Raw genomic sequence first — 54688 nt, forward strand, 5'->3', positions numbered from 1 at the left:
CTGACATCCATAGTTAACTGATTATCAAGCATGATTTCACCTCATCTCTAGTATAACAAAAAAGCCATCAAGTTGATGACTTTTTCAGTGGGCTCGTCATGATCTGGACTCTTCAACCTATGATGTGCTAGCGCGTGAAAGTACGGTGTCAAATGAGCTGAGAGAGGCCTCTTTTAGCACTTTCAAAGCCGAGACAAAAGAGGAACACGAGGCCAAGGAGTTTGCTATCAAACAAGCTAAGGAGTACCTAAACGGTATGACAGGAAACACGCTAATTATGGGCAATCCAGGTACTGGAAAAAGTCATTTATGCTATTCTATGGCCAAAGCCATTAACGAGGGCTATAAGTCTAGGAATGAGCCTAAGAGTGTGCTTTTTGTCAGTATTACTGAGATTATCACGCGCATTCAGTCAGGTTGGCAGTATAGACAGAGTGATTTTACAGAGTATGACGCCTTGAAGTTGCTGACCGAGGTTGACTATCTCTTTATTGATGATCTAGGCACAGAAAGCGTTATGAATAGCCGAAAAGATGAGGCTAATAATTGGGTACAGACCTTTCTTTTCAAGGTTTTTGATAAGCGGGAAACAACTATCATCAACACCAACCACAACGGCAAAGAGCTAGCTAGAATCTATAATGATAAGCTAGTCAGTCGAATTGGAAAACGATCAGAGGGGAATGTATATAACATGACAGACATCCAAGACAAGAGGATGAAACGCAATTTTTAGCCAGAGAAAAGGAGGAATCCCATGACAGAACAAATATACTTTGAACAGGCAGATCAGGAACTGGAGGAACTCAACCGTAAGCGTGACGATTTTATGGCGGATGCAACACCAGTATGTCTTGAAGATACGCCTAAACTGATTGAACTAGGTGAGAAGCTCCGAACGGAAGACACCAGCATAAACGCCTATGAGTTATACAGACACCCTGAAGCGCGTGCAAAGTTATTCGCCCAAATCGCGGAAGCCTGCTTCTTGCTGATTGCAGATAGTTCACCAGTACCAGTGCAGCCGACACAAGCACAGCGGATACATTTTTGCGAGTACTTGGAAGGACAATTCCAGAATATCATTAAGAAGTTGATTGCAGGAACTGACAAGCAAGTTCTAGAGTCTTTACTTGAAGCTTTGCAACTACCCAAAGAAAAACAAGCTCAATTTGTCCGTGATGTGGTAGTAAGTGGCTTACTCAGTGAAGAATAGTAGCAAAGGGGCATTGCCTCTTTTTGTGGTTTCACTACTACTGAACCCAATAGTTTTGGGTTTTTCCATATAGAGGGAAATAATGAAGCAGTTAGCAATAGAAACAATCACTAAACCAATGAAGCTGAGAGGAATAACTAAGGGTATAGCCGAGTTGGACGGTCAACGTTTAGAAATTGATTTGGATAGTTTAATGATTGATTTTGGTGGAGAGTCATTTGAATTAGACAGAATAGCAGGAACTAAGGGAGGTAATCGATATTTCTTTCTTTGCCCTGATTGTGGGAGACGGTGTAGGTTGCTTTATAAACGGTATTTGTATTTTAGTTGCGGTACTTGTCTAGATATCCACAAGAGTACCCTGAACCGCAGTAAAACGGATTGCCAATATTACTGGGAGCTTGCGCTTAGGGAAGCTAGAAAGGTAGAACCAGGGTGGAGTCCTAGACGTGGATATATGTTTGATGGTTTCCCTGAAAGACCAAAGTATATGAAGCGTGACAGGTATCATAAGCACTATAAGAAGTTTTTGAAGTATACTAAAAAAGGGGATAGATTTTGGATGAATGGTTCGAGATTGTGAGACAATATGAAGTAGTGTGCAATTTACAAAACGAACAAATACTACATATTAGACGGTTTGAATGTTAAAAAAGCTAGATATATCAAGGATTTAAGTAAGTAGAGCGTTCCAAAAAAGGGTGCGGTAAGCGTTCCAAAAAATGGTAAGGTTTTGGTTAGGTAGTGGCAGTAAATATGCCTGACAAATGGCAGGGTTATGTGTGTTGAACTCCGAGCGAACGCCGAGAAAGTGGCTATATTCCCCTATCATTTATCAAGCAGATAAGAGCAATAAAAACCCTCCTTAACTCCCTGAGAAACGATAAGCAGATAAGGACGACAATAAACCTTCTTAATTGCTTACAAAACGATAGGGAGTTAAGACAAATTTAAAAGCTCCTTATTTTCGTTTTTCTCCTTGTCAAACGGTAAGGGAATAGGACAGGAAATAACATCGCTTATTTTGATTTTACTCCCTGAAGAACTGTAAGGAGATAAGAGCAATTTAAAAGTCTGTTATTTTGGATTTGTTGCTTACCAAATGATAAGCAGATAAGCAAAGAAATAACTTGCCTTAATTGCTTGCAGAATGACAAGGAAAGAAGAGAAATAAAAACATCCCTTAATTGCTTATCAAACCATAAGGAGATATGGGGGCTATCTCCCTCCCCACGCGCTTCTATGAGCTTCACACCGTCATTGTACATTTTTTCTCACGGGAAAGCATTTGAAGCTAGAGCGAACATAGAGAAAACGAAAAAAAGCCAGCACAGGGCTGACTCCTTTGTGATATTCCGATAAAAATATTATATCATAGAGGAGGCCGAGGCATGACACCAGAGCAGGTAAAAGAAAAACTAGAGGGCGTTAAGTGGATAAGCAAGGAAATCAAAGGCTTATATTTGGAATTGGAGGCCCTGGAAGGTGGTATTATCAAAAAGCCAACACTAAGCCATAGCAGGGTACAGGCAAGCAGAGAGAACAAGACAGAGAACAATCTTATAAGTGTTCTAAAACTAAAAGAGGATACGCTTCAGAGGATTGAGCGACTTACTGAAGAGAGAATGGAAATATCTAGGCTGATTGATAAGTTGGTCAATCCGCTTGAGCGTTCTGTTCTAAGACTTTTTTATTTGAATAATCTAGACGCTTGGCAGGTTGCTGAGGAAATAGATAAATCAAAGACTACAGTATATCGAGTAAAGCAGGAAGCTATAGAACACTTGAGCAAGGTGGAAGGAGCGAACTAATGGAGCTGGATAAGTTTAAAACGATGATGAACGTCAGAAAGCGGATGACTTACTTTCTACGATTCCAGAGGATGGCAGGAAGTGAAAACCAAGTTACGATAGATGAAGAGGCTTGGAAACTTATCTTACCTGATCAGTGGAATTTGAGCGGTGAGCATGAAAAAGCAATCCGTGAGGGGCTGGAGATATTCGCCCACGACATCAACAGCATAGAGAACAAACGAGCCAGAAAATACTTTATTATCCATTATTGCTATATGAGAAAGAAAACAATGAGTGAATGCGTAGAGATGGCAGGTACTAGCTCCACTAGCTACCACCGATACAAACAGATAGCCGTCTTAAACTTTGCGAGAATCCACCAGAACGGAGAGCTAGAAGCATATAAGTAGGCGTTTGTGGTGTTTTGTTGAGAAATGTTGAGATTTAAGCGAGGGGGGATGACATGATTGAAGATTTTTTGATTGATTTGGAGAATATCCAATTAGAGGATATGGAGATAGATTTAAACATGGATATAGACATCGATTTAAACATAGATTTTGACCTTGATGGTTTAGATTTAACCTTACTACAAGAGTTAGAAGCATAAATGTTGTCAAATGTAGGCGTAGGCTTCATATTCGCCCCCTATTTTGCTTTGTTTCGTACTGGACAACTAAAACACCACGGACAAACTACAAGCCCTTAGAAACGAATCTGGGGGCTTTTTGTGAGGTCATAATCTTATAAACCACGCGCTTCATGGTATAATATACCTATCAGCAACCAGCAATAAAAAAAGCACGTTTGACCGTGCTAGTTTCTTGCCTGCTGAACTCGTTAAATCTTAGCCCTTTTGTGGGGCTTTTTTGCTCCCCTTTTTGCGTACTTTGGGGGAGCAAGTAGTAAATAGTAATGTTAGTAATTTTTATTAAAAAGCGCGTGATATAAGGGTTAGGAAGCTCTAAAGAAACATAAAACAAGCAGTTCTTGATTATACTACAAAATCGGCCTTTTGGGTAATAGAATCTCACTTTTTTTGGTATAATGGTAAGCAATAATGGACTAGAAAGAACAAAGATGCAAGATAAAATTGTCATTCATGGGGCGCGTGCCCATAATTTAAAAAATATTGATGTGGAGATTCCGCGAGACAAGTTGGTTGTTGTGACTGGCTTGTCAGGTTCAGGGAAATCCAGTCTGGCCTTTGATACCCTCTATGCGGAGGGACAACGTCGCTATGTGGAGAGTTTGTCAGCCTACGCTCGCCAGTTCTTGGGGAATATGGAAAAACCAGATGTAGATGCTATTGATGGTCTCAGCCCAGCTATTTCCATTGACCAGAAAACGACTAGTAAAAACCCTCGTTCGACGGTGGGAACCACGACTGAAATCAATGACTATCTGCGTCTCCTCTACGCGCGTGTGGGGACGCCTTACTGTACCAACGGGCATGGGGCTATCAAGGCTTCTTCTGTGGAGCAAATTGTGGATAAGGTTTTAGAGTTACCAGAACGCCAGCGCCTGCAAATCTTAGCTCCAGTTATTCGCAAGAAAAAAGGCCAACATAAGAGTGTCATTGAGAAGGTTCAGAAAGACGGCTATGTTCGTGTCCGTGTGGATGGGGAAGTCTATGATGTGACCGAAGTACCAGAGTTGTCCAAGAGTAAGCAACACAATATTGATGTCGTGGTTGACCGTATTGTCATCAAGGAGGGTATTCGTAGTCGTCTCTTTGATTCCATTGAGGCTGCTCTTCGTATCGCAGAAGGTTATGTCATTATCGACACTATGGACGATTCTGAGTTGCTCTTCTCTGAGCATTATGCCTGTCCAGTTTGTGGCTTTACTGTTCCAGAGTTAGAGCCACGCCTCTTCTCCTTCAATGCTCCTTTTGGCTCTTGTAGTGAGTGTGACGGCTTGGGTATTAAGCTAGAAGTGGATACTGATTTGGTCGTGCCAGATGCCAGCAAAACGCTACGTGAGGGAGCCTTGGCACCTTGGAATCCTATCTCATCTAACTACTATCCAAACATGCTGGAACAAGCCATGACAGCCTTTGGAGTGGATATGGATAGGCCTTTTGAGGACTTGTCAGAAGAAGACAAGAACTTGATTCTCTACGGTTCAGATGGCAAGGAATTCCATTTCCACTATGAGAATGAATTTGGTGGTGTGCGCGATATCGATATTCCTTTTGAGGGAGTTGTCAATAATATCAAACGTCGCTACCATGAGACCAACAGTGATTATACTCGTACCCAGATGCGCCTCTACATGAATGAGTTGACCTGTGGGACTTGTCACGGCTATCGTCTCAATGACCAGGCCTTGTCTGTCCGTGTGGGTGGCGAGCAAGGGCCACATATCGGAGCAATCTCAGACCTGTCTATCGCAGACCACTTGGACTTGGTGAGCCGGCTGACCCTGTCTGAAAATGAAGCAATCATTGCTCGTCCCATTCTCAAGGAAATCAAGGATCGCTTGACCTTCCTTAATAACGTGGGCCTTAACTATCTGACGCTGTCTCGTTCGGCAGGAACCCTTTCGGGTGGGGAAAGTCAGCGTATTCGTTTGGCGACCCAGATTGGTTCCAACCTATCAGGTGTCCTCTATATCCTAGATGAGCCGTCAATTGGTCTCCACCAGAGGGACAATGACCGTCTGATTGCCAGTCTGAAAAAGATGCGTGACTTGGGCAATACTCTCATCGTGGTGGAACACGACGAAGATACTATGCGCGAGGCGGATTACCTGATTGACGTTGGTCCCGGTGCCGGTGTTTTTGGTGGGGAGATTGTTGCTGCAGGTACGCCCAAACAGGTGGCTCGCAACAGCAAGTCTATCACAGGCCAGTACTTGTCAGGTAAACGTGCCATTCCAGTACCCGAAGAGCGCCGTACCGGAAATGGTCGTTTTATCGAGGTGACGGGAGCGCGTGAGAACAACCTGCAAAATGTCACAGCTCGCTTCCCACTAGGAAAATTCATCGCAGTGACAGGGGTATCGGGTTCAGGGAAATCGACCTTAATCAACAGCATCCTCAAAAAAGCCATTGCTCAAAAACTCAACCGCAATGCAGACAAGCCTGGTAAATTTAAAACTATTACAGGAATTGAGCACGTAGACCGCTTGATTGACATTGACCAGAGTCCAATCGGACGAACGCCAAGGTCTAACCCGGCTACTTATACAGGAGTTTTTGACGATATACGTGACCTTTTTGCCCAGACAAACGAAGCCAAGATTCGAGGCTACAAGAAGGGTCGTTTCAGTTTCAACGTCAAGGGTGGTCGTTGTGAAGCCTGCTCAGGTGACGGGATTATCAAGATTGAGATGCACTTCTTGCCAGATGTTTATGTGGCTTGTGAAGTTTGCCACGGGACCCGCTATAACAGTGAAACCCTAGAAGTTCACTACAAGGAAAAAAATATCTCGCAAGTCTTGGACATGACAGTCAACGATGCGGTAGAGTTCTTCCAACACATTCCTAAGATTCAACGCAAACTCCAGACTATCAAGGATGTAGGGCTAGGATATGTGACGCTAGGGCAACCAGCTACTACTCTTTCTGGGGGAGAAGCCCAGCGTATGAAGCTGGCTAGCGAACTCCACAAACGCTCGACAGGAAAATCTTTCTACATTCTCGATGAGCCGACGACAGGGCTACATACCGAGGATATCGCTCGCTTGCTTAAAGTCTTAGCTCGCTTTGTTGACGATGGCAATACAGTCCTTGTCATTGAGCACAATCTGGATGTCATTAAGACAGCAGACCATATTATCGACCTGGGTCCCGAGGGCGGTGTCGGTGGTGGAACCATCATCGCAACGGGAACTCCAGAAGAAGTAGCTGCCAACGAAGCCAGCTACACAGGACAGTATTTGAAAGGAAAGTTAGATCATGAATAAACGTGTACAAGCATTTCTCACTAAAATGCAAGAAAAAGAACTAGATGGCATCATTATCAATAACCTTAAAAATGTTTACTACTTGACTGGTTTTTGGGGTTCAAACGGAACAGTCTTTATCAGCCGTGACCGTCAGGTCTTGGTGACAGATTCTCGCTATATCATTGCAGCCAAGCAAGAAACCAGTGGTTTTGAGATTGTGGCTGACCGCGATGAATTGGCTGTCATTGCGGGTATTGTTAAGGATATGGGCTTGTCTCGAATTGGTTTTGAGGACGAGATTTCGGTTTCTTATTATCACCGTATGCAGGCAGCCTTTGAAGGAATTGACTTGCTTCCACAAACTCAGTTTGTTGAAGGTCTTCGAATGATTAAGGATGAGGCGGAGATTGCAGCTATTCGCAAGGCTTGTTCTATCTCAGACCAAGCTTTCCGCGATGCGCTTGACTTTATTAAGCCAGGAAAGACTGAAATTGAGATTGCCAACTTCCTTGACTTCCGCATGCGTGAGTTGGGAGCATCTGGCTTGTCTTTTGACACTATTCTAGCTAGCGGTATCAACTCTTCCAAACCCCATGCCCATCCTATGCACAAGCCAGTGGAGCTAGGAGAAGCCATTACCATGGACTTCGGTTGCCTTTATGACCACTATGTCAGTGATATGACACGGACTATCTATCTAGGACATGTTAGCGACGAGCAGGTAGAGATTTACAATACGGTTTTGAAAGCCAACCAAGCCTTGATTGACCAGGCTAAGGCAGGATTAGGTTTCCGTGACTTTGACAAAATCCCTCGTGATATTATCATCGAAGCAGGCTATGGCGACTACTTTACCCATGGTATCGGACACGGTATTGGACTGGATATTCATGAAGAGCCTTACTTTAGCCAGACTTCTACAGAAACTATTAAGGCAGGTATGGCCTTGACCGATGAGCCAGGTATCTACATCGAAGGCAAATATGGCGTTCGTATCGAGGATGATATCCTGATTACAGAGACAGGTTGTGAATTGTTGACCCTAGCTCCAAAAGAGTTGATAGTTATTTAAGAGTCAAACAACTCAAATGATTGACTTTTAAATTTTAAAGGTTTATACTGAAAAACGAAAACGGTAGGTGAGGCTACCATAGGGATACGGATGACTACCGCAAAGCAGTGGAGACACTACTCGTTGGTCAACAGTCCTGGTCGCGAAGGCTAAGACTAAGCTCATTTCATTGCCCTATGGAGTTAAAGCTTGAACGAAAAACAGATAACTAGTTTTTTAATCCTGCCATTTTATGGTGGGATTTTCTACTGTTTAAAACAAAGAAAGGAGACAGACGATGCAAATTGACGACCATCCGGAACCGCACATACACAGCCAATCGCTGATTTGTGTCGTTCTGCCCTTATAAAGTGATTGGTCTCTGTGTATGAAACACATCATTCATACAGATAGGAGAAACCAATGAAAACAACAAAAGAAAGATTAGCAACAGCTATTCAAGTCCCTTTAGACGAGAGTCTAACTTTTTATCATACCAGTTTAAACGGTTTGATAGAGGAACAAGTCGAAAAAAATCGTGACCTCTATGGCGAAAATGTGATTACCAAAGGCCAAGAAGATTCGATTTTGAAAAAGATTTACGAATCGATTATCAATCCTTTTACAATCATCTTGCTGGTTATCGCCGTGATTTCCTTGGTGACCAATGTCTGGTTGGCAAAACCAGGTCAAGAAGATCCGACGACTTCCATTATCATCGTTGTCCTAGTCCTCATTTCTGGAGGCATTCGATTTGTCCAAGAACTCCGCAGTGACAAGGCTGCGACCAATCTATCAAAAATGATTGTCAACACAGCGACAGTCATTCGTCAAGGAGAAATTCAAGAAGTACCTATCGATGATTTGGTAGTGGGTGACGTGGTTAAATTAAGTGCTGGAGACATGATTCCAGCAGATCTTCTTTTATTTGAGTCGCGCGATTTCTTTGTACAACAGTCTGGCTTGACAGGCGAAAGTGATTCTGTTGAAAAATTGGCCTTGACCAAGGCAACGGTTCAACAACCTGATAGTCTGCTAGAAGCCGAATCCTTGGCTTTTATGGGAACCAATGTCTTGTCTGGTAGTGCCAAGGCCGTGGTTTTGGCGGTTGGTGATGATACCATGATGGGGGCCATTGAGCAGACTCTGAACACCTATGACGAACCCACTTCGTTTGAGCGAGAGATGAATAGTATCTCTTGGCTCTTAATTCGCTTGATGTTGGTCATGGTGCCCGTCGTTTTCTTGTCCAATGGTTTAACAGATGGAGATTGGTTAGAAGCTGGCGTATTTGCCTTGAGTGTTGGTGTTGGATTGACACCTGAGATGCTTCCTATGATTATCACGGCCAGTCTAGCAAAAGGCTCCATCATTATGGCCAAGGAAAAAGTGGTTATCAAGAAACTCAATGCCATACAGGACTTAGGGGCGATTGATATTTTGTGTACAGATAAGACAGGAACTCTAACCCAAGACGAAATTGTCCTTGAATATCCCTTGGACATCCACGGACGCTTGGATTTGACCGTCTTGAGACGGGCCTATCTCAATTCCTATTTTCAAACTGGTCTGAAAAATTTGATGGACAGAGCTATCATCAAACGGACTGAAAAGGAAGCAAAAGAACACGATATCCTCCAAAATCTGGCTCAAACTTTTCAAAAAATAGATGAGCTTCCCTTTGATTTTGAACGTAGACGGATGAGTGTTATCGTTAAGGATGAACACGAAGTTGTTAGTTTGGTAACCAAGGGTGCCCTAGAGGAAATGTTGACGATTTCCAGTTATGCGGAATACCAAGGAGTGATTACTCCCTTGACAGATGTTATTAGAGAAGAAATTTTAGCAGAAGTCAGACAACTAAATCAACAAGGTTTGCGTGTCTTGGGAGTGGCCTATAAGTCAGGTTTGAGGGAAGGTCATGCCTATACAGTTGATGACGAAGGGGATATGATTCTAACTGGTTATTTAGCCTTCCTAGATCCTCCTAAACCATCTGCAGCACCAGCAATTAAGGCTCTGTTAGAACATGGGGTTCAAACAAAGATTTTGACGGGAGACAACGAAAAAGTTACCCAAGCAGTCTGTGAAAAGGTTGGTTTGGATGTCAATCAGATGCTGTTGGGGTCTGAAATTGATCAGATGAGTGATCAAGAATTGGCCCAAGCCGTAGAGGAGGTAACAGTCTTTGCCAAACTTTCTCCTGACCAAAAAGCAAGGATTATTTTGCAATTTAAGGCTAATGGTCATGCTGTCGGCTATATGGGGGATGGAATCAATGATGCTCCTTCTATGAAAGTTGCAGATGTGGGGATTTCTGTTGATACAGCAGTAGATATTGCTAAAGAAACAGCTGATGTTATCCTACTTGATAAGGATCTCATGGTGCTTGAAAAAGGACTTGTTGAAGGGCGTAAGGTCTATGCTAATATGACTAAATATATCAAGATGACAGTGAGTTCTAATTTTGGAAATATCTTATCCCTATTGGTCTCTGGAATCTTTTTACCCTTTTTACCAATGGCACCAGTCCATTTGATTATCCTAAATCTAGTCTATGATTTGTCTTGTATTGCTTTGCCTTTTGACAAGGTGGACAAAGATTTTTTGAGAAATCCGCATACATGGGAAGCTAAATCCATCACACGTTTCATGGTTTGGATGGGGCCTATCTCTTCTGCCTTTGATATTTTGACCTTCATTTTGCTCTATTTTATCATTGTACCCATGACGACAGGTCATGCCTATGTTCATGGAGCAGAGTCGGCCGTAGGATTTATTGTTTTGTTCCAGACAGGTTGGTTTATCGAGTCTATGTGGTCTCAGACTATGGTTATTCATATGCTGCGTTCAGCCAAAATTCCCTTTTTACAAAGTCGTCCAGCTTGGCTAGTCCTTGTGACAACCTTCTTGGCTGCAGCCTTTGTGACCTTCCTTCCCTACAGTCCACTCGCAAGCCTACTTCATCTCACTCCTTTAAAACCGATTTATTTCATCTTTTTACTTTTCATCATTATTTTGTACATGATTAGCGTGACAATTGTGAAAAAAATCTATATCAAGAAATATCAAGAATGGCTGTAAATTTCATTTTGTCAAGAAAAAAGTACGAAAATGACGAAAAAAGTCAAAAAAATTTAAAAATAGGTCGCAAGTCGGATGTTTTTTATGGTATAATAGACTAAACTGATAGTAACATGTAGCGAAAGGGGTAGGTACATGATTAAAATTTATACAGTCTCAAGTTGTACTAGCTGTAAAAAAGCAAAAACCTGGCTCAATGCCCACCAGTTAAGTTATAAAGAACAAAACCTTGGTAAAGAAGGAATTACGAGAGAAGAATTACTGGATATTCTAACCAAAACAGATAACGGAATAGCCAGCATCGTTTCCTCTAAAAATCGCTATGCCAAAGCCCTTGGAGTGGATATTGAAGATTTGAGCGTCAATGAAGTCCTCAATCTGATTATGGAAACACCGAGAATTTTAAAGAGCCCAATCCTTGTAGATGAAAAACGCCTGCAAGTTGGCTATAAGGAAGACGATATTCGTGCCTTCCTACCACGCTCTGTCCGTAATGTAGAAAATGCAGAAGCACGTTTGCGTGCAGCTCTATAAACATCAAGGCTGGGAGCAACTCCCAGTCTTATTCTATTTTAATTTCAAAAAGAAAGAAGAAAGAAATGAAAAAAATAGTTCTTGTTAGTCTAGCTTTCCTTTTTGTCCTAGTTGGTTGCGGACAGAAAAAAGAAACTGGATCAGCTACAAAAACAGAAAAGGATACGCTTCAGTCGGCATTGCCAGTTATTGAAAATGCTGAGAAGAATACAGTTGTAACCAAGACTTTGGTCTTGCCCAAGTCAGATGATGGTAGCCAGCAAACCCAAACCATTACTTATAAAGACAAGACTTTTTTGAACTTAACCATCCAACAAAAGCGTCCAGTCTCAGATGAGTTGAAGACCTATATTGACCAACATGGTGTGGAAGAAACTCAAAAAGCTCTTCTTGAGGCGGAGGAAAAGGATGAGGCTATCATTGAAGCTCGTAAATTGGCAGGCTTCAAACTTGAAACCAAACTATTGAGTGCAACGGAACTTCAAACAACGACTAGTTATGATTTTCAAGTTTTGGACGTCAAAAAGGCTTCCCAGTTGGAATATTTGAAGAATATTGGCTTGGAAAATCTTTTGAAAAATGAACCAAGCAAATATATTTCAGACAGATTGGCAAATGGTGCGACAGAACAGTAGAAAATCCAAATAAATAGACTGCCTGAATTGTAGAACGTAAGGAATTATGCTATAATGGTACTATTCTAAGGAAAGAGGGTGTTAGAATGGGATTTACTGAAGAAACAGTACGTTTTAAATTGGACGATTCCAATAAAAAAGAAATTAGCGAAACTTTGACTGATGTCTATGCTTCGTTGAACGATAAGGGCTACAACCCAATTAATCAAATCGTAGGTTACGTATTGAGTGGAGACCCTGCCTACGTTCCTCGTTATAATAATGCACGAAATCAAATCCGTAAGTATGAGCGTGATGAAATCGTTGAGGAATTGGTCCGCTACTACCTTAAAGGACAAGGAGTCGATCTGTAACCTATGAGAATTATGGGATTGGACGTCGGTTCAAAAACGGTAGGGGTGGCTATTAGCGACCCGCTCGGTTTTACAGCTCAAGGGCTTGAAATCATCCAAATCAATGAGGAGCAAGGCCAATTTGGTTTTGACCGCGTTAAAGAGTTGGTTGATACTTACAAGGTGGAACGATTTGTAGTGGGCTTACCTAAAAACATGAACAATACAAGCGGACCGCGCGTGGAAGCTAGTCAAGCATACGGAGCAAAGCTAGAAGAGCTTTTTGGTTTACCAGTAGACTATCAAGATGAACGCTTGACAACAGTTGCTGCAGAGCGCATGTTGATTGAACAAGCAGATATCAGTCGCAATAAGCGAAAGAAAGTCATTGATAAGTTAGCAGCTCAGCTGATTTTACAAAATTATTTAGATAGAAAATTTTAATATAAAGGAGAGGCTATGTCACACGATCATAACCACGACCACGAAGAACGTGAACTAATCACACTAGTAGATGAGCAAGGAAATGAAACCTTGTTTGAAATCCTTTTGACGATTGACGGAAAAGAAGAATTTGGTAAAAACTATGTTCTTCTAGTACCAGTTAACGCAGAAGAAGACGAAGACGGACAAGTCGAAATCCAAGCTTACTCATTCATCGAAAACGAAGATGGAACAGAAGGCGAATTGCAACCAATCCCAGAAGACTCAGAAGACGAATGGAACATGATTGAAGAAGTCTTCAACAGCTTTATGGAGGAGTGATACAGTCTGGGAGACTGTATCACCCCAACTCCTGAAAATTAGAAGAGTTGGAATGTCCAGTGGACGTGTTTAGCCCTGCGCTAGAAATTAGAAACGCAGGCACATTCAGTGAACATTTTTACCCTTACGCTAAAAATAAAGACCGTAAGTAAGTCTGGGAGACTGTATCAGTCCAACTCCCAAAAATTAGGAAGAGTTGGAACGTCCAGTGGACATTTTTACCCTGACGCTAAAAGTAAAAACCGTCAGTAAGTTCGGGGGATATTTTTACCCCAACTCCTAGAAATTGGAAGAGTTGGAACGTCCGGGGGACGTTTTTAGCCCAAGTTAATATTCATAGTTGCTAGTGATTAGCTAACCAGGTGAGAGGTCGGGACGAAAATCCTGGCCTCGTTTTTGTTAGTTATGAGACTTTATTGAGGCAGTTGATTGAACCTGTAATTAAGGAGATGTATATGTTTGAAGTAGAAGAATGGCTCCATAGTCGGATTGGTTTGAATTTTAGATCAGGCTTGGGCCGAATGCAACAAGCGGTGGATTTGTTAGGAAATCCTGAGCAGTCTTACCCTATTATCCACGTAACAGGGACTAATGGGAAAGGATCTACCATTGCTTTTATGAGGGAGTTATTTATGGGGCATGGTAAAAAAGTCGCGACTTTTACCTCCCCTCATATCGTCTCTATCAATGATCGAATCTGCATTAACGGGCAACCAATAGCTGATGCAGACTTCATCCGTTTGGCTAATCAGGTCAAGGAGATGGAGAAAACGCTTCTGCAAACCCATGACCAGTTGTCCTTTTTTGAATTGCTGACCTTGATTGCTTTTCTTTATTTTAGAGAGCGAGAGGTGGATTTGGTTCTACTAGAAGTGGGAATTGGTGGCTTACTTGACACAACCAATGTGGTAACTGGAGAGCTTGCTGTCATTACCTCCATCGGACTTGACCATCAGGAGACTCTGGGTGACAGTATAGCAGCAATCGCAGAGCAGAAAGCTGGTATTTTTAAGGCTGGTAAAAAGGCAGTAATTGCTAAGTTGTCTTCAGAAGCTAGGCTTGTTTGTCAGAAAAAAGCAGACTCTTTAGCTGTTGACCTTTATCAGGCAGGTCAGGATTTTTCAATGCAGGATGGTGATTTTTCAAGTTCTTTGGGAACTTTTTCACAGTTGAAAATAGGTTTAGAAGGAGCTTATCAGCAGGAAAATGCGGCCTTGGCGCTACAAACGTTTCTTCTCTTTATGAGAGAAGGAAAGGAAGCTGTTGATGAGCAGGTTGTAAGACAGACTTTGGAGAAGACCCATTGGGCTGGGCGTTTGGAGCGTATTCGTCCTCAGATTTACTTGGACGGTGCTCATAACCTCCCTGCCTTGACTCGCTTGGTTGAATTTATTAAAGAAAAAGAGCAGGAAGGATATCGTCCTCAAATCCTCTTTGGAGCCTTGAAACGGAAGGATTATCAAGGGATGTTGGCTTATCTGACTGAGAATTTGCCTCAGGTGGAACTCAAGGTGACTGGTTTTGACTATCAAGGGTCCTTGGACGAGACAGATGTGACCGGTTACCATGTCATTCCTTCTTACAGAGAATTTATTAGTAGTTTCGAAGAAAAAGCCGATACCAAGGACTTGTTATTCATTACAGGGTCTCTCTATTTTATATCAGAAGTACGGAGTCACCTACAGGAGCATGAGCAGATAAATTGACCTCCTTTGTTGAACTTGTTATACTAGTGGAATTACTAATTAGAAGGAAAATTTTCTATAAATTGGTAGAAGAAAGGAAATTCATCATGAAATTAAAAAGATTCACACTTTCTCTTGCTTCTCTAGCAAGTCTTAGTCTCTTAGTAGCTTGTTCACAGAGAGTTCAACAAGTTCAACAACCAGTAGCTCAACCGCAAACACAACAAACTCAGCAATCACAACCTACTGCTTCATCTTCCACAGAAAATACAAATCAGACAACGACAAGTTCTTCACAAAATGCGCCTGAGGCTCAACCAATTAATATTGATGGAACTTATACTGGTCAGGATGAAGGAGACCGTATCACTTTAGTGGTAACTGGAACAACTGGTACTTGGACTCAGGTAGAAACTGACGGGGAACAAGAACTCAAGCAGGTTAGCTTTGACGCCGCTAATCAACGAATGATTATTGGTGATGATGTCAAAAATTATGCAATCAATGGCAATCAGATGATTATTGACGATATGGATAGAGAAGCGTCTGATCGCATCGTTTTATCAAAATAAACTAGAAGGAGACTGGATTTTTCGGTCTCTTTTATGATTACTCAGAAAAATGACCATAAATACTTGCCTTCTATCGAATACCTGCGTTATACTAGTATCATACTCAATGAAAATCAAAGAGCAAACTAGGAAGCTAGCCGCAGGCTGTACTTAAGTACGGCAAGGTGAAGCTGACGTGGTTTGAATTTGATTTTCGAAGAGTATCAATTACCTGTTTTAAGCATTCAAAATATCAAGGAGGGGATATGAAATATAGGAAATTTCAATTATTGATGTCCAAGTATGGCTTTAGTCTTTCGATTATGTTACTTGAACTTTGTCTGGTTTTTGGTCTCTTTCTTTATTTAGGGCGTATGGCCCCTATTTTATGGATTACCGCCCTCATTCTACTGAGTATCATCACAATCATTTCGATAGTCAATCGTTCCATGGCGCCTGAAAGCAAAGTGATGTGGTTAGTGGTAACTTTTGTTCCTGTCATCGGCCCCTTGCTCTATCTGATGTTTGGTGAAAGACGATTATCCAAAAAAGAAATCAAGCAGTTGGGCAAACTTGGTTCTATGCATTTTCGGGAGGATAACAGTAAAGCTCTCCGCCAGAAATTGAAGGAGGAGGATAAGGCGGCTTACGGAGTTATCAAATCTTTGTTAAGTATGGATAGTAACGCCGATGTCTATAATCGAACAGACTCACAATTCTTTTCTTCGGGTGAAAGCATGTGGCAATATATGTTGGAAGACCTCAAGAAAGCTGAAAAGTTTATCTTTCTAGAGTACTATATTGTCGAAGAAGGTCTGATGTGGAATAGCATACTAGCTATACTAGAGCAAAAGGCAGCTCAAGGTGTAGAGGTCAAGATGCTCTATGATGATATCGGCTGTATGGCGACTTTGCCTGGAGACTATACTATTCAACTTCGTAGTCGAGGAATTGAAGCCCATAAGTTTAACAAGGTGATCCCCCGTTTGACGGTGGCTTACAACAATCGTGATCATCGTAAAATTCTTGTCATAGATGGTCAGGTAGCCTATACAGGAGGTATCAACTTAGCCGATGAGTACATTAATCATGTAGAACGTTTTGGCTACTGGAAGGACAGTGGGATTCGCTTAGATGGTCCTGGTGTTAAGGCTCTCACCCGTCTCTTTTTGATGACTTGGTACATCAATCGTGGGGAAATCAGCGATTTTGACCAGTATCACTTGGAAAATCAGCCTTGTTCTGGCCAAGGGCTCTGCATTCCTTACGGTAGCGGACCCAAGCCCATCTTCCGTACCCAGGTAGGGAAAAAAGTCTATCAAAGTTTGATTAATCAGGCTACTGATTCAGTCTATATCACAACACCCTATTTGATTATTGACTATGACTTAACAGAGAGTATTAAAAATGCGGCAATGAGGGGTGTTGATGTCCGCATCGTGACACCTTTCATTCCGGATAAGAAATTAATTCAACTCATCACAAGAGGGGCCTATCCGGATTTGTTGTCAGCGGGAGTAAGGATTTTTGAGTATAGTCCAGGCTTTATCCACAGTAAACAAATTCTAGTGGATAAGGACTTTGCTGCAGTTGGAACCATTAACTTAGATTATAGAAGTTTGCTTCACCACTATGAAAATGCAGTCTTGCTATATAAAACAGAATCAATCGCTGAGATTCAAAAAGATTTTCAAGAGATTTTTTCAGCATCGCAAGAAATTTTCCCTCATACGATAAAAAATAGCTGGTATCAAAAGCTTGTGAAAGAAATTGCCCAGTTATTCGCCCCTATCTTATAAGAAATCTAGGACTGAGGATATGACCGAGTCCTCTTTTTCTTGCCTTTTACGAATAGAAAGATAGAGGAGGAAAGATGCTGACTCAGAAAGAATTGAACTATATCACGACATTTAAACAGACGCATTTACACCGATTTCGGGAAATTGAAACCTTTGTGAAACTATGCAAAAAATCATTCAAACACCCATCGCAAGCTGACAATCCTAGGACTTTTTGATATACTAAGACAGATAAATGACAGATAAATGGAATAGGAGAAACGATATGAGTGTGTATGGTAGAGTAGAAGAAGTTCATCAGGAGAATCGTGAACCTCTAGAATACCAAATCGAACAAGAATCGCATCATCGTGAATCAAGTCGTCTTCCTCTGGTAAAAATTTTACTATGGAGTACGCTTGTAACGGGGATAACTCTAGGAGTACCGCTATTACTCGATTTAATGAGTGCACAGGAAGTGCAGGATTTTTATGCAGGTTGGGCGCTTCATCAGACAGGGAAGATTTACAGCGACTATTATGGAAGTCAAGGTTTGCTTTATTATTTGCTGACTTACGTGACTCAGGGCGGATTTTTCTTTCCCATTTTTGAGGGGTTAGCCTTGGTAGCAGGAGGATTTTTCCTCTTTCGATCGGCGGACACCTTGACAGAGCAAGGAGATCAAGCTGGACAAGTGGTGACTATTTTTTACATGCTGGTTACAGGTCTTGCCTTTGGTGGAGGTTATGCGACTCTTTTAGCGCTTCCCTTCTTATTCGCGGCCTTTAGTTTAGTTGCGGCTTATCTAAGTAATCCAAACCATGATAAGGGATTTGTACGGATTGGGCTGGCTTTGGCGGGAGGATTTTTCTTTGCTCCCTTGGCATCGCTCCTGTTTATTGCTGTAGTGAGTTTGGGCTTGTTGGTCTTTAACCTTGGGCATAGACGTTTTGTGCATGGATTTTATCAGTTTTTTGCAGTGGCTTTAGGTTTCTCACTGGTCTTTTATCCAACTGCCTACTATAGTGTTGCAACAGGAAGTTTTGAGGATGCGATTAATGGAATTTTGTATCCAATTCATTCCATTCGTTTGACTTCTGTTTCGGTATTGTTAGAAAATGTTTTGTTTTATGGGTTGTTGGCTCTGGGAATGGGAGTTTTGGTTTTTGTCTTTTTAGGTCTCTTTCAATCTAAATCCTCTAAACTATATGTCGTCTCAGTGCCTGCGAGTCTATTCCTGATTTTAGGTTTGGTAGTGATTTTCTTTACACAGGATCCTCTACATGCATCCCGTTTGATGCTCATTTTCCCTGTCTTTCTTCTGCTTTTAGTGTCCAATATCAAGGGGCAACAGAGTGGTCGTAGCGTTAGAAGAAGACGCAGAGAAGAGCCTGTTAGTCTCTGGCATCGCTATACTAAAGGAAATCTTTACCTCCCGATTTTAACTTTGTTATATCTTTTGGCTATTCCTTTTTTGATGAGGTTTGTTCTTTATCCAGTACCTTATCAAGAACGTGATCGTCTTGCTGATTTGGTGAAAGAGGAGACAAGTACGGAAGATTCTATCTATGCATGGGATGATACTGCAACTCTTTATCGTAAGAGTGAGCGCTTGTCGCCATCGGCTATTTTGTCCCCGTTGCACTATACAGCAACTGAGGAAAATCGGAATAAGCTACTCAATGACTTGAAAGAAAAACAACCTAAGGTGATTGTGGTGAACGATAAGGTGCCAGTCTGGTCTGAAGTGGAAACAATCTTGAAAGAAAATTACCAACCAGTAAAGACTGATTACTCAGAGTTTAAAGTCTATAAAATCAAATAACCAAATCAATATCTTGTGTATTTTTAAAAATTTTAGGATTTTTAACACAAGATATTGATTTTTCTTTTTAGAGTGGTATAATACTTTTTAGAAAGAACATTTTAGAAAAGAGCATGCATATGATTGCACTAGAAGAAAAAATTACAATTTTGCCAACTCTCTTCGTTGAAAAACGAGATGGGAGACGTGTTGTATTTGATGTGGACAAGATTGACAAGGCTCTCCACAAGGCGGCTGACAAGGTTATGGATGTGACACCCTTGGTTGAAAAGCGCCTAAATGCTCTGACCGAGCGAATTGTCACAGAAATTCATAGTCGCTTTCCACATGGGGTTAAGATTTACGAAATTCAAAATATCGTAGAACATGAACTCCTTGAAGCCAAAGAATATGCGCTGGCTGAGGAGTATATTACTTATCGGACACAAAGGGATTTTGAGCGCTCAAAAGCGACAGATATCAACTTTAGTATACATAAGCTTCTTAACAAAGATCAGGCAGTTGTCAATGAAAATGCTAATAAAGACAGTGATGTTTTTAATACCCAGCGTGATTTGACAGCGGGCATCGTTGGAAAATCAATCGGACTGCAAATGCTTCCTAAGCACGTAGCCAATGCCCACCAAAAAGGGGATATCCACTATCACGATTTGGACTACAGTCCCTATACACCTATGACCAACTGCTGTTTGATTGATTTCAAGGGGATGTTGGAAAATGGATTTAAGATTGGAAATGCAGAGGTAGAAAGTCCTAAGTCTATCCAGACTGCGACAGCTCAGATTTCCCAAATCATTGCCAACGTTGCTTCTAGCCAGTATGGAGGCTGTTCAGCTGACCGTATCGATGAAGTCTTGGCGCCTTATGCAGAGAAGAATTACCAAAAACACCTCAAAGATGCGGAAGAATGGGTTTTGCCTGAAAAACGGGAAGATTACGCTTGGAAGAAAACGCAAAAGGACATTTATGATGCCATGCAATCTCTTGAGTATGAAATCAATACTCTCTTCACTTCAAATGGCCAAACGCCCTTTACTTCACTAGGTTTTGGTCTAGGAACCAATCGTTTTGAGCGTGAAATTCAAAAAGCTATTTTGAGTATTCGGATAAAGGGTCTTGGTTCGGAGCATCGTACAGCCATCTTCCCTAAGCTCATCTTTACGCTTAAAAGAGGTCTTAACTTGGAAGAAGGGACTCCCAACTACGACATCAAACAGTTGGCCCTCGAGTGTGCAACCAAGCGGATGTACCCAGATGTTTTGTCCTATGATAAGATTGTTGACTTGACAGGTTCTTTCAAGGTTCCTATGGGCTGCCGTTCGTTCCTCCAAGGATGGAAGGATGAGAATGGTGTAGAAGTCAATTCGGGTCGGATGAATCTAGGCGTTGTGACGGTTAACTTGCCTCGTATTGCTCTCGAGTCTGAAGGTGATATGAATAAGTTCTGGGAAATCTTCAACGAGCGTATGAATATCGCGGAAGATGCTTTGGTTTATCGTGTCGAACGCACTAAAGAGGCGACACCAGCCAATGCTCCTATCCTCTATCAGTACGGTGCTTTTGGCCATCGTCTAGGTAAGGAAGAAAGTGTTGACCAGCTCTTTAAGAATCGTCGTGCGACAGTTTCACTAGGCTATATCGGTTTGTATGAAGTAGCGACTGTTTTCTTTGGTAACAGCTGGGAAAGCAATCCAGATGCCAAGGAATTCACGCTAGATATCATTCGCGATATGAAACGCCGTGTAGAAGAGTGGTCAGATCAATATGGCTATCATTTCTCTATCTACTCAACACCATCTGAAAGTTTGACAGATCGTTTCTGCCGACTAGATACAGAGAAGTTTGGTTCTATTCCTGATATTACAGATAAGGAATACTACACCAACTCTTTCCACTACGATGTTCGTAAGAATCCAACACCGTTTGAAAAATTAGACTTTGAGAAAGTCTATCCGGAAGCAGGTGCGTCAGGTGGTTTCATCCATTATTGTGAGTATCCAGTCCTTCAGCAAAATCCAAAGGCTCTGGAAGCTGTTTGGGATTATGCTTATGACCGTGTAGGCTATCTAGGCACCAATACTCCGATTGACCGTTGCTACAAGTGTGACTTTGAAGGGGATTTTGAACCAACTGAGAGAGGATTTGCTTGTCCAAACTGTGGCAATAGCGACCCTAAAACAGTAGACGTTGTTAAACGGACTTGTGGCTACCTAGGCAATCCTCAAGCGCGTCCGATGGTTAATGGACGTCACAAGGAAATCGCTGCGCGTGTCAAACATATGAATGGTTCAACGATTAAAATAGCTGGCCATCAAGTAACAAATTAGAAAGAACTGAAATGGGAAAATATCAATTAGATGATAAGGGGCGCGCACAAGTGACCCGTTATCACGAGAAACACTCTAAAGGTGGAGCTGGTAAAAAAGAACGTTTGCTCAACCTCAGAGAACAATTTTTAAACAAGAATAAGAAAAAATAAAAGTGATACTCAATGAAAATCAAAGAGCAAACTAGGAAGCTAGCCGCAGGCTGTACTTGAGTACGGTAAGGCGACGCTGACGTGGTTTGAATTTGATTTTCGAAGAGTATGAGAGTCAGCTCTCGCTTTTCTCTTAGTGGGAGGTAAGGATGGAACTACGCAGACCAAGATTAGCAGATAAAGAAACAGTTTTAGAGATGATGGCAGAGTTTGAACGGTCCCAGTCACCTCACGACGGTGGTTTCTGGGATACAGAAAATTTTTCTTATGAGGAATGGTTGAATAGTAATCAGGATAAAGAAATGGGAATAAACTTGCCTGAAAATCGTGTTCCTTCTATTCAATTTGTATCATTTGATGATGTAGGTCGTGCTCTAGGATTTTTGAATCTGCGGTTGAGACTGAATGAGGGGTTACTGAACTATGCTGGCCATATTGGCTACTCCATTCGTCCATCAGAAAGAGGCAAGGGTTATGCTAAGGAAACTCTCCGTCAGGGCTTGCAAGTTGCTAAGGAAAAGAACATCAAGAAAGCTCTGGTGACCTGTAGCGTGAATAATCCTGCTAGCAGAGCAGTCATACTAGCAAATGGAGGTCTCATTGAGGATGTTCGTAATGGAGTCGAACGTTATTGGATAGAGGTAGCGAATGAATAATCCAAAACCACAAGAATGGAAAAGTGAGGAGCTAAGTCAAGGCCGTATCATTGACTACAAGGCCTTTAACTTTGTGGATGGAGAAGGTGTGCGGAACTCCCTCTATGTATCAGGCTGCATGTTTCACTGCGAGGGATGTTATAATGTTGCCACTTGGTCTTTCAATGCTGGCATTCCCTATACAGCAGAATTAGAAGAACAAATCATGGCAGACCTTGCCCAACCCTATGTTCAAGGCTTGACCTTGCTGGGAGGTGAGCCCTTTCTTAATACGGGTATTCTCTTGCCACTCGTTAAGCGGATTCGGAAGGAATTACCAGATAAAGATATCTGGTCTTGGACCGGCTATACATGGGAAGAAATGATGTTGGAAACTCCAGATAAACTGGAACTCTTATCACTGATTGACATTCTTGTCGATGGACGATACGATCGAACTAAGAGAAATCTCATGCTTCAGTTTCGAGGATCGTCCAACCAACGAATTATTGATGTGCAAAAATCTCTCAAAAGTGGGCAAGTAGTGATTTGGGATAAGCTTAATGACGGAAAAGAAAGCTATGAACAGGTGAAGAGAGAGTAACTTTCTTCCATAAAATACTTAAATAAATGACCCGCCAAAAAAGAAAACATTTTCATGTTAAAAATTTTAAAAAACAGCAACAAATCCCTTGCAATCGCAGGGACTTTGTGTTATTCTATTATGGTGCTGTAAATTACAGCTTTAGCTTTGATGCAAGAGGTTGCGACACGCTCGGTTGCATTGCCACGCAACACCGCGTCGGTTTTCTTGTGGAGCTAGCCTATTATCTTAAATAGACGAAAAGGAGAAAAAGATGGCAAACAAAAAAATCCGTATCCGTTTGAAAGCTTACGAACACCGTACGCTTGACACAGCGGCTGCAAAAATCGTAGAATCAGCTACTCGTACAGGTGCACAAGTTGCGGGTCCAATCCCACTTCCAACTGAACGTAGCCTCTACACAATCATTCGTGCGACTCACAAATATAAAGACTCTCGCGAACAATTTGAAATGCGTACACACAAACGTTTGATCGATATCGTTAACCCAACTCAAAAAACAGTTGATGCTTTGATGAAATTGGATCTTCCAAGTGGTGTAAACGTAGAAATCAAACTTTAATCTAAAGCTTGATACCTTGAGCATAAAAAACGCTCGTTAAAAACTTTTTGAATAAAAAATATAGAAAAGGAACTATTTTCTCATGACAAAAGGAATCTTAGGGAAAAAAGTGGGAATGACTCAAATCTTCACTGAAGCTGGCGAATTGATCCCTGTAACAGTTATTGAAGCAACTCCAAACGTTGTTCTTCAAGTTAAAACTGTTGAAACAGACGGATACAACGCTATCCAAGTTGGTTTCGATGACAAACGCGAAGTATTGAGCAACAAACCTGCTAAAGGACATGTAGCGAAAGCTAACACGGCTCCTAAGCGCTTCATTCGTGAATTCAAAAACGTTGAAGGCTTGGAAGTTGGTGCTGAAATCACAGTTGAAACATTCGCAGCTGGAGACGTTGTTGACGTAACTGGTACTTCTAAAGGTAAAGGTTTCCAAGGTGTTATCAAACGCCACGGACAATCACGTGGACCAATGGCTCACGGTTCTCGTTACCACCGTCGTCCAGGTTCTATGGGACCTGTTGCACCTAACCGCGTATTCAAAGGTAAAAACCTTGCAGGACGTATGGGTGGCGACCGTGTAACAATTCAAAACCTTGAAGTTGTACAAGTTGTTCCAGAAAAGAACGTTATCCTTATCAAAGGTAACGTACCAGGTGCTAAGAAATCTCTTATCACTATCAAATCAGCAGTTAAAGCTGGTAAATAATAAGGAAAGGGGAATACAGTCAAAATGGCAAATGTAACATTATTCGACCAAACTGGTAAACAAGCGGGCGAAGTTGTTCTTAATGATGCAATCTTTGGTATCGAACCAAATGAATCTGTTGTGTTTGATGTGATCATCAGCCAACGTGCTAGCCTTCGTCAAGGAACTCACGCAGTTAAAAACCGCTCAGCTGTTTCAGGTGGCGGACGCAAACCATGGCGTCAAAAAGGAACTGGACGTGCTCGTCAAGGTTCTATCCGCTCTCCACAATGGCGTGGTGGTGGAATCGTCTTCGGACCAACTCCACGTAGCTATGCGTACAAACTTCCTCAAAAAGTTCGTCGCCTTGCGCTTAAATCTGTTTACTCAGAAAAAGTTGCTGAAAATAAATTTGTAGCCGTTGATTCTCTTGAATTTACAGCTCCAAAAACTGCTGAATTTGCAAAAGTTCTTGCAGCTTTGAGCATCGATTCTAAAGTCCTTGTTATTCTTGAAGAAGGAAACGAATTCGCAGCTCTCTCAGCTCGTAACCTTCCAAACGTGAAAGTTGCGACTGCTACAACTGCAAGTGTTCTTGACATCGCAAATAGTGACAAACTTCTTGTTACTCAAGCAGCTATCTCTAAAATCGAGGAGGTTCTTGCATAATGAATTTGTATGATGTTATCAAAAAACCTGTCATCACTGAAAGCTCAATGGCTCAACTTGAAGCAGGAAAATATGTATTTGAAGTTGACACTCGTGCACACAAACTTTTGATCAAGCAAGCTGTTGAAGCTGCTTTCGAAGGTGTTAAAGTTGCCAACGTTAACACAATCAACGTAAAACCAAAAGCTAAACGTGTTGGACGTTACACTGGTTTTACTAACAAAACTAAAAAAGCTATCATCACACTTACAGCTGATTCTAAAGCAATCGAGTTGTTTGCTGCTGAAGCTGAATAATCTAAGGAGGAAATATCGTGGGAATTCGTGTTTATAAACCAACAACAAACGGTCGCCGTAATATGACTTCTTTGGATTTCGCTGAAATCACAACAAGCACTCCTGAAAAATCATTGCTTGTTGCATTGAAGAGCAAGGCTGGTCGTAACAACAACGGTCGTATCACAGTTCGTCACCAAGGTGGTGGACACAAACGTTTCTACCGTTTGGTTGACTTCAAACGTAACAAAGACAACGTTGAAGCAGTTGTTAAAACAATCGAGTACGATCCAAACCGTTCTGCAAACATCGCTCTTGTACACTACACTGACGGTGTGAAAGCATACATCATCGCTCCAAAAGGTCTTGAAGTAGGTCAACGTATCATTTCAGGCCCAGAAGCAGATATCAAAGTCGGAAACGCTCTTCCACTTGCTAACATCCCAGTTGGTACTTTGATCCACAACATCGAGTTGAAACCAGGTCGTGGTGGTGAATTGGTACGTGCTGCTGGTGCATCTGCTCAAGTATTGGGTTCTGAAGGTAAATACGTTCTTGTTCGTCTTCAATCAGGCGAAGTTCGTATGATTCTAGGAACTTGCCGTGCTACAGTTGGTGTTGTCGGAAACGAACAACACGGACTTGTAAACCTTGGTAAAGCAGGACGTAGCCGTTGGAAAGGTATCCGCCCAACAGTTCGTGGTTCTGTAATGAACCCTAACGATCACCCACACGGTGGTGGTGAAGGTAAAGCACCAGTTGGTCGTAAAGCACCATCTACTCCATGGGGCAAACCTGCTCTTGGTCTTAAAACTCGTAACAAGAAAGCGAAATCTGACAAACTTATCGTTCGTCGTCGCAACGAGAAATAATATTAAACTAGTCGCTTAAGAAACTAGTAAATCCGCCAGCTCGGTAGCGCTCCATGTGAGCGCAAGCCGCTGTGGTACAACATTTAAAGGAGAAAATATAAAAATGGGACGCAGTCTTAAAAAAGGACCTTTCGTCGATGAGCATTTGATGAAAAAAGTTGAAGCTCAAGCTAACGACGAAAAGAAAAAAGTTATTAAAACTTGGTCACGTCGTTCAACGATCTTCCCAAGTTTCATTGGTTACACTATTGCAGTTTATGACGGACGTAAACACGTACCTGTTTACATCCAAGAAGACATGGTAGGTCACAAACTTGGTGAATTTGCACCAACTCGTACTTACAAAGGTCACGCTGCAGACGACAAGAAAACACGTAGAAAATAAGGAGAACATAAATGGCAGAAATTACTTCAGCTAAAGCAATGGCTCGTACAGTACGTGTTTCACCTCGTAAATCACGTCTTGTTCTTGATAACATCCGTGGTAAAAGCGTAGCCGATGCAATCGCAATCTTGACATTCACTCCAAACAAAGCTGCTGAAATCATCTTGAAAGTTTTGAACTCAGCTGTAGCTAACGCTGAAAACAACTTTGGTTTGGATAAAGCTAACTTGGTAGTATCTGAAGCATTCGCAAACGAAGGACCAACTATGAAACGTTTCCGTCCACGTGCGAAAGGTTCAGCTTCACCAATCAACAAACGTACAGCTCACATCACTGTAGCTGTTGCAGAAAAATAAGGAGGTAAAATCGTGGGTCAAAAAGTACATCCAATTGGTATGCGTGTCGGCATCATCCGTGATTGGGATGCCAAATGGTATGCTGAAAAAGAATACGCGGATTACCTTCATGAAGATCTTGCAATCCGTAAATTCGTTCAAAAAGAACTTGCTGACGCAGCAGTTTCAACTATCGAAATCGAACGCGCAGTAAACAAAGTTAACGTTTCACTTCACACTGCTAAACCAGGTATGGTAATCGGTAAAGGTGGTGCTAACGTTGATGCACTCCGTGCAAAACTTAACAAATTGACTGGAAAACAAGTACACATCAACATCATCGAAATCAAACAACCTGATTTGGATGCTCACCTTGTAGGTGAAGGTATTGCTCGTCAATTGGAGCAACGTGTTGCTTTCCGTCGTGCACAAAAACAAGCAATCCAACGTGCAATGCGTGCTGGAGCTAAAGGAATCAAAACTCAAGTATCAGGTCGTTTGAACGGTGCAGATATCGCCCGTGCTGAAGGATACTCTGAAGGAACTGTTCCACTTCACACACTTCGTGCAGATATCGATTACGCTTGGGAAGAAGCAGATACTACATACGGTAAACTCGGTGTTAAAGTATGGATCTACCGTGGTGAAGTTCTTCCAGCTCGCAAAAACACTAAAGGAGGTAAATAACCAATGTTAGTACCTAAACGTGTTAAACACCGTCGTGAATTCCGTGGAAAAATGCGCGGTGAAGCAAAAGGTGGAAAAGAAGTAGCATTCGGTGAATACGGTCTTCAAGCTACAACTAGCCACTGGATCACTAACCGCCAAATCGAAGCTGCTCGTATCGCCATGACTCGTTACATGAAACGTGGTGGTAAAGTTTGGATTAAAATCTTCCCACACAAATCATACACTGCTAAAGCTATCGGTGTGCGTATGGGATCTGGTAAAGGGGCACCTGAAGGTTGGGTAGCACCAGTTAAACGTGGTAAAGTGATGTTCGAAATCGCTGGTGTATCTGAAGAGATCGCTCGCGAAGCGCTTCGTCTTGCTAGCCACAAATTGCCAGTTAAATGTAAATTCGTAAAACGTGAAGCAGAATAAGGAGAAGGCATGAAACTTAATGAAGTAAAAGAATTTGTTAAAGAACTTCGTGGTCTTTCTCAAGAAGAACTCGCGAAGCGCGAAAACGAATTGAAAAAAGAATTGTTTGAACTTCGTTTCCAAGCTGCTACTGGTCAATTGGAACAAACAGCTCGCTTGAAAGAAGTTAAAAAACAAATCGCTCGTATCAAAACAGTTCAATCTGAAGCGAAATAATAGACTAGGGAAGGAGAAATTTCAATGGAACGCAATAATCGTAAAGTTCTTGTTGGACGTGTTGTATCTGACAAAATGGACAAGACAATCACAGTTGTAGTTGAAACAAAACGTAACCACCCAGTCTATGGTAAACGTATTAACTACTCTAAAAAATACAAAGCTCATGATGAAAACAATGTTGCCAAAGAAGGCGATATCGTACGTATCATGGAAACTCGCCCGCTTTCAGCTACAAAACGTTTCCGTCTTGTAGAAGTTGTTGAAGAAGCGGTCATCATCTAATCAAACCTGAAAGGAGAAAACTGAAATGATTCAAACAGAAACTCGTTTGAAAGTCGCAGACAACAGCGGTGCTCGCGAAATCTTGACTATCAAAGTTCTTGGTGGTTCAGGACGTAAATTTGCAAACATCGGTGATGTTATCGTGGCATCTGTAAAACAAGCTACTCCTGGTGGTGCGGTTAAAAAAGGTGACGTTGTTAAAGCAGTTATCGTTCGTACTAAATCAGGTGCTCGTCGTGCTGATGGTTCATACATCAAATTTGACGAAAACGCAGCAGTTATCATCCGTGAAGATAAAACTCCTCGCGGAACACGTATCTTTGGCCCAGTTGCACGTGAATTGCGTGAAGGTGGCTTCATGAAGATCGTGTCACTTGCTCCAGAAGTACTTTAATTTTTAGAAACAAACTAGTCCCCTGGATTTACCTCCAGGGTGCCCTTATGGGCGTAAGAAAAATCAAGGAGAAACCTAATGTTTGTAAAAAAAGGCGACAAAGTTCGCGTAATCGCTGGTAAAGATAAGGGAACAGAAGCTGTTGTCCTTACTGCCCTTCCAAAAGTAAACAAAGTTATCGTTGAAGGTGTTAACATCGTTAAGAAACACCAACGTCCAACTAACGAGCTTCCTCAAGGTGGTATCATCGAGAAAGAAGCAGCTATCCACGTATCAAACGTTCAAGTTTTGGACAAAAATGGTGTAGCTGGTCGTGTTGGTTACAAATTTGTAGACGGTAAAAAAGTTCGCTACAACAAAAAATCAGGCGAAGTGCTTGATTAATCACGAAGGAAAGGAGAAGTATAATGGCAAATCGTTTAAAAGAAAAATATCTTAATGAAGTAGTTCCTGCTTTGACAGAACAATTCAACTACTCATCAGTGATGGCTGTGCCTAAAGTAGATAAGATCGTTTTGAACATGGGTGTTGGTGAAGCTGTATCAAACGCTAAAAGCCTTGAAAAAGCTGCTGAAGAATTGGCACTTATCTCAGGTCAAAAACCACTTATCACTAAAGCTAAAAAATCAATCGCCGGCTTCCGTCTTCGTGAAGGTGTTGCGATCGGTGCAAAAGTTACCCTTCGTGGTGAACGTATGTACGAATTCTTGGATAAATTGGTTTCAGTTTCACTTCCACGTGTACGTGACTTCCACGGTGTTCCAACAAAATCATTTGACGGACGCGGAAACTACACACTTGGTGTGAAAGAACAATTGATCTTCCCAGAAATCAACTTCGATGACGTTGACAAAACTCGTGGTCTTGACATCGTTATCGTAACAACTGCTAACACTGACGAAGAGTCACGTGCATTGCTTACAGGCCTTGGAATGCCTTTTGCAAAATAATATAGGAGGTAAATCTAATGGCTAAAAAATCAATGATTGCTAAGAACAAACGTCCAGCGAAGTTCTCTACTCAAGCTTATACTCGTTGTGAAAAATGTGGTCGTCCACATTCAGTTTACCGCAAATTTAAACTTTGCCGTGTTTGCTTCCGTGAATTAGCTTACAAAGGACAAATCCCTGGTGTAACAAAAGCATCTTGGTAATTCTAGCTTTCAATCCCGTCGTGATTCGTCGTTATCTGCTTTTGCCTAACTCAAGTTATGCCTGCAAGCAGATGCCTAGACTCACTTAGGAATTGAAACCTAGAAACATATTCTGAGCCTAGCTCAATCATTAACTAGCAAGTGCAACTTGCAAACTACTAGTAAGAGGAGAAAAACAAAATGGTTATGACTGACCCAATCGCAGACTTCCTAACTCGTATTCGTAACGCTAACCAAGCTAAACACGAAGTACTTGAAGTACCTGCATCAAACATCAAAAAAGGGATTGCTGAAATCCTTAAACGCGAAGGTTTTGTAAAAAACGTTGAAATCATCGAAGATGACAAACAAGGCATCATCCGTGTATTCCTTAAATACGGACCAAACGGTGAAAAAGTTATCACTAACTTAAAACGTGTTTCTAAACCAGGACTTCGTGTCTACAAAAAACGTGAAGACCTTCCAAAAGTTCTTAACGGACTTGGAATTGCTATCCTTTCAACTTCTGAAGGTTTGCTTACTGATAAAGAAGCACGCCAAAAGAATGTTGGTGGAGAAGTTATCGCTTACGTTTGGTAATTGATGATGTGAGAGCGTTAAAAGAATGCAGTGAAAATAGGAGGTTTGTAGCAGGAGCGATGCTTCAAGACAAACTTATCTTTTTTACCAAATTCTTAGCTCGAACTCAAATCAAGATACAAAGCTCGTTAGAGCGTGTTCAGTTCAGCTCTTGAACTAAATAAGTATCTGAACCCCGTGAAAACTGGCCATTCTGGCCTGACAATTTAACAGGAGAAAATAAACATGTCACGTATTGGTAATAAAGTTATCGTGTTGCCTGCTGGTGTTGAAATCACTAACAATGACAACCTTGTAACTGTAAAAGGACCTAAAGGAGAACTTACTCGTGAGTTCTCAAAAGATATTGAAATCCGTGTGGAAGGTACTGAAGTAACTCTTCACCGTCCAAACGATTCAAAAGAAATGAAAACTATTCACGGAACTACTCGTGCCCTTTTGAACAACATGGTTGTTGGTGTATCAGAAGGATTCAAGAAAGAACTTGAAATGCGCGGGGTTGGTTACCGTGCACAACTTCAAGGATCTAAACTTGTTTTGGCTGTTGGTAAATCTCATCCAGACGAAGTTGAAGCTCCAGAAGGAATTACTTTTGAACTTCCAAACCCAACAACAATCGTTGTTAGCGGAATTTCAAAAGAAGTAGTTGGTCAAACAGCTGCTTACGTACGTAGCCTTCGTTCACCAGAACCATATAAAGGTAAAGGTATCCGTTACGTTGGTGAATTTGTTCGCCGTAAAGAAGGTAAAACAGGTAAATAATGTTGAGTGGTTGATTCTCAACCACCAACCTATTTTCCAACTTTGTGCATAGCACACGATTTAAAACTAAAGAGGTGAAAACTGTGATTTCAAAACCAGATAAAAACAAACTCCGCCAAAAACGCCACCGTCGCGTTCGCGGAAAACTCTCTGGAACTGCTGATCGCCCACGTTTGAACGTATTCCGTTCTAATACAGGCATCTACGCTCAAGTGATTGATGACGTAGCGGGTGTAACGCTCGCAAGTGCTTCAACTCTTGATAAAGAAGTTTCAAAAGGAACTAAAACTGAACAAGCCGTTGCTGTCGGTAAACTCGTTGCAGAACGTGCAAACGCTAAAGGTATTTCAGAAGTGGTGTTCGACCGCGGTGGATATCTATATCACGGACGTGTGAAAGCTTTGGCTGATGCAGCTCGTGAAAACGGATTGAAATTCTAATAGGAGGACACTAGAAAATGGCATTTAAAGACAATGCAGTTGAATTAGAAGAACGCGTAGTTGCTGTTAACCGTGTTACAAAAGTTGTTAAAGGTGGACGTCGTCTTCGTTTCGCAGCTCTTGTTGTTGTTGGTGACCACAACGGTCGCGTAGGATTTGGTACTGGTAAAGCTCAAGAAGTTCCAGAAGCAATCCGTAAAGCAGTAGATGATGCTAAGAAAAACTTGATCGAAGTTCCTATGGTTGGAACAACAATCCCACACGAAGTTCTTTCAGAATTCGGTGGAGCTAAAGTATTGTTGAAACCTGCTGTAGAAGGTTCTGGAGTTGCCGCTGGTGGTGCAGTTCGTGCCGTTGTGGAATTGGCAGGTGTGGCAGATATTACATCTAAATCACTTGGTTCTAACACTCCAATCAACATTGTTCGTGCAACTGTTGAAGGTTTGAAACAATTGAAACGCGCTGAAGAAGTTGCTGCCCTTCGTGGTATTTCAGTTTCTGATTTGGCATAAGAAAGGGGATAAAATGGCTCAAATTAAAATTACTTTGACTAAGTCTCCAATCGGACGCATTCCATCACAACGTAAAACTGTTGTAGCACTTGGACTTGGCAAATTGAACAGCTCTGTTATTAAAGAAGATAACGCTGCTATCCGTGGTATGATCACTGCAGTATCTCACTTGGTAACAGTTGAAGAAGTAAACTAATGAATTTTTAGGGGATGTGCACTATACCATCCCCTAAAACTAGATATAGTCATCTATGATGACGTCGTATAGGCGAGTTGATGGGGGAGACAACCTTTTCTCCCTTATCGGCGCTAGCATTTTACAAAAGAGGAGAAAATAAAAATGAAACTTCATGAATTGAAACCTGCAGAAGGTTCTCGTAAAGTACGTAACCGCGTTGGTCGTGGTACTTCATCAGGTAACGGTAAAACATCTGGTCGTGGTCAAAAAGGTCAAAAAGCTCGTAGCGGTGGCGGAGTTCGCCTTGGTTTTGAAGGTGGACAAACTCCATTGTTCCGTCGTCTTCCAAAACGTGGATTCACTAACATCAACGCTAAAGAATACGCAATTGTGAACCTTGACCAATTGAACGTCTTTGAAGATGGTTCTGAAGTTACTCCAGTTGTTCTTATCGAAGCAGGAATTGTTAAAGCTGAAAAATCAGGTATTAAAATTCTTGGTAACGGTGAGTTGACTAAGAAATTGACTGTGAAAGCAGCTAAATTCTCTAAATCAGCTGAAGAAGCTATCACTGCTAAAGGTGGTTCAGTAGAAGTCATCTAAGAGAGGTGACCTATGTTTTTTAAATTATTAAGAGAAGCTCTTAAAGTCAAGCAGGTTCGATCAAAAATTTTATTTACAATTTTTATCGTTTTGGTCTTTCGTATCGGAACTAGTATTACAGTTCCTGGTGTGAATGCCAATAGCTTGAATGCTTTAAGTGGATTATCCTTCTTAAACATGTTGAGCTTGGTCTCAGGGAATGCCATGAAAAACTTCTCAGTTTTTGCTCTTGGTGTTAGCCCCTACATTACGGCCTCTATCGTTGTCCAACTCTTGCAAATGGATATTTTACCCAAATTTGTAGAGTGGGGTAAACAAGGGGAAGTAGGTAGAAGAAAATTAAATCAAGCTACTCGTTATATTGCTCTTGTTCTAGCCTTTGTGCAATCTATCGGGATTACAGCTGGTTTTAATACTTTGGCTGGAGCTCAATTGTTGAAAACAGCTCTTACTCCACAAGTCTTTATCATGATTGGTATCATCTTAACAGCTGGTAGCATGATTGTGACTTGGTTGGGAGAGCAAATTACAGATAAGGGATACGGAAATGGTGTTTCTATGATTATCTTTGCCGGGATTGTTGCCTCAATTCCAGAGATGATTCAAGGCATCTATGTGGACTACTTTGTGAACGTCCCAAGTAGCCGTATCAGCTCATCTATCATTTTCGTAATCATTTTGATTATTACTGTATTGTTGATTATATACTTTACAACTTATGTTCAACAAGCAGAATACAAAATTCCAATCCAATATACTAAGGTTGCACAAGGCGCTCCATCTAGCTCTTACCTTCCTTTGAAAGTAAACCCTGCTGGAGTTATCCCTGTTATCTTTGCAAGTTCGATTACTGCGGCGCCAGCAGCTATTCTACAGTTTTTAAGCGCTACAGGTCATGATTGGACTTGGGTAAGAACAGCACAAGAAATGCTGGCAACAACTTCACCAACAGGTATTGCTATGTATGCTTTGTTGATTATTCTCTTTACATTCTTCTATACGTTTGTGCAGATTAATCCTGAAAAAGCGGCAGAGAACCTACAAAAGAGCGGTGCCTATATCCATGGAGTTCGTCCTGGTAAAGGTACAGAAGAATATATGTCTAAACTTCTTCGTCGTCTTGCAACTGTTGGTTCCCTCTTCCTTGGTGTGATTTCCATTTTACCGATTGTAGCAAAGGATGTTTTCGGACTTTCAGAAGCAGTTGCTTTTGGAGGAACTAGTCTTTTGATCATTATCTCTACAGGTATTGAAGGAATCAAACAATTGGAAGGTTACCTATTGAAACGTAAGTATGTTGGTTTCATGGACAGAACAGAATAAGAGTATTTACTGAATTGGTAAATACTGAGGGAGTGGAGGTTTAAACTCTAACATTTGTGAGAGTTTGGTCTCCCCTCTTCTATTTTGTTTTTAAATAGGGGTGAAAAGATTTTTTGCTTCTATTTAAAAATAAAATAAGGAGATTAAATCATGAATCTTTTGATTATGGGCTTACCTGGTGCAGGTAAGGGAACTCAAGCAGCAAAAATCGTAGAACAATTCCATGTTGCACATATCTCAACTGGTGATATGTTCCGCGCTGCAATGGCAAATCAAACTGAAATGGGTGTTCTTGCTAAGTCATATATTGACAAGGGTGAATTGGTTCCTGATGAAGTTACAAATGGAATCGTAAAAGAACGTCTTTCACAAGATGATATTAAAGAGACAGGATTCTTGTTGGATGGTTACCCACGAACAATTGAACAAGCTCATGCCTTGGACAAAACATTGGCTGAACTTGGCATCGAACTAGAAGGTGTTATCAACATTGAAGTGAATCCAGACAGCCTCTTAGAACGTTTGAGTGGCCGTATCATCCACCGCGTAACTGGAGAAACTTTCCACAAGGTCTTTAACCCACCAGTTGACTATAAAGAAGAAGATTACTACCAACGTGAAGATGATAAGCCTGAGACAGTGAAACGTCGTTTGGATGTGAATATTGCTCAAGGAGAACCAATCATTGCTCACTACCGTGCCAAAGGTTTGGTTCATGACATCGAAGGTAATCAAGATATCAATGATGTCTTCTCAGATATCGAAAAAGTATTGACAAATTTGAAATAAAGCGCTTTTCACACTTGCAAAAATCAGCTACAAATGTTATACTGAGATAGTCTGACTTATAATTGTTGTCTCTGTGTCTAGAGGCATCGAATCGAAATTTATGGAGGTGCTTTTGCGTGGCAAAAGACGATGTGATTGAAGTTGAAGGCAAAGTAGTTGATACAATGCCGAATGCAATGTTTACGGTTGAACTTGAAAATGGACATCAGATTTTAGCAACAGTTTCTGGTAAAATTCGTAAAAACTATATTCGTATTTTAGCGGGAGATCGTGTTACTGTCGAAATGAGTCCATATGACTTGACACGTGGACGTATCACTTACCGCTTTAAATAATCGAAAAACTTGGAGGGATAAGAAATGAAAGTAAGACCATCGGTCAAACCAATTTGCGAATACTGTAAAGTTATTCGTCGTAATGGTCGTGTTATGGTAATTTGCCCAGCAAATCCAAAACACAAACAACGTCAAGGATAAGATAGAAAGGAGAAAACATGGCTCGTATTGCTGGAGTTGACATTCCAAATGACAAACGCGTAGTAATCTCATTGACTTATGTTTATGGTATCGGACTTGCAACATCTAAGAAAATTTTGGCTGCTGCTGGAATCTCAGAAGATGTTCGTGTACGTGATCTTACATCAGATCAAGAAGATGCTATCCGTCGTGAAGTGGATGCAATCAAAGTTGAAGGTGACCTTCGTCGTGAAGTAAACTTGAACATCAAACGTTTGATGGAAATCGGTTCATACCGTGGTATCCGTCACCGTCGTGGACTTCCTGTCCGTGGACAAAACACTAAAAACAACGCTCGCACTCGTAAAGGTAAAGCTGTTGCGATCGCTGGTAAGAAAAAATAATATAGGAGGTAAAAGTCTTGGCTAAACCAACACGTAAACGTCGTGTGAAAAAGAATATCGAATCTGGTATTGCTCATATTCACGCTACATTTAATAACACTATTGTTATGATTACTGATGTGCATGGTAATGCAATTGCTTGGTCATCAGCTGGTGCTCTTGGTTTCAAAGGTTCTCGTAAATCTACACCATTCGCTGCTCAAATGGCTTCTGAAGCTGCTGCTAAATCTGCACAAGAACACGGTCTTAAATCAGTTGAAGTTACTGTAAAAGGTCCAGGTTCTGGTCGTGAGTCAGCTATTCGTGCGCTTGCTGCCGCTGGTCTTGAAGTAACAGCAATTCGTGATGTGACTCCAGTGCCACACAATGGTGCTCGTCCTCCAAAACGTCGCCGTGTATAATCATCGCATTACACTGCTTTTCGTTTAAGAGGGAGTAACTAAATGATCGAGTTTGAAAAACCAAATATAACAAAAATTGATGAAAATAAAGATTATGGCAAGTTTGTAGTCGAACCACTTGAACGTGGTTACGGTACAACACTTGGTAACTCTCTTCGTCGTGTACTTTTAGCTTCTTTGCCAGGAGCTGCAGTGACATCTATCAACATTGAAGGTGTCTTGCATGAGTTTGACACAGTTCCAGGTGTTCGTGAAGATGTGATGCAAATCATTTTGAACATTAAAGGAATTGCAGTGAAATCGTACGTTGAAGACGAAAAAATCATCGAACTAGATGTCGAAGGTCCTGCTGAAGTGACAGCTGGAGACATTTTGACAGATAGCGATATTGAAATTGTAAATCCAGATCATTATCTCTTTACAATCGGTGAAGGTTCTTCTCTAAAAGCGACAATGACTGTTAACAGTGGTCGTGGATATGTACCTGCTGATGAGAATAAAAAAGATAATGCACCAGTTGGAACACTTGCTGTAGATTCTATTTATACACCAGTTACAAAAGTCAACTATCAAGTTGAACCTGCTCGTGTAGGTAGCAATGATGGTTTCGACAAATTAACCCTTGAAATCTTGACTAATGGAACAATTATTCCAGAAGATGCTTTAGGGCTTTCAGCACGTATTTTGACAGAACATCTTGATTTGTTTACAAATCTTACTGAGATTGCTAAGTCAACTGAAGTGATGAAAGAAGCTGACACTGAATCTGACGACCGTATTTTGGATCGTACGATTGAGGAACTGGACTTGTCTGTGCGTTCATACAACTGTTTGAAACGTGCCGGTATCAATACTGTGCATGACTTGACAGAAAAATCTGAAGCAGAGATGATGAAAGTAAGAAATCTTGGACGCAAGAGTTTGGAAGAAGTGAAACTCAAACTCATTGATTTGGGTCTTGGATTAAAAGATAAATAAAGGAGGAATACATGGCTTACCGTAAACTAGGACGCACTAGCTCACAACGTAAAGCAATGCTTCGCGATTTGACAACTGACCTTTTGATCAACGAATCAATCGTGACAACTGAAGCTCGTGCTAAAGAAATCCGTAAAACTGTTGAAAAAATGATTACTCTAGGTAAACGTGGTGATTTGCATGCACGTCGTCAAGCAGCTGCTTTCGTACGTAATGAAATCGCATCTGAAAACTATGATGAAGCAGCTGATAAGTACACTTCTACTACAGCACTTCAAAAATTGTTCTCAGAAATCGCACCTCGTTATGCTGAACGTAACGGTGGATACACTCGTATCCTTAAGACTGAACCACGTCGTGGTGATGCAGCGCCAATGGCGATCATCGAATTAGTATAAAATCATCAATTTTGTTGAGTGTTATGATGATGGAGTCTTGTGCTCTTAGTCTAGCTCTGGTCTACCGCTAGGATCTCGGTCCTAGCGGGAACACTCATCATAAGTTGAGATAGTAGACGCTTGTTTACGAAATTGTTTTTTTCTTAAGAACAACTTCGTAAGCAGGCGTTTTTGAGTATTTTAGTTAGAATTATGCTATACTATTTGAAAAGAATCCTGTTTAATGTTCAGGTTTCCTAATTAAAAGAAGAATTGGAGTTTGCTTATGAAAGCGATTATAACTGTTGTTGGTAAAGATAAATCTGGAATTGTTGCAGGTGTTTCAGGGAAAATTGCAGAATTGGGTTTGAACATAGACGATATCTCTCAAACTGTTTTGGATGAATATTTTACGATGATGGCTGTCGTCTCTAGCGATGAAAAGCAAGATTTTACTTATCTGCGAAATGAGTTTGAAGCTTTTGGGCAAACTTTGAATGTGAAAATCAATATTCAGAGTGCTGCGATTTTCGAAGCTATGTATAATATCTAGGAGGTAATCATGGATATTAGACAAGTTACTGAAACAATTGCCATGATTGAAGAACAAAACTTCGATATCAGAACAATTACAATGGGAATTTCTCTTTTGGACTGTATCGATCCAGATATCAATCGTGCTGCGGAGAAAATTTATCAAAAGATTACGACCAAGGCGGCTAATTTAGTGGCTGTTGGCGATGAAATTGCAGCTGAATTGGGAATTCCAATCGTTAATAAACGTGTATCGGTGACTCCTATCTCTTTGATTGGAGCAGCGACAGATGCAACAGACTATGTAGTTTTGGCAAAAGCGCTTGATAAGGCTGCGAAAGAGATTGGAGTGGACTTTATTGGTGGTTTTTCTGCTTTGGTTCAAAAAGGTTATCAAAAGGGAGATGAGATTCTCATCAATTCTATTCCGCGCGCTTTGGCTGAAACGGACAAGGTCTGCTCGTCAGTTAATATCGGCTCAACCAAGTCTGGTATCAATATGACGGCTGTCGCAGATATGGGACGAGTTATCAAGGAAACGGCAACTCTATCTGATATGGGGGCAGCTAAGTTGGTTGTATTCGCTAATGCTGTTGAGGACAATCCATTTATGGCGGGTGCCTTCCATGGTGTTGGGGAAGCAGATGTTATCATCAATGTCGGAGTTTCCGGTCCTGGTGTGGTGAAACGTGCCTTGGAAAAAGTTCGTGGACAGAGCTTTGATGTAGTAGCCGAAACAGTCAAGAAAACTGCCTTTAAAATCACTCGTATCGGTCAATTGGTTGGTCAAATGGCCAGTGAGAGACTGGGTGTGGAGTTTGGTATTGTGGACTTGAGTTTGGCGCCAACTCCTGCGGTTGGAGATTCTGTTGCACGTGTCCTTGAAGAAATGGGGCTAGAAACAGTTGGTACGCATGGGACGACGGCTGCCTTGGCTCTCTTGAATGACCAAGTTAAGAAGGGCGGAGTTATGGCCTGCAACCAAGTTGGTGGTTTGTCTGGTGCCTTTATCCCTGTTTCAGAGGATGAAGGAATGATTGCTGCAGTGCAAAATGGCTCTCTTAATCTGGAAAAACTAGAAGCTATGACGGCTATCTGTTCCGTTGGTTTGGATATGATTGCCATCCCAGAAGATACTCCTGCTGAAACCATTGCGGCTATGATTGCAGATGAAGCTGCAATTGGTGTCATTAACATGAAAACAACAGCTGTTCGTATCATTCCAAAAGGAAAAGAAGGCGATATGATTGAGTTTGGTGGCTTATTAGGAACTGCACCTGTTATGAAAGTCAATGGGGCTTCGTCTGTTGATTTCATCTCTCGTGGAGGACAAATCCCAGCACCAATCCATAGTTTTAAAAATTAAGAAATTAGGAGAAATTTTAAGTTCTATTTAAGGTTGGATGTGTATACTATAATCATTAAATAAAGACCTCCTAATATTATTTGAAACAGATAACTCTGATTTAGTTTGAATTTGATTTTCATCTAATATCTTTATTTAATAGAACTCCTAAACTTTTTCATAATAATCTCCTGCAAAAGTCGCCTGTATGGGTGGCTTTTGTTTTATCATCCATGATATAATAGAAGCAAACGGAGGACGGAAAATGGTAAAAGTACGATTGTATTTGGTACGTCATGGAAAGACTATGTTTAACACGATTGGTCGCGCGCAAGGTTGGAGTGATACTCCCTTAACAGCTGAAGGTGAGCGAGGAATTCAAGAATTAGGAATCGGCTTGCGGGAATCTGGTCTACAGTTTGAGCGTGCTTATTCGAGTGATTCTGGTCGCACCATTCAGACAATGGGAATCATCCTTGAAGAACTTGGTCTGCAGGGGAAAATCCCTTATCGCATGGACAAGCGTATCAGAGAATGGTGTTTTGGTAGTTTTGATGGGGCCTACGATGGCGATCTTTTCATGGGCATTATTCCTCGTATCTTTAATGTGGACCATGTTCACCAATTGTCTTATGCTGAACTGGCTGAGGGTTTGGTAGAGGTTGATACAGCTGGTTGGGCTGAAGGCTGGGAAAAACTCAGTGGCCGAATTAAGGAAGGTTTTGAAGCGATTGCTAAAGAAATGGAAGAGCAGGGTGGAGGCAACGCCCTTGTTGTCAGTCACGGAATGACCATCGGAACCATTGTTTATCTGATTAATGGCATGCATCCGCATGGTCTCGATAATGGTAGCGTGACGATCCTTGAATATGAGGACGGCCAGTTTAGCGTTGAAGTTGTCGGCGATCGTAGTTACCGAGAACTAGGACGTGAGAAGATGGGAAAAGACTCTATTTAATCAGTCTAGACTTGCTTGCTCTGAACTAGGGATTTGATAAGAATATCAAGATAAGAAAAAACAGCCGAGGGTAATCTCTTCGGCTGTTTTTGATGGGGGAAACTAAAGTGTAATGCTATTGCTTTTAGAGATTTTCATAAACAAGAGCAAGGAACCTACTGTTAGAACAGTCAGGATAGTTGACAAGGCTGCGGCTACACCGTAATTCCCTCTGAGAACCTCTGTATAAATGGCTACAGTCATTGTTCTTGTTTTGACATTGTAGAGGAGGATAGAAGTAGAGAGTTCTGAAATCATTGTGACCCAAGATAGGATGGCTCCAGAAATAATACCAGATAGCATCATTGGAGTTGTAATCTTGGCAAAGGTATTGAGACGGCTACTTCCTAAGCTTTCAGCGGCTTCTTCAATACTTGGTGCTATTTGTTGCAAGCTAGCAACAGATGAGCGAATAGTATAAGGTAATCTTCTGACAGATAGGGACATGATCAAGATGAAAGCAGTTCCTGTAATCATAAGAAATCCACTTCCAAATAGACCAGTATTGAAGGAAGAAATGAAGGCAATCCCTAGAACGGTTCCTGGTACAATATAAGGGACCATACTGAGGCTGTCAATCAAGTTTGTAAACAAATTCCGTTTTCTAACGGCTAGGTAGGAGATAAATGTTGCGAATAGGACAACTAGGACTAAGGCAATCAAAGGGATACGAATGGTATTGAAAATAGCAGACCCCATACGATTGAAAGCTACCTTGTAACTGTTTAGAGAATAACCTTTGACAAATACCATACCTGATGTTTTTAGGAAAGAAGTATAAATCAAGTAGACTTGAGGTAGAACAGAGAACAAGATAATTCCGTAGACTGTTGCATAAATGGCAACCATTTTTCCTTTTGTGGTTTTTTTAGGCTCAATTGGATGGAGCGAATTCATGCTGAAACTGTAGCGGTTTGAAATGTATTTTTGGATAAGGAAGATTGCCAAGGCAATGATAATCGCCATAATTGCTAAAGCAGATGCAAAAGCAGAATTTCCTCCAACCTCGCTAATGAATTGGGTATAAATCAAGACGGGGAAAGTCCGATATCCTTCACCAATCAACATAGGCGTTCCAAAGTCTGAGAATGCTCTCATAAATACAAGCAAGGCAGCTGCTAGTAAGGTTGGAACTAGGAGAGGCAAAACAACCGTTACGATACGCTTAAATCCGAAGGAACCCATGCTTTCAGCAGCTTCAAGTAGAGAATTGTCAATACTCTTCATTGTCCCAGCAACGTAGAGAAATACCAGTGGGAATAGTTGCAGTGTAAAGACAAGTACAATTCCTTTGAATCCATAAATATCGATAGCTGGAAGATGAAGGGAATTTGTCAGAAATTTAGTGATGACCCCATTTCGTCCCAGTAAGAGAATCCAGGAGTAGGCTCCCACAAAAGGAGCTGACATGGAAGCAATGATAATTAATATTTGTAGAAATTTCTTTCCCTTGAAGTCATACATAGAGAAGAGATAAGCTAATAAGGTTCCTACGACTAAGGAAGTGACAGTAGCAGTAATGGAAACCTTGAAACTGTTGACAAGTGTTTCAGAATAGTAGGCTTTACTAAAGAAAGTGACAAAATTAGCTAGTGAGAATTGTCCTTCATGTATGAGTGCTTGCTTGAGCACGGTAACGATAGGATAAACGAGAAAGACAAGATAGGTAAGAAAGATGAAGAAAGAGGAGGCTGTCCAAATATTTAGTTTTTTACGTTCCATGGTTGACTCCTTTTATCAGGTTTTGTGAACCATCTGCAGAAAAGACGTTTAATTTTTGAGTATTGATTCGTAGACGAATACGATCGCCTTTTTGTAGATCTTCTTCAAAAGTTGATTCTTCACTAACTTGAATTTTTGAGGCAAAGCCTGTCTCGATGAAATATTCAGTATTTAGTCCAAGATAGACGCTATCGCTAATAGTTCCTTCAATATCTCCAGATTCATCTTTGATAAACTCTTCAGGACGAATGCTTACATGAATAGCTTGTGCCTCAGCCTGATCAAGAGCTGGCATTCGAAGAGCATAGCCATCTGAAAAGACGATATAAGCGCCGTCGCTCCGTTTTTCAAGAGTGGCAGGAATAATATTTGTGCGTCCGATAAAGGTTGCCACAAACTCATTAGCTGGTTTATGATAGAGTTCTTTTGGTCGGCCGATTTGTTGAATGACCCCATCTTTCATAACAGCAATTTGGTCTGAAATCGCCATGGCTTCTTCTTGGTCGTGGGTCACATAGACGGTTGTAATTCCCACTTCGTGTTGTATTTCTCGAATGGCTTGACGCATATCCAAGCGAAGTTTGGCATCCAGATTACTAAGTGGCTCGTCCATGAGGAGAACACTTGGATTAACCGCTAAGGCACGTGCCAAGGCGACACGTTGTTGTTGTCCACCACTGAGTTTATCGGGCTTTCGGTCTGCATATTGAGCAATTTGCATGAGTTCAAGATATTTATTGGTTTGTTGAATCAATTCTTCTTTTGGAACTTTCTTTTGCTTAAGACCAAAAGCAACATTGTCTCGGACAGTCAAATGTGGGAAAATAGCGTAGTTTTGGAAAACCATCCCGATATTGCGTTTGCTGGGTTCCATATTATTGATTTTTGTATCATCGAAGTAAAATTCTCCACCTTCGATACTGTTGAAACCTGCAATCATACGAAGAAGAGTCGTTTTTCCACATCCTGAAGGTCCAAGAAGGGTAAAGAGACTTCCTTTTGGAATTGTAATGTTCAAATTCTCAATAACAGGGACATCGTGGTAGATTTTTTTGGCGTTAATAATTTTGATCTCACTCATAGTGAACCTCTTTTACTGTTTAGATTGGATATCTGTAAAGACTTCGTTGTATTTCTTAACGATATCTGATTTATTCTTGATGACATAATCATAATCTTCAGTGAGTGTTTTGATTTTGTCAATTGGTTTCATATTTTCGCTTGTTTTAGCATTTTTACGAACAGGACGGTTAGTAGTGGTTGTACCAAGGGTATCTTGTACTTCTTGAGAGATAATAAAATCGATAAATTTCTTGGCATTTTCCATATTTTTCGCTTTTTTAACGATAGCAGCACTAGCAGGTAGGAAGACGGTTCCTTCTTTTGGATAGACTACCTTGATATTAGCTCCGTCATTTAAGAGTTTAACTGCTGGATCTTCATAAGAGAGACCAACAGCCATTTCTCCGTCAGCGACTGCTTTATAGACACCAGATGAGCTTGAACCGATTTTACCATCAATAAGTGTGAAAAGATCTTTTACATAAGACCAAGCTTTATCATCTTTGTAGCCACCTTGAGCTTGTAGCATATTTGTTAATTGAGCAAAGGCGCTAGAAGAGTTTGCTGGGTCAGCAGTTGCGATTTTTCCTTTTAGTTCAGGTTTGAGAAGGTCGCTATATCCTTCGATATTCATGCCTTTCGTTAAATCAGGATTGACGATTAATACACTACCATCTAGTGTATAAGGTGTAGAGTAGCCAGTTGTGTTTTGATATTCTTTGATAACATTATCATTTTCTTTTGAAGTATAGTTTTCAAAGAGTTCTCCGTGGGTAGCATATTGTGTATAAGAGCCACCAAAGATGACATCGGCTACAGGAGCTTCTTTTTCTGATTCTAGTTTTTTGAAAAGTTCTCCAGTACCAGCTTGAATCAGTTCTACTTTGATACCATATTTTTCTTCAAAGGCAGGAATAGTTGCTCCGATTAAGCCCTCTGAGTTTGGTGAATAAACGACTAGCGAACCGCCGTCTCCTTTATCAGATGAACTGTCATCGGCAGATTCACTAGAAGAACAAGCAGCAAGACCAAAAAGAGCTAGTCCGCAAGCAGCATAATACATCCATTTCTTTTTCATGATGGATACCTCCGTTATGTTATTTAAGTTTATTTTAAAATAATGTAAGCGTTTTTAAAACCGATAATTCTATTCTATTAGAGTAAAATTCTCTACAAAAACGGAAGTAATCTTTTTGATTTTATAGCAGGGTTTGACAGTTAATTATTGAGTATCAAATGTTATTTTTTAGATTGGATATCTGTAAAAATATCATTGTACTTTTTAAGAATAGCGGATTTGTTCTTGATGACATAATCTGAATCTTCAGTAGCAACATTGATTTCTGTCATAGCCTTCATATTTTTATTGGTTTTAGCATTTTTACGAATAGGTCGGATTGTAGTTTCGGTTCCTAGCTTATCTTGGATTTCTTGTGAAAGGAGGAAGTCGATAAACTTCTTAGCATTTTCCATGTGTTTAGCGTTTTTGACGATAGCTGCATTACCAGGTAAAAATACGGTTCCTTCTTTTGGATAAATGACTTTTACGTCAACCCCATCATTTAAGAGTTTTAAGGCAGGGTCTTCATAGGTGAGTCCTACAGCCATTTCCCCATCGGCGACAGCTTTGTAAACATTCGAAGAGCTAGATGCAATCTTTCCATCTACTAGGGTAAATAGATTTTTCACATAGGTCCAAGCTTGTTCATTTTCGTATCCACCTTGATCGACAAGCATGTTTGTTAATTGAGCAAAGGCACTAGAAGCATTACTTGGATCAGCAGTAGCAATTTTTCCTTTTAATTTAGGATTGAGTAGATCATTGTAGCCTTCAATTTTTATATCTTTTGTAAGGGCTGAATTGGCAATGATAACACTGACATCCAGTGTGTAAGGTGTGTAGAATCCAGTTTTATTTTGATATTCAGGGATTATCTGGTCGTTCTCTTGGGAAATATAAGGTTCAAAAAGTTTTTCGTTAGAAGAGAAGAGGGCATAGGAGCCTCCGAAAATGACATCGGCTACAGGGGATTCTTTTTCGGCCTCAGCTTTTTTGAACAATTCACCAGTGCTGGCTTGTACTAAATCAACCTTAATACCATATTTTTCTTCGAAGGCTGGGATTGTTTCTTCGATAAGGTCTTCAGGATTAGGTGAGTAGACAACTAAAGTGTTATCTGAATCTTTTTCAGAGCTAGTTTCCGCTTCTATAGGTGAAGAACATCCTGATAAAGAAAGGAATATCCAGCCACAAGAGAGAAAGAATAGTATTTTTTTCATAAGTATCTCCTTTTTTACGAACATTTTCTCTACCTAGATTGTTAATGTCTTTAAATTGTAGAGTTCTACAGGATATAATAAAAACCTTAAAGAAATCTAAAACAGGAAATAGGAAATGAGTTCCTAGAGCAAGGATGGGTAAATTGTAGCTTAGATTTTGATGGTAATACTCTTCAGAATACGTCACTTTATCTGCAATCTCAAAGCTATGATTTGAGTAGTTAGCGCTTTGATTTTCATTGGGTAAAAGTACAAAATAAAAAGATTGCCTGAGCTGAGCAATCCTTTTATATCAATGGTTTTTATCCATAAGTTTTAATTCTTTTGGAGAAATATGGAGATATTTTTTAAAAACTTTGGCAAAATATTTATAGTCTGAAAATCCAACTTGTTCAGAGATATCGTTTAGGGGGGAATTGGGGGATTCAGCTATTTTATCCATAGCTTGCTTGAGGCGGTAGCGTAAGATATATTCATTTAGCGTCATTGGGAAGTCTTCCTTGATAACCTTATATAGATAACTTTCACTATATCCTAGATTCTCTGCAATGCTAGAAATGGTAAAGTGCATGCAGTAGTGTTGGTGCACAAATTCAAGAATTTGCTGAATGATTTGGTTTTGTGTATCAACTTGTTGGATAGAGGTGAGTAAAGTTTGATACTCTTCTAAAAAAGGAGTTTCTTGATAAGTGCTAACTCGTAATCGCAAAACAATTTTTTGAAGACATTCCGCCAATTCCTTGGTATCAATTGGTTTGGATAAGAAATCAACTGCTCCATATTGCATGGCTTTTTTGGCATTTTGAAAATCGTTATAACCTGATAAGATAACTTTTTCATAAGAAAGGGTACGAGTGGCTTCGAACATCATGAAAGCATCCATAATTGGCATTGTGATGTCTGTTAAGACAATATGAGGTTCTTTTTCTTGGATGAGTTTCATTCCCTCTTGACCGTGATTGGCAGTTCCTACGACTTGGATACCTAAGGCAGAGTAGTCTACGGCAATTTCTAGCCATTTTCGGATGAGGTGTTCATCCTCTACGATAATGAGCTTAAACATGAGTTAGTCCTTTCGTTATAAATTTGACCCAAGTTTCTCCTTGACGATTGACTCCTAAATCTAGCTGGACATCAGAAAAGAAATTGCTCAATCGTTTATAGCTGTTAACGATGCCATGCTGGGTATGAGGGCTTTCTAAAGAGTCTAAAATAGCGAGTCGCTCTTGTTTTGTGAGCCCTCCGGCATTATCCTTGACTAAAAAAATCAGAGAATCTGCTTCCAAGGTAATTTGGATATCTATATGAAGATCAATACGGTATTGCATCCCATATTTTATAGCATTTTCTACTAGAGGAAGCAAGAAAAGTTTAGGAATAGGCTGATTATCAACAGTTTCTGGGCAGACAATATCATAGGAAAAGTGCTCGAAACGAATCTTATGAATCATAAGGTAATCCTCTATAATATTTAAATCTTGGCAAATGGTTGTTTCTTTTTCTAAATCGGTGATACTGTAGCGAAGAATGTGCGTGAGATTTTGAATTAGATCTTGTGTGAGAGCGGCATCCATTAAAGAAGTAATTTTAATTGTCTCAAGTGTATTGTAGAGAAAATGAGGATTGAACTGAGCTTCCAGCATTTTTCTTTCAAAAATCCACTTTTCTTTTTCTATGGTTAGCATTTTTTGATGAAGTTGATCTAATTCGTACAACATATTGTTGATTTTTTCTGCCATAAACTCAAACTCATCACCTGTTTGTAGAGAAAGCCTTTTTTCTGCTTGTTTAGGAATTTCTTGAAGTTGGTAAACCAAACTTTCAATAGGAACAGCGTTGTGTGTGGCAATTTTATGAGCAATTCGCCTTGCTTGCCAGAAGTAGAGGAAGAATATACATAAGGTGAGAATGGAGGCTAGACCAAGTAAGCTAGGAATGGGAAAAAAGGATTGAAAAGTATAGATTGAAAAAATAGCACCGACTTTTTCTTTTTGAACAATAAGCGGTTCATTCGCATACCAGTGGGTGCGAGAGTGTAGGAGTTTTTCATCAAATTTTTCAAGAGTGGAACGAGTAAACTGATTTGTATTGTTGGAAAACATATTTCCAAAGCTATCGGTAATGATGTATTTGGAATTGATCATTGGGAAACTTGAGATGAAATCATTCTCATTTACGAAAGCAATAGTATAGGCCTTAACTCGTTGGTTTTGAAGTAGTGGTTTGATAAAGAGTGTGTAATGTTGCTTATCTGAAGAGAGTGCAATTTTTTCTGTCACTTTTTCTTGAGAAGGATTTTGAATGAGTAGTTTTAGATAGTAGGGAGATAAAATACTTTCTTGATGATTACGATTGGTACTAAATAGTAATTTACCTGTATCACTTAGGATAATGAGGTCAGAACTAAGTTTTAATTTAGCTTTTGTCTCGTAAAATAAGCTAAAGACTTCTCGCTCTGTGTGTTTGCCATCCAAAAATCCCGGAATCATTTTATGGTTCATAGTAGTCAGGAGCTCATTATTTGCTTCTTTCATCTCTTGAACCTGTTTGACAATCTGTCTCGTATCTTTGGAGAGTTGCTGCTTTTGTAAAAAATAGGAAAAACCAAAAAGTAAAATGAGTAGTAAGAGTGAGGTCACAAAGGCTGCGATAGAGCTTCTATGGAGAATTTCTTTTTGGAGAGATTTTTTAAAGGAATGAGACATCCGCTACCTCCTTGGAAGGGTTTTCTGTTATAAGTATAGCAGTTTAAAAATTCTAGAGCAAGGTAAAATAGAAAAGGTTTGGCTAAAATTTTTTAGCTAAACCTTTTGAAAAGTTAAGTATGTATTATAGATGCTTGTTATCTGCAAATAGCTAGAGCATTTCAAGGAAATAAACTAGAAATAACAATTAATATGATGGTTCAGAAATACCTTTTGATAATCAATAAGATCTTCAGGATGAAGTGCGTTGACTCCATCCATTTCATATTTCCGATTTAATAAACGATATTTGTTTTCACCAAATTGATGAAAAGGGAGTAGTTGAACTTGGTCGATATTTAATGAGTTAAATAAAGTAGCGAATTCTTCTGCATCCTCTAAACTATTGTTAAAATCAGGGATAACTGGGATTCTTAAAACGATAGTTTTATGTTGAGAAAAAGCATAATGAATGTTTTTAATAATCATTTGATTAAAAACCCCAGTCACTTTTTTATGTTTTATAGAATTATAATGTTTTAGATCTGTGTAGATAAAATCCACATATTGGATTAAATCAATAAATTTTTCATGATCAACAAAGGCAGTAGTTTCAATGGCAGTGTGTATGTGATGTTCTTTAGCTGACTTTAAGATGGCTTTAGCAAATTCAAACTGAGCAAATATTTCACCTCCAGATAAAGTTAACCCCCCACCGGATTCTTCGTAAAATTCCTTGTCTTTCAATACTTCTGTAATAATTTCTTCTACAGTTTTTTCTTCACCTACTAAAGTGAATTTTTCTCGTTGAGCATCTTTCATTTTTTCAGGTTTCATTCTTTGAGATTCAGGATTAGAACACCATGGGCAGCGCAGAGGACATCCTTTTAAAAAAACAGTTGTACGAATACCCGGACCGTCATGAATTGAAAAGTGTTGAATATTAAAAATAATTCCTTTAGATATTTCCATAAGAGTTCCTCCTCTTTATAATTCTATCCTATCACAAAAACGAAAGAAAAACAATTACGAACGAAAGTTTAATTTGTTGTTTTTTGCTTTTTATTTTGGTAGAATAAAACGGAGGTGTAAAATGAAAAGATTGGAACAAATTATTAAATTAGTATCAGAATATGAAAAGATTGATGTTAATACATTATCGGAAAAATTAAATGTATCGAAAGTAACGATTAGAAAAGATTTAGATAAATTAGAGTCAAAAGGCTTATTACACAGAGAGCATGGATATGCTGTATTAAATAGTGGAGATGACTTAAACGTACGTTTGTCAATTAATTATGAAATTAAGAGAAAAATTGTTCAAGAAGCAGTAAGATTGGTGTCAGATAATGAAACAATAATGATAGAATCTGGATCAACCTGTGCTTTACTTGCTGAGGAAATTTGCAAGCAAAAAAGAAATGTCACTATTGTAACAAATTCATTTTTTATAGCAAATTTTGTGAGAGGTTATGATTCATGTCGTGTTATTGTTCTTGGTGGCGAGTTTCAGAAAGATTCACAGGTGACTGTAGGACCTTTATTAAAAGAAATGATACAGACTTTTCATGTGCATCAAGCTTTTGTTGGGACAGATGGTTACGATAAAGAGATGGGCTTTACAGGAAAAGATTTAATGCGCAGTGAGGTAGTTCAATATATTTCAGCAGCGTCGGATAAAGTCATTGTCTTAACTGACTCAAGTAAATTTGATAAAAGGGGTACAGTAAGAAGATTTGCTTTAAGTCAAGTCTATGAAGTAATAACGGACGAAAAACTTTCTAAACAAAATATAGCTACATTAGAAAATGCTGGGATAATGGTTAAGGTAGTTTCGTAAGAGGTTAAGTGTATGAATCAAGATAGAAATAAACTGCTTTCTAAAATTGCTTATCTGTATTATATTGAAAACTTAAATCAGTCACAAATAGCAGCAAAATTAGGAATTTATAGAACCTCTATTAGTAGAATGTTAACAGAAGCAAGGAATGCAGGAATTGTTAAAATTGAAATAGAGAATTTTGATACCAATATGTTTAAGTTGGAAAATTATGTAAAAGAAAAATATGGCCTGGAAAGTTTAGAGATTATTCCAAATGAATTTGATGATAATCCAACAATTTTATCTGAAAGAATTTCTCAAGTTGCAGCAGGTGTCCTTAGGAATTTAATTGATGATAATATGAAAATTGGCTTTTCTTGGGGGAAAAGTTTAAGTAATTTAGTAGATTTAATCCACAGCAAAAGTGTCCGAAATGTTCACTTCTATCCTCTAGCAGGTGGTCCTAGTCACATACACGCTAAATACCATGTGAATACACTGATTTATGAAATGTCTAGAAAATTTCATGGAGAGTGTACATTTATGAATGCAACAATTGTGCAAGAAAATAAATTGTTAGCAGATGGTATTTTGCAATCAAGATATTTTGAAGATTTGAAAAATAGTTGGAAAGATTTAGATATAGTTGTGGTTGGGATTGGTGATTTTAGTAATAAAGGAAAACATCAATGGTTAGACATGCTTACAGAGGATGACTTTAAAGAATTGACAAAAGTTAAAACTGTAGGGGAAATTTGTTGTCGATTCTTTGATTCAAAAGGTAAAGAAGTTTATGAGAACTTACAGGAAAGAACGATAGCAATCTCTTTGGAAGATTTAAAAAATATTCCTCAAAGTTTAGCTGTTGCTTACGGTGATACGAAAGTATCTGCGATTCTTTCTGTCTTGCGTGCTAATCTAGTAAATCATCTGATTACAGATAAAAATACAATTTTAAAAGTTTTAGAAGAAGATGGTGATTTTTCTTTTCGAAATATTTTATGCGAGTGAAAATGATAGACTGATATCAGTTTATCGTTTTTCTTTTTAATCAATTGCACATTTGTGCTTATATAAATAAAAATAGTTTATTTGTTGTTTTTAGATTGACAAGTTTATTATGTAGTTGTATTCTATAGTTACAAAAGAAAATTTTAAAATTTCAAATGAAAAAAGCTTTTTACATAGTGAAATGAGGAGGAATTTATGGAAATTATTGTTCCAGATCAAATTATCATGGGTTTAATTTTATATGCTGGCGATGCGAAACAACATATTTATAAAGCGTTAGATTATATAAAAAACGGTACATGTGAACGATGTGAAGAAGAAATCCAGTTAGCTGATGCAGCCTTATTAGAAGCCCATAATCTACAAACAAAATTCTTGGCACAGGAAGCGTCTGGTACAAAGACAGAAATAACAGCTCTCTTTGTTCATTCACAAGATCATCTCATGACTAGTATGACGGAGATTAATTTAATCAAAGAAATTATTAGTTTGAGAAAAGAACTTCATAAAAAATAATACTAGAGCATTAACATAGAGGAGGAAAATATAATGGTGAAGATTGGTTTGTTTTGTGCAGCAGGCTTTTCTACTGGTATGCTTGTAAATAATATGAAAATTGCAGCGCAATCTAGTGGAGTTGAGGCAGAAATAGAGGCGTTTTCTCAGTCTAAATTAGCGGATTATGCCCCAAATCTAGATGTTGCACTGTTGGGGCCTCAAGTTGCTTATACATTAGATAAATCAAAAGAAATTTGTGATAAGTGTGATGTTCCGATAGCTGTTATTCCGATGATGGACTATGGTATGTTAGATGGGAAAAAAGTATTAGATTTGGCCCTATCTTTGATTAGTGGGTAAGAAAAGGAGATTTATTATGGCAAAGATGGATGTTCAAAAAATCATTGCACCCATGATGAAGTTTGTGAATATGCGTGGTATTATAGCTCTAAAAGATGGTATGTTAGCAATTTTGCCATTGACAGTAGTTGGTAGTTTATTCTTGATTATGGGACAATTGCCGTTCGAAGGATTAAATAAGAGCATTGCTAGTGTATTTGGAGCAAATTGGACAGAGCCGTTTATGCAAGTATATTCAGGAACTTTTGCGATTATGGGTCTAATTTCTTGTTTTTCAATTGCCTATTCTTATGCTAAGAATAGCGGAGTAGAGGCTTTGCCAGCTGGGGTTCTATCTGTATCTGCATTCTTTATTTTGCTAAGATCATCTTATATCCCTAAACAAGGTGAGGCAATTGGGGATGCTATTAGTAAAGTTTGGTTTGGAGGTCAAGGAATTATCGGTGCTATCATTATAGGTTTGGTAGTAGGAAGTATTTATACCTTCTTTATAAAGAGAAAAATTGTTATTAAGATGCCAGAACAAGTTCCACAAGCTATTGCGAAACAGTTTGAAGCAATGATTCCAGCATTTGTAATTTTCTTACTTTCTATGATTGTATATATTTTAGCGAGCTCATTGACTAATGGCGGAACATTCATAGAAATGATTTATTCTGCTATTCAAGTTCCATTGCAAGGTTTAACTGGATCTTTGTATGGTGCAATTGGCATTGCATTCTTTATATCATTTTTGTGGTGGTTTGGTGTTCATGGACAATCGGTAGTAAATGGAGTAGTGACAGCTCTGCTTTTATCTAATCTTGATGCTAATAAAGCTATGTTAGCCTCTGGGAATCTATCATTAGAAAATGGTGCACATATTGTTACTCAACAATTTTTAGATTCATTTTTAATTCTATCTGGTTCAGGGATTACGTTTGGATTTGTAGTTGCGATGCTTTTTGCATCAAAATCTAAACAGTACCAAGCGTTAGGGAAAGTAGCAGCTTTTCCAGCAATATTTAACGTAAATGAGCCAGTTGTATTTGGATTTCCGATTGTCATGAATCCAGTTATGTTTGTACCTTTCATTCTTGTTCCTGTACTTGCAGCTGTTATAGTATATGGAGCTATTGCAACAGGTTTCATGCAGCCATTTTCAGGAGTTACATTACCTTGGAGCACCCCAGCTATTATATCAGGATTTATGGTTGGTGGATGGCAAGGAGTTATTACTCAGCTGGTGATATTAGCGATGTCTACATTAGTTTATTTCCCATTCTTTAAAGTACAGGATCGTTTAGCTTATCAGAATGAAGCATGATAATTCTAAAAAAACATTTGTGTATTATCATTAAACACACACATTTGTGCTAAAAATTAGAGAGTTAAAGTTTTTCTAGTTAAAAGCTTGAAATTTTCTAAAAAACCAGGTATTATATTTTCGAAAGAAACAAAAATATTTTCGAAAGAAAGGTGCTTATTATGGTAAATAAAGAAGTAGCAAGAACGACAATCAAGACAGAATATTTTGGTAGCCTTACTGAAAGGATGAACAAATATCGAGAAGATGTTTTAAATAAAAAACCTTATATTGATGCTGAGAGAGCGGTTCTAGCAACACGCGCTTATGATCGATATAAGGAACAACCTAATGTCCTAAAACGCGCCTATATGCTGAAAGAAATTTTGGAAAATATGACTATCTATATCGAAGAAGAATCTATGATTGCGGGAAATCAAGCTTCTTCCAATAAAGATGCTCCTATTTTTCCAGAATATACGCTAGAATTTGTTCTCAATGAGTTGGATCTTTTTGAAAAGCGTGATGGAGATGTTTTCTATATTACTGAAGAAACAAAAGAACAACTTAGAAGTATTGCTCCGTTTTGGGAAAATAATAATTTACGTGCTAGAGCTGGTGCCTTGTTACCTGAAGAAGTGTCTGTTTATATGGAAACAGGGTTCTTCGGTATGGAAGGTAAGATGAATTCTGGAGATGCTCACTTAGCAGTTAACTATCAGAAACTGTTGCAATTTGGTTTAAGAGGTTTTGAAGAGCGAGCTCGTAAAGCGAAAGCAGCTCTAGATTTAACAGATCCAGCAAGTATTGATAAATATCATTTTTACGACTCTATATTTATCGTAATCGATGCTATTAAAGTATATGCAAATCGCTTTGTTGCTCTTGCTAAAAATTTAGCCGAAAATGCAAATCCTAAACGTAAGAAAGAATTACTTGAGATTGCAGATATTTGCTCTAGAGTCCCATATGAACCGGCAACTACTTTTGCAGAAGCTATTCAATCAGTTTGGTTTATTCAATGTATTTTACAAATTGAATCTAATGGCCACTCTCTTTCATATGGTCGTTTTGATCAATATATGTATCCATATATGAAGGCTGATTTAGAAAATGGTAAAGAAACAGAAGATAGCATTGTTGAACGTCTGACAAATCTTTGGATTAAGACAATTACAATTAATAAGGTTCGCAGTCAAGCACATACATTTTCTTCAGCAGGAAGTCCTTTATATCAAAATGTTACAATTGGTGGACAGACTCGAGATAAGAAGGATGCTGTTAACCAATGTCATTAAGTTAGTGATCTAACTACTTGAATAGGAGGTATGATTGAGATCATCAAAGTGATTCTCTATCCTATCTTCTATTTTTTTGCATGACAAATAAAGGTTTTTTCACCCTATTTTTTGAGATTTATGTTACTCTATAGATGAAATCAACTACCGATTGGGCCTTTATCTTTCTTGGATATTTTCGATTCGGTCG

66 protein-coding genes, 1 pseudogene and 1 riboswitch are annotated in these 54688 nt (G+C 39.7%); of the genes and pseudogenes, 60 read left to right on the forward strand and 7 right to left on the reverse strand.

Features of this window, described 5'->3' with window-relative positions:
• Positions 1–124 precede the first annotated feature (124 nt).
• The 54 genes from B7695_RS00005 (at position 125) to B7695_RS00290 (ending at position 40437) form a co-directional block, all read left to right on the forward strand.
• The gene (locus tag B7695_RS00005) at positions 125–736 is read left to right on the forward strand and encodes an ATP-binding protein (RefSeq protein ID WP_084889243.1); all 612 of its coding nucleotides are present in this window, start codon (positions 125–127) and stop codon (positions 734–736) included.
• Between the two features lie 21 nt (positions 737–757).
• On the forward strand, positions 758–1216 hold the full coding sequence (locus B7695_RS00010) for a hypothetical protein (protein ID WP_084889244.1): 459 nt from the start codon (positions 758–760) through the stop codon (positions 1214–1216).
• Between the two features lie 82 nt (positions 1217–1298).
• A complete protein-coding gene (locus tag B7695_RS00015) occupies positions 1299–1799 on the forward strand; it encodes a hypothetical protein (protein ID WP_084889245.1) in 501 nt (166 codons plus the stop codon).
• Positions 1800–2607: 808 nt separating this feature from the next.
• Complete coding sequence (locus tag B7695_RS00025) at positions 2608–3027, forward strand: DUF1492 domain-containing protein (protein ID WP_045605140.1); 420 nt, start codon at positions 2608–2610, stop codon at positions 3025–3027.
• Complete coding sequence (locus tag B7695_RS00030) at positions 3027–3419, forward strand: ArpU family phage packaging/lysis transcriptional regulator (protein ID WP_045605138.1); 393 nt, start codon at positions 3027–3029, stop codon at positions 3417–3419. The genes B7695_RS00025 and B7695_RS00030 overlap by 1 nt, the downstream gene beginning before the upstream one ends.
• Before the next feature lie 53 nt (positions 3420–3472).
• Positions 3473–3619, forward strand: a complete 147-nt coding sequence (locus tag B7695_RS11160) for a hypothetical protein (RefSeq protein ID WP_180374977.1) — start codon at positions 3473–3475, stop codon at positions 3617–3619.
• 470 nt (positions 3620–4089) lie between these two features.
• The gene (uvrA, locus tag B7695_RS00035; RefSeq protein WP_084889247.1) at positions 4090–6921 is read left to right on the forward strand and encodes an excinuclease ABC subunit UvrA; all 2832 of its coding nucleotides are present in this window, start codon (positions 4090–4092) and stop codon (positions 6919–6921) included.
• Entirely contained in the window at positions 6914–7975 is a 1062-nt protein-coding gene (locus tag B7695_RS00040) for a M24 family metallopeptidase (protein ID WP_084889248.1), read from the forward strand. Before uvrA ends, B7695_RS00040 begins: the two co-directional genes overlap by 8 nt.
• Before the next feature lie 57 nt (positions 7976–8032).
• Positions 8033–8183, forward strand: a riboswitch (M-box (ykoK) riboswitch).
• Between the two features lie 194 nt (positions 8184–8377).
• On the forward strand, positions 8378–11038 hold the full coding sequence (gene mgtA, locus B7695_RS00045) for a magnesium-translocating P-type ATPase (protein ID WP_084889249.1): 2661 nt from the start codon (positions 8378–8380) through the stop codon (positions 11036–11038).
• A 135-nt stretch (positions 11039–11173) separates the two neighbouring features.
• Positions 11174–11572, forward strand: a complete 399-nt coding sequence (gene spx, locus B7695_RS00055) for a transcriptional regulator Spx (protein ID WP_000591165.1) — start codon at positions 11174–11176, stop codon at positions 11570–11572.
• Between the two features lie 65 nt (positions 11573–11637).
• A complete protein-coding gene (locus B7695_RS00060) occupies positions 11638–12207 on the forward strand; it encodes an SP0191 family lipoprotein (protein WP_084889250.1) in 570 nt (189 codons plus the stop codon).
• 86 nt (positions 12208–12293) lie between these two features.
• Complete coding sequence (locus B7695_RS00065; protein ID WP_000507059.1) at positions 12294–12560, forward strand: IreB family regulatory phosphoprotein; 267 nt, start codon at positions 12294–12296, stop codon at positions 12558–12560.
• 3 nt (positions 12561–12563) lie between these two features.
• A complete protein-coding gene (ruvX, locus tag B7695_RS00070) occupies positions 12564–12983 on the forward strand; it encodes a Holliday junction resolvase RuvX (RefSeq protein ID WP_004239076.1) in 420 nt (139 codons plus the stop codon).
• A gap of 15 nt (positions 12984–12998) precedes the next feature.
• A complete protein-coding gene (locus tag B7695_RS00075) occupies positions 12999–13304 on the forward strand; it encodes a DUF1292 domain-containing protein (RefSeq protein ID WP_000017620.1) in 306 nt (101 codons plus the stop codon).
• A gap of 455 nt (positions 13305–13759) precedes the next feature.
• Positions 13760–15010, forward strand: coding sequence for a bifunctional folylpolyglutamate synthase/dihydrofolate synthase (locus B7695_RS00080; RefSeq protein ID WP_084889251.1), 1251 nt, complete (start codon positions 13760–13762; stop codon positions 15008–15010).
• Between the two features lie 86 nt (positions 15011–15096).
• Entirely contained in the window at positions 15097–15561 is a 465-nt protein-coding gene (locus B7695_RS00085; protein ID WP_084889252.1) for an SP_0198 family lipoprotein, read from the forward strand.
• Between the two features lie 245 nt (positions 15562–15806).
• Positions 15807–17339: a cardiolipin synthase gene (gene cls / locus B7695_RS00090; RefSeq protein ID WP_084889253.1), complete on the forward strand. Its 1533-nt coding sequence runs from the start codon at positions 15807–15809 to the stop codon at positions 17337–17339.
• A 265-nt stretch (positions 17340–17604) separates the two neighbouring features.
• Positions 17605–19143, forward strand: coding sequence for a damage-inducible protein CinA (locus B7695_RS00100; protein WP_084889255.1), 1539 nt, complete (start codon positions 17605–17607; stop codon positions 19141–19143).
• A 119-nt stretch (positions 19144–19262) separates the two neighbouring features.
• The gene (gene nrdD, locus B7695_RS00105; RefSeq protein WP_192855693.1) at positions 19263–21470 is read left to right on the forward strand and encodes an anaerobic ribonucleoside-triphosphate reductase; all 2208 of its coding nucleotides are present in this window, start codon (positions 19263–19265) and stop codon (positions 21468–21470) included.
• An 11-nt stretch (positions 21471–21481) separates the two neighbouring features.
• Positions 21482–21622, forward strand: coding sequence for a hypothetical protein (locus tag B7695_RS00110; RefSeq protein WP_000521618.1), 141 nt, complete (start codon positions 21482–21484; stop codon positions 21620–21622).
• Between the two features lie 149 nt (positions 21623–21771).
• Complete coding sequence (locus B7695_RS00120; protein ID WP_084889257.1) at positions 21772–22278, forward strand: GNAT family N-acetyltransferase; 507 nt, start codon at positions 21772–21774, stop codon at positions 22276–22278.
• On the forward strand, positions 22271–22861 hold the full coding sequence (gene nrdG / locus B7695_RS00125; RefSeq protein WP_001064217.1) for an anaerobic ribonucleoside-triphosphate reductase activating protein: 591 nt from the start codon (positions 22271–22273) through the stop codon (positions 22859–22861). Before B7695_RS00120 ends, nrdG begins: the two co-directional genes overlap by 8 nt.
• Positions 22862–23114: 253 nt before the next feature.
• Positions 23115–23423 carry a 30S ribosomal protein S10 gene (gene rpsJ, locus B7695_RS00135; RefSeq protein WP_001284513.1) on the forward strand — a complete coding sequence of 103 codons (309 nt, stop codon included), beginning with the start codon at positions 23115–23117 and terminating at the stop codon, positions 23421–23423.
• Between the two features lie 82 nt (positions 23424–23505).
• Positions 23506–24132, forward strand: coding sequence for a 50S ribosomal protein L3 (rplC, locus tag B7695_RS00140; RefSeq protein WP_000160197.1), 627 nt, complete (start codon positions 23506–23508; stop codon positions 24130–24132).
• Between the two features lie 24 nt (positions 24133–24156).
• Positions 24157–24780, forward strand: coding sequence for a 50S ribosomal protein L4 (gene rplD / locus B7695_RS00145; protein WP_000024547.1), 624 nt, complete (start codon positions 24157–24159; stop codon positions 24778–24780).
• Positions 24780–25076 (forward strand): 50S ribosomal protein L23, encoded by a 297-nt coding sequence (locus B7695_RS00150; RefSeq protein ID WP_001055347.1) that lies wholly within the window; start codon positions 24780–24782, stop codon positions 25074–25076. Before rplD ends, B7695_RS00150 begins: the two co-directional genes overlap by 1 nt.
• Before the next feature lie 17 nt (positions 25077–25093).
• Positions 25094–25927: a 50S ribosomal protein L2 gene (gene rplB, locus B7695_RS00155; protein WP_084889259.1), complete on the forward strand. Its 834-nt coding sequence runs from the start codon at positions 25094–25096 to the stop codon at positions 25925–25927.
• A gap of 103 nt (positions 25928–26030) precedes the next feature.
• Positions 26031–26312: a 30S ribosomal protein S19 gene (gene rpsS / locus B7695_RS00160; RefSeq protein WP_000533766.1), complete on the forward strand. Its 282-nt coding sequence runs from the start codon at positions 26031–26033 to the stop codon at positions 26310–26312.
• A gap of 11 nt (positions 26313–26323) precedes the next feature.
• Positions 26324–26668, forward strand: coding sequence for a 50S ribosomal protein L22 (gene rplV, locus B7695_RS00165; RefSeq protein WP_000818137.1), 345 nt, complete (start codon positions 26324–26326; stop codon positions 26666–26668).
• Positions 26669–26680: 12 nt separating this feature from the next.
• The gene (gene rpsC / locus B7695_RS00170; RefSeq protein ID WP_000529936.1) at positions 26681–27334 is read left to right on the forward strand and encodes a 30S ribosomal protein S3; all 654 of its coding nucleotides are present in this window, start codon (positions 26681–26683) and stop codon (positions 27332–27334) included.
• Between the two features lie 3 nt (positions 27335–27337).
• Positions 27338–27751: a 50S ribosomal protein L16 gene (gene rplP, locus B7695_RS00175; protein WP_000960946.1), complete on the forward strand. Its 414-nt coding sequence runs from the start codon at positions 27338–27340 to the stop codon at positions 27749–27751.
• 9 nt (positions 27752–27760) lie between these two features.
• The gene (rpmC, locus tag B7695_RS00180) at positions 27761–27967 is read left to right on the forward strand and encodes a 50S ribosomal protein L29 (protein WP_000772918.1); all 207 of its coding nucleotides are present in this window, start codon (positions 27761–27763) and stop codon (positions 27965–27967) included.
• 24 nt (positions 27968–27991) lie between these two features.
• The gene (rpsQ, locus tag B7695_RS00185) at positions 27992–28252 is read left to right on the forward strand and encodes a 30S ribosomal protein S17 (protein ID WP_000440801.1); all 261 of its coding nucleotides are present in this window, start codon (positions 27992–27994) and stop codon (positions 28250–28252) included.
• 25 nt (positions 28253–28277) lie between these two features.
• A complete protein-coding gene (gene rplN, locus B7695_RS00190) occupies positions 28278–28646 on the forward strand; it encodes a 50S ribosomal protein L14 (RefSeq protein ID WP_000616545.1) in 369 nt (122 codons plus the stop codon).
• A gap of 78 nt (positions 28647–28724) precedes the next feature.
• Positions 28725–29030, forward strand: a complete 306-nt coding sequence (gene rplX / locus B7695_RS00195) for a 50S ribosomal protein L24 (protein ID WP_000497691.1) — start codon at positions 28725–28727, stop codon at positions 29028–29030.
• Between the two features lie 23 nt (positions 29031–29053).
• Entirely contained in the window at positions 29054–29596 is a 543-nt protein-coding gene (rplE, locus tag B7695_RS00200; protein WP_000013542.1) for a 50S ribosomal protein L5, read from the forward strand.
• A gap of 17 nt (positions 29597–29613) precedes the next feature.
• A complete protein-coding gene (locus tag B7695_RS00205; RefSeq protein WP_001085697.1) occupies positions 29614–29799 on the forward strand; it encodes a type Z 30S ribosomal protein S14 in 186 nt (61 codons plus the stop codon).
• 180 nt (positions 29800–29979) lie between these two features.
• A complete protein-coding gene (gene rpsH, locus B7695_RS00210) occupies positions 29980–30378 on the forward strand; it encodes a 30S ribosomal protein S8 (RefSeq protein WP_000245504.1) in 399 nt (132 codons plus the stop codon).
• Positions 30379–30603: 225 nt separating this feature from the next.
• Positions 30604–31140, forward strand: coding sequence for a 50S ribosomal protein L6 (rplF, locus tag B7695_RS00215; RefSeq protein ID WP_000086622.1), 537 nt, complete (start codon positions 30604–30606; stop codon positions 31138–31140).
• 83 nt (positions 31141–31223) lie between these two features.
• A complete protein-coding gene (rplR, locus tag B7695_RS00220) occupies positions 31224–31580 on the forward strand; it encodes a 50S ribosomal protein L18 (RefSeq protein WP_000624044.1) in 357 nt (118 codons plus the stop codon).
• 17 nt (positions 31581–31597) lie between these two features.
• On the forward strand, positions 31598–32092 hold the full coding sequence (gene rpsE, locus B7695_RS00225) for a 30S ribosomal protein S5 (RefSeq protein WP_000874202.1): 495 nt from the start codon (positions 31598–31600) through the stop codon (positions 32090–32092).
• Positions 32093–32105: 13 nt separating this feature from the next.
• Positions 32106–32288, forward strand: a complete 183-nt coding sequence (gene rpmD / locus B7695_RS00230) for a 50S ribosomal protein L30 (protein WP_000057241.1) — start codon at positions 32106–32108, stop codon at positions 32286–32288.
• A 144-nt stretch (positions 32289–32432) separates the two neighbouring features.
• Positions 32433–32873, forward strand: coding sequence for a 50S ribosomal protein L15 (gene rplO, locus B7695_RS00235; protein ID WP_084889260.1), 441 nt, complete (start codon positions 32433–32435; stop codon positions 32871–32873).
• A gap of 12 nt (positions 32874–32885) precedes the next feature.
• On the forward strand, positions 32886–34196 hold the full coding sequence (gene secY / locus B7695_RS00240) for a preprotein translocase subunit SecY (RefSeq protein ID WP_084889261.1): 1311 nt from the start codon (positions 32886–32888) through the stop codon (positions 34194–34196).
• 150 nt (positions 34197–34346) lie between these two features.
• On the forward strand, positions 34347–34985 hold the full coding sequence (locus tag B7695_RS00245; RefSeq protein ID WP_001050436.1) for an adenylate kinase: 639 nt from the start codon (positions 34347–34349) through the stop codon (positions 34983–34985).
• A gap of 116 nt (positions 34986–35101) precedes the next feature.
• Entirely contained in the window at positions 35102–35320 is a 219-nt protein-coding gene (gene infA, locus B7695_RS00250) for a translation initiation factor IF-1 (protein ID WP_001029883.1), read from the forward strand.
• 24 nt (positions 35321–35344) lie between these two features.
• The gene (gene rpmJ / locus B7695_RS00255; protein ID WP_001808836.1) at positions 35345–35461 is read left to right on the forward strand and encodes a 50S ribosomal protein L36; all 117 of its coding nucleotides are present in this window, start codon (positions 35345–35347) and stop codon (positions 35459–35461) included.
• Positions 35462–35478: 17 nt separating this feature from the next.
• Positions 35479–35844 carry a 30S ribosomal protein S13 gene (rpsM, locus tag B7695_RS00260; RefSeq protein WP_000090781.1) on the forward strand — a complete coding sequence of 122 codons (366 nt, stop codon included), beginning with the start codon at positions 35479–35481 and terminating at the stop codon, positions 35842–35844.
• Between the two features lie 17 nt (positions 35845–35861).
• Positions 35862–36245 carry a 30S ribosomal protein S11 gene (gene rpsK, locus B7695_RS00265; RefSeq protein ID WP_001118385.1) on the forward strand — a complete coding sequence of 128 codons (384 nt, stop codon included), beginning with the start codon at positions 35862–35864 and terminating at the stop codon, positions 36243–36245.
• Between the two features lie 42 nt (positions 36246–36287).
• On the forward strand, positions 36288–37223 hold the full coding sequence (locus B7695_RS00270) for a DNA-directed RNA polymerase subunit alpha (RefSeq protein ID WP_000568999.1): 936 nt from the start codon (positions 36288–36290) through the stop codon (positions 37221–37223).
• 11 nt (positions 37224–37234) lie between these two features.
• The gene (rplQ, locus tag B7695_RS00275; protein ID WP_084889262.1) at positions 37235–37621 is read left to right on the forward strand and encodes a 50S ribosomal protein L17; all 387 of its coding nucleotides are present in this window, start codon (positions 37235–37237) and stop codon (positions 37619–37621) included.
• A 265-nt stretch (positions 37622–37886) separates the two neighbouring features.
• Positions 37887–38153, forward strand: coding sequence for an ACT domain-containing protein (locus tag B7695_RS00280; RefSeq protein WP_000644124.1), 267 nt, complete (start codon positions 37887–37889; stop codon positions 38151–38153).
• A 9-nt stretch (positions 38154–38162) separates the two neighbouring features.
• A complete protein-coding gene (locus B7695_RS00285; RefSeq protein WP_050203665.1) occupies positions 38163–39500 on the forward strand; it encodes a PFL family protein in 1338 nt (445 codons plus the stop codon).
• Between the two features lie 244 nt (positions 39501–39744).
• Positions 39745–40437, forward strand: a complete 693-nt coding sequence (locus tag B7695_RS00290; RefSeq protein WP_084889263.1) for a histidine phosphatase family protein — start codon at positions 39745–39747, stop codon at positions 40435–40437.
• Positions 40438–40539: 102 nt separating this feature from the next.
• On the opposite strand, the gene B7695_RS00295 is transcribed toward B7695_RS00290, so the two are convergent.
• From B7695_RS00295 to B7695_RS00325, 7 genes are all read right to left on the reverse strand, one after another.
• Entirely contained in the window at positions 40540–42198 is a 1659-nt protein-coding gene (locus B7695_RS00295; protein ID WP_084889264.1) for an ABC transporter permease, read from the reverse strand.
• Positions 42188–43279 (reverse strand): ABC transporter ATP-binding protein, encoded by a 1092-nt coding sequence (locus tag B7695_RS00300; RefSeq protein WP_023939666.1) that lies wholly within the window; start codon positions 43277–43279, stop codon positions 42188–42190. Before B7695_RS00300 ends, B7695_RS00295 begins: the two co-directional genes overlap by 11 nt.
• 12 nt (positions 43280–43291) lie before the next feature.
• Positions 43292–44338 carry an ABC transporter substrate-binding protein gene (locus B7695_RS00305; RefSeq protein ID WP_000731167.1) on the reverse strand — a complete coding sequence of 349 codons (1047 nt, stop codon included), beginning with the start codon at positions 44336–44338 and terminating at the stop codon, positions 43292–43294.
• Between the two features lie 161 nt (positions 44339–44499).
• Entirely contained in the window at positions 44500–45540 is a 1041-nt protein-coding gene (locus tag B7695_RS00310; protein WP_084889265.1) for an ABC transporter substrate-binding protein, read from the reverse strand.
• A 292-nt stretch (positions 45541–45832) separates the two neighbouring features.
• A complete protein-coding gene (locus tag B7695_RS00315; protein ID WP_084889266.1) occupies positions 45833–46603 on the reverse strand; it encodes a response regulator transcription factor in 771 nt (256 codons plus the stop codon).
• On the reverse strand, positions 46596–48245 hold the full coding sequence (locus tag B7695_RS00320; protein WP_084889267.1) for a sensor histidine kinase: 1650 nt from the start codon (positions 48243–48245) through the stop codon (positions 46596–46598). Before B7695_RS00320 ends, B7695_RS00315 begins: the two co-directional genes overlap by 8 nt.
• 174 nt (positions 48246–48419) lie before the next feature.
• Positions 48420–49196, reverse strand: coding sequence for a glycyl-radical enzyme activating protein (locus tag B7695_RS00325; RefSeq protein ID WP_000406167.1), 777 nt, complete (start codon positions 49194–49196; stop codon positions 48420–48422).
• 121 nt (positions 49197–49317) lie between these two features.
• On the opposite strand from B7695_RS00325, the gene B7695_RS00330 reads away from it, so the two are divergent.
• The 6 genes and pseudogenes from B7695_RS00330 to B7695_RS00355 form a co-directional block, all read left to right on the forward strand.
• Positions 49318–50064: a DeoR/GlpR family DNA-binding transcription regulator gene (locus B7695_RS00330; protein WP_192855694.1), complete on the forward strand. Its 747-nt coding sequence runs from the start codon at positions 49318–49320 to the stop codon at positions 50062–50064.
• A 12-nt stretch (positions 50065–50076) separates the two neighbouring features.
• Positions 50077–51057 carry a sugar-binding transcriptional regulator gene (locus B7695_RS00335; protein WP_001070838.1) on the forward strand — a complete coding sequence of 327 codons (981 nt, stop codon included), beginning with the start codon at positions 50077–50079 and terminating at the stop codon, positions 51055–51057.
• 195 nt (positions 51058–51252) lie between these two features.
• Positions 51253–51573 carry a PTS lactose/cellobiose transporter subunit IIA gene (locus tag B7695_RS00340; protein WP_000402908.1) on the forward strand — a complete coding sequence of 107 codons (321 nt, stop codon included), beginning with the start codon at positions 51253–51255 and terminating at the stop codon, positions 51571–51573.
• 33 nt (positions 51574–51606) lie between these two features.
• Positions 51607–51915 (forward strand): PTS sugar transporter subunit IIB, encoded by a 309-nt coding sequence (locus B7695_RS00345; protein ID WP_000238723.1) that lies wholly within the window; start codon positions 51607–51609, stop codon positions 51913–51915.
• A gap of 16 nt (positions 51916–51931) precedes the next feature.
• Positions 51932–53221: a PTS sugar transporter subunit IIC gene (locus B7695_RS00350; protein WP_192855695.1), complete on the forward strand. Its 1290-nt coding sequence runs from the start codon at positions 51932–51934 to the stop codon at positions 53219–53221.
• Positions 53222–53382: 161 nt separating this feature from the next.
• Positions 53383–54486: pseudogene (locus B7695_RS00355) on the forward strand (pyruvate formate lyase family protein); the annotation flags it as partial.
• Positions 54487–54688 lie beyond the last annotated feature (202 nt).

Origin of the sequence: Streptococcus mitis, from assembly GCF_002096845.1 — a bacterium.
GTDB classification, from domain to species: domain Bacteria; phylum Bacillota; class Bacilli; order Lactobacillales; family Streptococcaceae; genus Streptococcus; species Streptococcus mitis_A.

What these genes read in the sequence shown, in the direction of transcription:
- rpsQ (WP_000440801.1), top strand. Translation starts at nt 27,992, where the DNA reads ATGGAACGCAATAATCGTAAAGTTCTTGTTGGACGTGTTGTATCTGAC.
- B7695_RS00010 (WP_084889244.1), top strand. Translation starts at nt 758, where the DNA reads ATGACAGAACAAATATACTTTGAACAGGCAGATCAGGAACTGGAGGAA.
- rplC (WP_000160197.1), top strand. Translation starts at nt 23,506, where the DNA reads ATGACAAAAGGAATCTTAGGGAAAAAAGTGGGAATGACTCAAATCTTC.
- B7695_RS00340 (WP_000402908.1), top strand. Translation starts at nt 51,253, where the DNA reads ATGGAAATTATTGTTCCAGATCAAATTATCATGGGTTTAATTTTATAT.
- B7695_RS00305 (WP_000731167.1), bottom strand. Translation starts at nt 44,338, where the DNA reads ATGAAAAAGAAATGGATGTATTATGCTGCTTGCGGACTAGCTCTTTTT.
- B7695_RS00350 (WP_192855695.1), top strand. Translation starts at nt 51,932, where the DNA reads ATGGCAAAGATGGATGTTCAAAAAATCATTGCACCCATGATGAAGTTT.
- B7695_RS00015 (WP_084889245.1), top strand. Translation starts at nt 1,299, where the DNA reads ATGAAGCAGTTAGCAATAGAAACAATCACTAAACCAATGAAGCTGAGA.
- rplO (WP_084889260.1), top strand. Translation starts at nt 32,433, where the DNA reads ATGAAACTTCATGAATTGAAACCTGCAGAAGGTTCTCGTAAAGTACGT.
- rpsS (WP_000533766.1), top strand. Translation starts at nt 26,031, where the DNA reads ATGGGACGCAGTCTTAAAAAAGGACCTTTCGTCGATGAGCATTTGATG.
- B7695_RS00290 (WP_084889263.1), top strand. Translation starts at nt 39,745, where the DNA reads ATGGTAAAAGTACGATTGTATTTGGTACGTCATGGAAAGACTATGTTT.
- B7695_RS00325 (WP_000406167.1), bottom strand. Translation starts at nt 49,196, where the DNA reads ATGGAAATATCTAAAGGAATTATTTTTAATATTCAACACTTTTCAATT.
- B7695_RS00335 (WP_001070838.1), top strand. Translation starts at nt 50,077, where the DNA reads ATGAATCAAGATAGAAATAAACTGCTTTCTAAAATTGCTTATCTGTAT.
- rpmC (WP_000772918.1), top strand. Translation starts at nt 27,761, where the DNA reads ATGAAACTTAATGAAGTAAAAGAATTTGTTAAAGAACTTCGTGGTCTT.
- B7695_RS00330 (WP_192855694.1), top strand. Translation starts at nt 49,318, where the DNA reads ATGAAAAGATTGGAACAAATTATTAAATTAGTATCAGAATATGAAAAG.
- B7695_RS00295 (WP_084889264.1), bottom strand. Translation starts at nt 42,198, where the DNA reads ATGGAACGTAAAAAACTAAATATTTGGACAGCCTCCTCTTTCTTCATC.
- rplE (WP_000013542.1), top strand. Translation starts at nt 29,054, where the DNA reads ATGGCAAATCGTTTAAAAGAAAAATATCTTAATGAAGTAGTTCCTGCT.
- nrdG (WP_001064217.1), top strand. Translation starts at nt 22,271, where the DNA reads ATGAATAATCCAAAACCACAAGAATGGAAAAGTGAGGAGCTAAGTCAA.
- rplF (WP_000086622.1), top strand. Translation starts at nt 30,604, where the DNA reads ATGTCACGTATTGGTAATAAAGTTATCGTGTTGCCTGCTGGTGTTGAA.
- ruvX (WP_004239076.1), top strand. Translation starts at nt 12,564, where the DNA reads ATGAGAATTATGGGATTGGACGTCGGTTCAAAAACGGTAGGGGTGGCT.
- B7695_RS00060 (WP_084889250.1), top strand. Translation starts at nt 11,638, where the DNA reads ATGAAAAAAATAGTTCTTGTTAGTCTAGCTTTCCTTTTTGTCCTAGTT.
- rplQ (WP_084889262.1), top strand. Translation starts at nt 37,235, where the DNA reads ATGGCTTACCGTAAACTAGGACGCACTAGCTCACAACGTAAAGCAATG.
- B7695_RS00285 (WP_050203665.1), top strand. Translation starts at nt 38,163, where the DNA reads ATGGATATTAGACAAGTTACTGAAACAATTGCCATGATTGAAGAACAA.
- rpmJ (WP_001808836.1), top strand. Translation starts at nt 35,345, where the DNA reads ATGAAAGTAAGACCATCGGTCAAACCAATTTGCGAATACTGTAAAGTT.
- B7695_RS00025 (WP_045605140.1), top strand. Translation starts at nt 2,608, where the DNA reads ATGACACCAGAGCAGGTAAAAGAAAAACTAGAGGGCGTTAAGTGGATA.
- B7695_RS00310 (WP_084889265.1), bottom strand. Translation starts at nt 45,540, where the DNA reads ATGAAAAAAATACTATTCTTTCTCTCTTGTGGCTGGATATTCCTTTCT.
- spx (WP_000591165.1), top strand. Translation starts at nt 11,174, where the DNA reads ATGATTAAAATTTATACAGTCTCAAGTTGTACTAGCTGTAAAAAAGCA.
- rpsM (WP_000090781.1), top strand. Translation starts at nt 35,479, where the DNA reads ATGGCTCGTATTGCTGGAGTTGACATTCCAAATGACAAACGCGTAGTA.
- uvrA (WP_084889247.1), top strand. Translation starts at nt 4,090, where the DNA reads ATGCAAGATAAAATTGTCATTCATGGGGCGCGTGCCCATAATTTAAAA.
- rplD (WP_000024547.1), top strand. Translation starts at nt 24,157, where the DNA reads ATGGCAAATGTAACATTATTCGACCAAACTGGTAAACAAGCGGGCGAA.
- rpsH (WP_000245504.1), top strand. Translation starts at nt 29,980, where the DNA reads ATGGTTATGACTGACCCAATCGCAGACTTCCTAACTCGTATTCGTAAC.
- B7695_RS00075 (WP_000017620.1), top strand. Translation starts at nt 12,999, where the DNA reads ATGTCACACGATCATAACCACGACCACGAAGAACGTGAACTAATCACA.
- rpsE (WP_000874202.1), top strand. Translation starts at nt 31,598, where the DNA reads ATGGCATTTAAAGACAATGCAGTTGAATTAGAAGAACGCGTAGTTGCT.
- B7695_RS00270 (WP_000568999.1), top strand. Translation starts at nt 36,288, where the DNA reads ATGATCGAGTTTGAAAAACCAAATATAACAAAAATTGATGAAAATAAA.
- B7695_RS00040 (WP_084889248.1), top strand. Translation starts at nt 6,914, where the DNA reads ATGAATAAACGTGTACAAGCATTTCTCACTAAAATGCAAGAAAAAGAA.
- B7695_RS00110 (WP_000521618.1), top strand. Translation starts at nt 21,482, where the DNA reads ATGGGAAAATATCAATTAGATGATAAGGGGCGCGCACAAGTGACCCGT.
- rpsJ (WP_001284513.1), top strand. Translation starts at nt 23,115, where the DNA reads ATGGCAAACAAAAAAATCCGTATCCGTTTGAAAGCTTACGAACACCGT.
- B7695_RS00320 (WP_084889267.1), bottom strand. Translation starts at nt 48,245, where the DNA reads ATGTCTCATTCCTTTAAAAAATCTCTCCAAAAAGAAATTCTCCATAGA.
- B7695_RS00065 (WP_000507059.1), top strand. Translation starts at nt 12,294, where the DNA reads ATGGGATTTACTGAAGAAACAGTACGTTTTAAATTGGACGATTCCAAT.
- B7695_RS00150 (WP_001055347.1), top strand. Translation starts at nt 24,780, where the DNA reads ATGAATTTGTATGATGTTATCAAAAAACCTGTCATCACTGAAAGCTCA.
- nrdD (WP_192855693.1), top strand. Translation starts at nt 19,263, where the DNA reads ATGATTGCACTAGAAGAAAAAATTACAATTTTGCCAACTCTCTTCGTT.
- rplP (WP_000960946.1), top strand. Translation starts at nt 27,338, where the DNA reads ATGTTAGTACCTAAACGTGTTAAACACCGTCGTGAATTCCGTGGAAAA.
- rplX (WP_000497691.1), top strand. Translation starts at nt 28,725, where the DNA reads ATGTTTGTAAAAAAAGGCGACAAAGTTCGCGTAATCGCTGGTAAAGAT.
- B7695_RS00100 (WP_084889255.1), top strand. Translation starts at nt 17,605, where the DNA reads ATGAGTGTGTATGGTAGAGTAGAAGAAGTTCATCAGGAGAATCGTGAA.
- rplV (WP_000818137.1), top strand. Translation starts at nt 26,324, where the DNA reads ATGGCAGAAATTACTTCAGCTAAAGCAATGGCTCGTACAGTACGTGTT.
- B7695_RS00030 (WP_045605138.1), top strand. Translation starts at nt 3,027, where the DNA reads ATGGAGCTGGATAAGTTTAAAACGATGATGAACGTCAGAAAGCGGATG.
- B7695_RS00345 (WP_000238723.1), top strand. Translation starts at nt 51,607, where the DNA reads ATGGTGAAGATTGGTTTGTTTTGTGCAGCAGGCTTTTCTACTGGTATG.
- B7695_RS11160 (WP_180374977.1), top strand. Translation starts at nt 3,473, where the DNA reads ATGATTGAAGATTTTTTGATTGATTTGGAGAATATCCAATTAGAGGAT.
- rpmD (WP_000057241.1), top strand. Translation starts at nt 32,106, where the DNA reads ATGGCTCAAATTAAAATTACTTTGACTAAGTCTCCAATCGGACGCATT.
- B7695_RS00080 (WP_084889251.1), top strand. Translation starts at nt 13,760, where the DNA reads ATGTTTGAAGTAGAAGAATGGCTCCATAGTCGGATTGGTTTGAATTTT.
- B7695_RS00120 (WP_084889257.1), top strand. Translation starts at nt 21,772, where the DNA reads ATGGAACTACGCAGACCAAGATTAGCAGATAAAGAAACAGTTTTAGAG.
- B7695_RS00245 (WP_001050436.1), top strand. Translation starts at nt 34,347, where the DNA reads ATGAATCTTTTGATTATGGGCTTACCTGGTGCAGGTAAGGGAACTCAA.
- cls (WP_084889253.1), top strand. Translation starts at nt 15,807, where the DNA reads ATGAAATATAGGAAATTTCAATTATTGATGTCCAAGTATGGCTTTAGT.
- mgtA (WP_084889249.1), top strand. Translation starts at nt 8,378, where the DNA reads ATGAAAACAACAAAAGAAAGATTAGCAACAGCTATTCAAGTCCCTTTA.
- secY (WP_084889261.1), top strand. Translation starts at nt 32,886, where the DNA reads ATGTTTTTTAAATTATTAAGAGAAGCTCTTAAAGTCAAGCAGGTTCGA.
- B7695_RS00315 (WP_084889266.1), bottom strand. Translation starts at nt 46,603, where the DNA reads ATGTTTAAGCTCATTATCGTAGAGGATGAACACCTCATCCGAAAATGG.
- B7695_RS00205 (WP_001085697.1), top strand. Translation starts at nt 29,614, where the DNA reads ATGGCTAAAAAATCAATGATTGCTAAGAACAAACGTCCAGCGAAGTTC.
- rplN (WP_000616545.1), top strand. Translation starts at nt 28,278, where the DNA reads ATGATTCAAACAGAAACTCGTTTGAAAGTCGCAGACAACAGCGGTGCT.
- B7695_RS00300 (WP_023939666.1), bottom strand. Translation starts at nt 43,279, where the DNA reads ATGAGTGAGATCAAAATTATTAACGCCAAAAAAATCTACCACGATGTC.
- B7695_RS00280 (WP_000644124.1), top strand. Translation starts at nt 37,887, where the DNA reads ATGAAAGCGATTATAACTGTTGTTGGTAAAGATAAATCTGGAATTGTT.
- B7695_RS00085 (WP_084889252.1), top strand. Translation starts at nt 15,097, where the DNA reads ATGAAATTAAAAAGATTCACACTTTCTCTTGCTTCTCTAGCAAGTCTT.